Origin of the sequence: Anabaena azotica FACHB-119, assembly GCF_014697625.1 — a bacterium.
Lineage (GTDB): Bacteria > Cyanobacteriota > Cyanobacteriia > Cyanobacteriales > Nostocaceae > Trichormus > Trichormus azoticus_A.
Genome location: NZ_JACJSG010000048.1, coordinates 1 through 57,671 on the forward strand (window position 1 = coordinate 1; position 57,671 = coordinate 57,671).

Consider the following 57,671-nt stretch of genomic DNA (forward strand, 5'->3'; position numbering starts at 1 on the left):
TTCAAAGCTTTCACAAAAGAAAACTCATGTCTGAGAACCTTGCTAAGACGATATAAGTCTTTCTGCCCTACACCTCGGTTATCCATCCAAAAACGAATAGCTTTGTTGCGAACGAATTGACAGGTTCTCATCGCCTCATCAATGGCTGCATATTGAGTTGTTTTCCCTTTAGCTTTAAACTCTAAAACAATCATTTTACGTGGAAAACTTCTACACAAATATTCTACCATAATCAAAGCCGTCCAAGAAGGACGGGGCTTTAGACCCAGTTTCTTGGTAAATTTCATATTGTCAAAGTATAAGTATGAGGTATTGTGCTTTTATGGTTTATTGACTGTTAACCGTCAACAACTAATTTAACTTTGACAGCAGTTGATTTGTCACAAGAGAAGATTGGCTATGTTACTTATGGCTCATAGTAGAAATAAAAGTATAGAAATTCTATTTTAATTTTGAAAAAATGTCGCCACTTTGTAGGCCGATGCACTGCCCACCCTACGTACTATGTTATTAATGTCTCATAGTTAAAAACAAAAGTATTAGTTATAGGCAAATACTGAGTGGTTTCGACAAAACTTTACACAAATTGCCTATTCTTGCTATTAAAATTTTAAAGCTATAGAAGAATGTTACTGCTATGCAGGATACTAACTCAGCATCTATCACTCCCAGCCAAAACAAAAAGATAATGACTGACGTGCTGCAAATCGGCAATCGTACTATTAAAGCCAGTGAAATCCTTCCCTTACTGGCTAATTATCAACTACTACCCCAATTATTACGAGAATTAATTATTGATGAGGCGATCGCAGCAATAGATTGTCAACCGGAAGAGTTAGCTCAAGCTAAACAGAGATTTTACGCAGAAAAACAGTTAACCCAAGTAAGTGACATTCAAGCATGGTTAACACAACAAGGTTTGACCATCGAAAAATTAGACAATATTATTACTCGCAAGATCAAGTTAGAAAAATATAAACAAGCCACTTGGGGGCCGAAACTGGATGCTTATTTTTTCCAGTTGAAGGGCAAACTAGATAGAGTAATTTATCACCTCCTGCGGACTCAAGATGCAGGGTTGGTGCAAGAACTTTACTTCCGCCTACAAGCCAAAGAACAGTCTTTTGCAGAGGTAGCACAAAAATATTCTCAAGGCCCAGAAGCCCAAACTGGTGGTTTAGTCGGCCCTGTTGAACAGAGTACACTGCATCCAGCAATGGTACAGCTACTATCTAATTGTCAACCTGGACAAATTTCACCCCCAACTCGCATTGCTGAGTGGTTTGTAATTGTGCGGGTGGAGAAGTTTATTCCCGCTCAATTAGATGAACCAATGAAGGCGCGGCTTTTGAATGAGTTGTTTGAGGGTTGGATGCAGGAACAGCAAAAGCAAGTTGTCATTAGTCATTAGTCATTGGTCATTAGTGATTTTGTTTGTGCTAAGGCACAAAGTCATTTAAGGGACGTTTGCCTACGGCACGCTACGCGAACACAATTAACCCTCCATTCCTCCCACCATCAAACTAACTACAGTTTTGATGGGGGTCTCCTGGAGGTTTAAGATGAATAGTTACTACAGTTAGTAGATTTATGGACAAATATCCTAAATAGCTACTTTACCCGGAGTAATCCGAGAAGGGCAAACTGCTTTTGCCCGCTATCCCTAAGCTAAAAGCCGCAGGGACTACCTTTTTTGTTATGTTCATATTAGATTAATTGGGTATATATAAGTAGATTTTCAATAAATATTTACAACACCCCTATTTTCAACTCAGAATAAACTGCTAAGGTTTCTTGATTAACACGCCCAACTGTCAGCCTATCTATATTTTGTTGTGCTTGGTCTTGCCAATGATGTAGTAGACTAGGCTGGCTGAGTAATTTTGTCAGTGCGTTTGCTAAAGCAGAGCTATCTTTTACTGGCACTAAAACACCTGCCCGCCCATTATCCAATGCTTCAGGTATACCGTCTACATTGGTGGCAATAATAGCACAGCCTGCTTCACGGGCTTCTGGAATCACTAGGGGAGAAGGGTCACGATGAGACGCGAGTACAAATATGTCTGCGGCTAATAGGTAACGTTGCGGTTCTGGTTGGAAACCTGCAAAATGAATGCGTTGGCTAAAACCTGTAGCTTGTGCTTTTTCCTCAAAAATATGCTTTTCGGGGCCATTTCCTACTATATATAGGTGCGCTTGGGGAAAATCTGAGGCGATTTGCGCGAAAGCTGCAATTAGCTCACTAATACCTTTACGTTGATACATTCCGGCGACTGTAGCGATCGCCGGATGTTGTAATTCTACAGGTAAATACTCTTTCATACTACGAGTGCGGACACTACCTAATGTACCATTAGATACCACCTGCAGTTTCCGCTCAGGTATGCCACGCCTAGCCATTGATTTAGCAACAGCATGACTGACAGCAATGACCCGATCTGCTAATCCCATCAATATGGCACTGCGTTGAAATTCGTTGTGTACGGTGGCGACTAAGGCGTAGTCAGCAGAGGCTTTAAGAACTCTCCCTAGCACTACCCCCGTCATCATGTGGGCGTGGACGATATCTGGTTGAAATTCTTTGATAATTCCTCGATAACGTCGAGTAGCATGAATTAAATTTACAGGTGTTCTAGTTTGGTCTAACTCAAAGTGTTTAACACCATACTTTGTTAATAATGTTTCATATTCTCCGCCAGCCGATGCTACAGCTACATCATGATGATTTTTGGCTTGTAGACAAGCTAAATCTACAGCTACGTTCACGATACCATTACCAATTTCGCGGACGTGATTCAAAATATGTAGTATACGCATCAGACTCAGCTAATATAAGTTCTCATTACAGAAAATAAATCTCTATCTAGTGGCAATTATCCGGAAGTTTTTGTTAATTGTTAGTTGTCAGTTGTTTTTGCAACAAATACAGCAGGGAACAGGGGACAGGGAACTGGGAACAGGCTTGAAAGTTTTTTGTTACATGGCTTTTGGGTGAAATTTGTAACTCAATTACCCGCAATCTGCTGTAGCTTATTTCTGGGCTATTTTTATATATTTTGACAACTGACAACTGACAACTGACTAACTAGGTAATCGATACATTATTACTTTTCCTCTGGCGTTCTCTTCCAAAAATACTAAATATTCGCCATTGGAGCGACGAAAAGCGCGGATACCGTAGGGTATATCTATCCAGCCTCTTTCAGCGCCTATTTCTGAGCCGGGTGTTAATAGTTGAATTGCTTCTCCTGTGCTGGCTTTGTAGACATACACTCCCCCTCTTTTACTATCAGCAGCAAAAACTCTGTCGCCAACAATATCCATTGCTTTAATGTGCAGTTTGGGATCAGCTTTAGTATCATAAGGTAGGGCTATGCGCCATCTAATTTTTTTGTTTTTACTCCAATTGTCGTAACGGATAATTTCTGTACCAACTAATCCCCAATCACCATCAAGATTTGGGCGATCGCTAGTATAACCTCCCAAATACATCACATCTTGTTTGGGAAAATACTTGATTCTGGTCAAAGTTGTAAAAGGTGCGGGCATAGGTATTTTTCCTCCCGCCGCTTTGCCATAAATTGGACAGCCATTACTATCTAATTTTTGCCAGGGATAACGTTTGATATAGCCTGCTTCGGCGGCTTGCCAAATATCTCCTTTGCTGTCTATTTCCCAACCCCAAACCGAACTATCTTCTTCGCCTAAGACTTTGTATTCATCATTTTGAATTGCACCATCACCATTGGTATCATGCCATAACCAACTACCTTTCTTGGGCTGGTCAGCAGGCCAGTCAAGATGATCTTTGCCAAAGATACCACAAGGAACGGCTATCTCTCCATCAAAACGATAAATTAATAGGCGTTGTGACATCATATCTGAAGAGAGATATAGTAACCGCTTCCCACTTAAGCGACGGACAAAGGCGGCTGTGGGTGAGGTGTGTAGCCGTCCATCATCTGGATAGCGGAATTTGTCTAAAGTATATGCTTTATACGTCCATTCTTTGCCGTTATTTTTGCTGTAGTCCATGACAAAGTGTTCGTTTTTGGTGAACACATCTCTACCATCAGTATCAGGATCAGCATCGGCGTTATCTACGAATTGCAAACCGAGTAAGCGCCATTGGAGTTTTCCTGATGGTGAAAACTTTCTTAAGTCAGTACCTGTGTTATTAAATCCGTTGTTACTGATGTAAATATTGCCTGCGGTATCTGTACCTACTCCGGTAATACCATAGAGTTTCAAATCTTGGACTTCTCCATAAATACCTGTATAGAGTCCGCCTTTTTCGCCAAAAGTGCCGACTAGTATAGGTTTGTTGGTGATGTTATAGATGATGACTTGCTGACGCTTACCGTTGTCAGCTACTAATAGTCTACCTTGGTCGTCGAGGGCGATCGCCGTTGGGTTAGCAACATCGGTAATTTGTTGGGGTAGTCGTTGACCTTGGGGCGAATAACTGACAACTTTTTTGTTTTGAATTATCCATAGGTTATTCTGATTATCAATAGCGATCGCACCTGGATCAGTCACTTTAAAGCTGCGTAGTTGCTGCATCGTGTCGATATTGTAAACAAGAATGCGATCGCTAGCAGGATCACTTACATATAACTCATCGCCTCTGGTTGCTAACCCTGTTACCTCAGTTTTATTATTGATGATGAGCATACTTTTATCCCAACCACGCCCCCCAGGGAAAGGTGCAGGTTTCCCAGACAAGTCATAGCGCCTGACATTGTACCAAACAGTTCCCTCTGGCGGATAATCTTCACCTGGCTTACCTGAGTTTGACTGCTGCATAGCCAAATATATGTACCGTTGATTCCCGGTAATAGCTATTCCGCCTAAGCGTCCCCAGCCATGTAAGTCGTCAAGTTTACCAATTACATCACCATCTTTATAAATACCTGCTTCTCTACCGCCTTCATCCCAATGACTAGCGACGTAAGCTGTACCATTTGGCGCAACATACATCCCCGCCATGTAAATTTGCACCCATTTTTCACCACCAAAACTATTACCTATCCAAGAAGTTTTGTAGGCTGGTTTATTTGCTGTTTTATTTGATTCTTTATTAGTTAGCTGCACCAAGGTATTGTGAGTTATTTTCTCAGTAATTGTTGGTACTGTATTGACAACCCAAGGTATATAACTGCCTATAGGATTAATGATTATCACCATCAATATGGTGAGGATGAACAGATATATTTTTAAACTGCGGAAGTTGCGATTACGGGTGATTTTTTTAATATACCTAATACAGTTTTGGTAAAAATTGTTAAAGCGTGAGGTTAATCTTTTTTCCATAAAAATATTTTAATGGTTAATTAGTGGTGGCATTTAGATGATTATTTAACCACAGAGGCACAGAGACATAATAATACCGCAGGCTAACGCACCAACTGATATTTTGCTATTTCATGACTATTTCTGACAACGCACCCGACTAGACTCTGATGCAAATCTATATATAGCAATAGCCAAGACAGTTAGGACATGAGGAAATGAAAAAACTTAGACAGCAAAAGACTTTTAACTCTGTCACCTGTCACCTGTCACCTGTCACCTGCTATAAATGATTTATTCTTGAAGTTTAATGTTATATCAGTAAAATATAAAAATTTTTTTGGTACAGGACTTATGCAACTGGCACTTGGGGTAGGGTGCGTCAGATGTGGAAAATTCCTTAATTTGTCGGAAATTATTGGGGCTGACGCACTCTACATTTACTGGTAATTAGGCAGGTGCTGTTAATTTTAAGTATTTTAAAATGCACTGCTTATACCATGCGCGAACACAATTTTAAAACTACCTCATGCACAGGCGATCGCTAAGGTATTATTGATGTTCATTGGCTTTATTTTCTTGGTTTAGTTTGCGGTTACGCATTTTGAGCAAAACTTGCTTAAATCTTTCAAAATCTTCTACACTCAGTTCTGTCTGTTGCCACACTTCCCGTTCCATTAAACGTTCAAACCAACTTTGCAAATTAGGATAATTACTAAAACTAATTCCTATTTTTGGCAACAAAGACAAATCTGTTCCCGCCACAATATCCGCCAAAGTAAACTGTTTACCAGCATAATAATAGCCATTACCTAAACATTCTGATAAAAATTTTAAACCTTTATCGATATGTTCATTTGCCTGCAAAAACTTGGGAGAATCTTTCGTTTCAAAAAGCAAAGGAATCATCTTTGGCAATAGTTCATGTGTAGTTACCATCTGTACCATTCTTACTTTCGCTAAAGATTCAGCATCTGTAGGTAACAGTGCAGGTATAGGATATTTAGCTTCTAAATAATCCAGAATTGCTAAAGATTCCACTACCCGAAAGCCATCATCTAGAATTACTGGAATGTGATGAAATGGGTTAATCTCTAGAAATTCAGGTTGCAATTGATCGCCATTGAGTTTCATGAGAACTGGTTCAAATTGAATTCCTTTTTCTAGTAATGTCCGCCATACACGACGAGCCATAGGTGAGCGAGGATTGTAATAAAACTTGAGCATAAGTTTTTCTCTCCCGAAAAAGACCGATAGGTTTGTTAAACAACAAAAAAAATTCTACAAAATACTGTTCAGACAACCAAACACAAGTAATAAAGCGCCAACTAAAGAACCAATCGCACCTATCATATTACCTGTATAGACAATTTTATTTTGTACAGGCCCATCATTAGCTAGACCACGATGACCTACCCATGCACCATAAGGTAAAGCTATACAAAATCCATATCCTGAAATCACAGATGACCACACCAAAATTGAACTAAACAAAGGGTTTAATTCTAAACTGGGTAAGACAGCAGAAAAAGCAATCATTGTAGTTCCACCCATTGATAAGCCTGAGTGTGCAACACGCCATCCACGAACAATATCTTCATGAGTTTTTTGGTTGATAGCTACGCCATAAGGTATTCCTGAAAGTAATCCAATTAGTAGAACTATACCGCCGTGTAGTGTTAAATGAATAGCTAATTGATTCATAATTTAATTGTTATGATCTGCTTAATTAGATTTTTTGGTAGTTAAATATTTATGTTGTAGTTCCTCTGGAATAGTGATTGGACGACCAGTTTGCAAATTTACAAATGCACCTTTCTGTGTAGCTACTGCTGCTAACTGATTATTAGATAAAATTTCTGCTTGTACAGTCCATTTTAAGCGTCCTAAATCGCTAGCCCATAAGCGTCCTATTACTTGATCAATTAACTTAATTGGACGTTTATATTCAATTTCCGTCCCAGCAAGTACAGGTACATATCCTTGTTCCATTTGCTGATGAATTGGCAAATGTTCTTCTAAAAATTTGAGGCGCAAATCCTCTAGCCACTTAATATACACAATATTGCTGACAATTCCAGCAAAGTCGATGTCATAGGTTCTCACAGGTATTGTTAACACTACTTCTAATGGTCTATGTGAGTTGTTCGTTGTTAGCATAATCACTCCTATTTATTTCAGACTTATCGGTCGGTTATTACCCAAAAAATTATCAGCGTTTTGAGGATGGGTTACGCATATAGCCTCAAACTTCTACTTTATAGTTAAGGTTTAATTCATCTCCTGGTACACCTCTAATACCCCAATTGTGTTTTGGGGTTTCCAAAATTGTAATTTCGATATCATCAACTGCAATTTGCAACTATTTGTTAATTTTCTTAAATATTTCTTGCAATAGATTTTTTTGGTATCGACAGCACGTCCCTCAAACATAACAATTTCAATAATTAAATAATTTTCAGTTCTATCAGGTGGATAGTAGAAATCGGTTTTATCCAGTGGGAAAAACCGATGAAATCTTTTCTCAGGGCTAATCTGTAAAACTTCCACCAGAGAAGCATGAATTATATCTGATAGTTCTGCTTTAATTGGGTTCAGTGTTTTTGCTAAACCATAAACTTTAACTTGTACCATTGATTTTCAGGTTATTTTCTATGTAATGATTAAGGTGATTAACTGCTCTTTGCATATAAACAGTATCGTTATAAAGCTGACTCATCATCATTGCACCTTCTAAAGTGGCAACTATGATAGTGGCAACTTCATCAGGATTTATATTATTTTGAACCTCTGCTTTCTCAATTCCCGTTTGAATAACTCGCCGAATCAGATTCAGCCAAGAGTTCATCGCCTGTTGACTACGTTCTCGTAATGCAGGGTGTGCATCATCACTTTCGACAGCCGTGTTGAGTAGTGGACATCCTCCAGCAATGGGTGGGTTTTCTGCAAAACTACCAAAGACTGCAATTAGTGCTTGGAGACGTTCTATTGCATGGCGCTTGCTACGTATGGCTATTCTATAGTGCTTGCTGATAGAGGCGATCGCATAATCAAAAGCCTGTATTGCTAGTTCATCCTTGCTTTGGAAGTGATTGTAAATTCCTCCTTTTTGCAAACCAGTCACACGCATGATGTCAGAAATCGACGCACCAGCATATCCCTGTTGATTAAACAGTTCCGCCGCTTGTTGCAAGATTCGAGTTTTTGTTTCTTCGCCTTTAGACATATTGTTTACAGACCAATTGGTCTGATTAAGTATGGCATAACATATAGCAGTTTGCAAGAGCGATCGCTTAATTTACCGTTTCTTCTTGCGAACCATCAACGATGTTCCAGACTCGCTGTGGGTATTGTAGGAGTTTTTGCCAGTGGCGATCGCTTAAAATTCTCCCTTCAACGGCGCGGAAGTCCCGGAACTTTGTCAAAGAACCTATTACTAACCAAAGCAGCCATATTATAAGTAATTAGCCAAACTCAATATTAGACAATGAATCAAAAGTCAATGCAGATATTTAAAGTCATCGAAGAAGCCATTACAAAACCGCCCATTCCCCATGAACCATATAAGCAATCATTGAAAGCCTGGGCTATGTATTGTTTACGAGATAGAGGCTTTAAAGTTATATACGCTCAAAATGCCGATTTTGCTATTGAAACCAAAGCCGGAGAAAAACTATACTTTAAAGTCTCCAATACCCCTGTTGATCAAGATAGCTCCATTAGCTGGATAGTTTGGGATAGCGCCAGCAAAAGCGCCAGCCTGATTCCAGAGGCTAGAGGTTAGAGGTTACGGCTAGAGGTTGGGGGTTAGAGATTGGAAGTTATATCAAGTTAGGCTAATTACTTATAATATGATTGTTTTGGTCGGTAATGGGTAATAGCTAATAGGTAATTGTTTTCTACCATTAGCAATTACCAATTACCAATTACCAACCCCGAAGATATGATAAGTGATTAAGCGGACATGATATTACCCATGAAAACCTTGTTATCTAACCCCTAGCCTCTTAATAAGAATATGCTTTTTCTCATCAAAACCAATCAAGCCTTGCTGCTGTAATTTACCCATCAATCGCGTAATTGTCACTCTAGTAGTACAACAAGCACTAGCAATATCTTCATGAGTGAAACGTACAATAAAGCGAGTTCCATCAGCTACAGATTCGCCAATTTCTTGTTGCAAAAGCTCCAATAAATGATACAAACGATCCTCTACCCTCCGCCTGCCGGCTATAGCTAAAAAAGATTCAGTTTGCTGTAAACGCTGCTGAATTTTTGGTAGCAAGATATGGCTAAGTATTGGGGTAGCAGCTATTTCTGTGAAATTGATTGATGCTAATTCCACATCTGAAAGAGCTGTAGCTTGATAAATAGATAAAGAAGTCATATTAGCCCCAAATACCATCTGCGTTTTTGCCAAACCTATCAATACTTCTTCGCCTGTTTCACAAAATGTACTCAGCTTGACTAAACCTTGACGGACATACCAAATAACAAAGGGATGCAGAGGAATATTTTCCCCTTTAGCATATATATTAACTGGACGATTTTGAAGCAAATAATTTTCATTATTTACTAAATTTATATCTTGTTGTTGGCGTTGATCAATTTGACGTAACAACCAGCGTAGAGCGTTTATTTCACCATTTTGATTATACAGGGCAACTACTGTTAAGGCTGCGTCAAAATACTCACCATGCAACTGCTGTAAGCATACTACTAATTCTCTGGTTTGATCAGTCTGTGATAATTGATTAAGCTCACTACGAAAGCTTTCTCTTTCTTCGAGGCGAATAAAATTAATGATTGATTTATCTACCAAAAGATGTTTTGGTGCATTGAGTAACTTTGCCGCCTTTAGGTTAGCTTTTTGAATAATTCCTTCTGCATTAGTTACTAAATACCCATCAGGCGCAAACTCAAATAAATCATAGTAGTGTTGGCGTTCTGCTTCTAATAAACTCCGCGTTTTTAGAAGTTCTTCATTTTGGTGATAAAGTTCCTCTGCTGCTAGCTGTACTAGCTTTGAGCTGCTATAAAGCTCCTTAAAAGCTTGTGGTAGTAAATCGGGGGGAATCCAAGGTAAAACGCTAGCAGTTTGATATAAATCTGCTAGTTGTTGATGTAATGCTTCTGCTCTTTGGATAAATAGTTCTATATTCACTGTATATGACCACGATTGCCGACAGATGTTAACCAATCACGCTCAATCTATTAATTCCAATAGTAGTAAAAATACCCCTGGAACTGCCAATAGTGAAACTTATAGTAAATAAAATTAAGGTGAGAATATAGCTCAGAATGTAAATTTATATAATTTTTAGAATATTTATTTACAAATAAGAAAAATTGTTAATGGTTTCATTACTGAGATAAAAACACTATTGAAACATAACTATTGATTATAAATATATTTCCAGGGCTGCACATACTAATTCATGGTTTATAACAGCAGCTTTATAGATAAACCTATAGATTACTACCTAAGACTGATATTTAAATCTACTTAGGGTAAGAAAACTCTCAAAAATCCGCTTAATATTAAGTTATGAGTCGTTTTGATGAGATAATCATGCTCAGTTAGTATACTAATAACTCCCTTTGGTGATTGTTGATGTTCGATAAGTGGTGAGCCTATTCATCAGGATAACTATTAGTGCATGGACTTACGTCCGTCTCTAGCATCAGAATATTTAAGACTTAGCATTGACAAACTTTTTGGAACTGGTGGATGGAGATTTTATAATTTTCACAACTCAGGTAGGATGTCCAGAGATATTTTTCAGCGAATTTGTATAAGCGATCGCTCCCAGGCAAAAATAGCTAAAATGATACTGAGCTATTAACGATAATACTGACGTGGGAATTTTCTCGTCAGAAACAAAGCAACTAACAATAACCCTTCAAAGGGAATAAAGGAAAATTTCAGGCTACAGCATAGCCAAAAAAAACCAACCAAAATAGAAACAACTCGCCATATTTGATCAGTCATTATTAGACTAATAGCTACAAAAAATATAGCTAATCCCAGAGTTATAAATGAAGTTAAGAGCATAACTATTAAACCTAGATTGATTTTGTGTTTTGTCTATGCTACAAGAGAACAAAATTTAATTCTCTGGACATAGTGTTATTTTCGTACTTAATTCATCAAGAAGACAGCGTAGATGGAAGGTGAAGCGAAAAATTCCATCTACGTCTTGCAATGGCTGACGGCAAAGCTAGCACCTGCGTAATAGATACAGGACTTACGCATAAAAACGAAAAATTAAGTGTTTGGGCAAGGGTATAGGGGTATAGAAGTGTAAATCTTTAAAAACCTTACACCCTGCCTCAACAGAAAACTTGGATGTGTAAGTCCTGAGATAATTGGTATTACACAGATTCTACCAAAATACTTTCTTGATTTTGGTGTAAAACCTTACGTAACCAAGGTGGAGGATTACCTTTAAGAGTTTGCACTAGCCTATTCAAAATATAGGTAATATCTTCCTTCTGTGAACGTGGTTTAATTGGCATTACACCTTTTCTAATTAACTTCGCAGCAGCAGTACCACCAATAGAAGCCACATACACAATTGTACAGTCAGATAAAGCTGCTATTTTTTGAGCTACTTTATCATTACTGTCGCCATCTTTGACTTGCGGTTTTACAGCTTCTTCCTTCTTCGCTTTTTTGCAATCACTCTTACCATGTTTGCAGCTACCTTCTTGCTTTTCTGTATTTTCAGCAGGCTGAGAAACTTCCTGATTAAAGCAGAGAGTTTCCAGAAATTCATAACCCCCATCTGAAATTTCGTAAACATCAATTTCCTGCGCCCAACCAAAGTGAGCATTGACATTTATTCTGTCACTTGTAGCAAATGCTATTTTCATGTTTATTTCCTTTGTTCATCAGTCACAACTAATTTCTGAAGCGTTCCTGCTCTGAATTGGCAATAATCGTTTTGCCTATACATAACAATTGCCGATAACTTGATAGGTAGCTATACTGCATTATCAAGATTAAGCAGATTCAAATCGGCTCTTATTATTTATCTTAAGGTCAATTAATTAGTTCTGGTAGCAACTAAAAGAACTTTGCCCTCCATTCCTCCTCAAAATTGGCATATCTTAGTCCCTCAATTATTTCCCCACAAGTAATCCAATTTACCTATAGAAACCTCTGTTGGAACTACATCATGGCTGTTTCTATGGTATTCACCCTGCCAGCCTTAAGTATTTATGCCTTCTTCAACCGCTACTTCATCCAAAGCGCCACGTTCACAGGCGGTAAAGTGTAGTCAGTTATGAGTTGTTTGTTTCCTCCCCCATCCCCCTCATCTCCCTCATCTCCCCCCACTCCCTCATCTCCCCCATCCCCCTCATCTCCCTCATCTCCCCCCACTCCCTCATCTCCCCCATCTCCCCCCACTCCCTCATCTCCCTCGTTCCCCACTCCCCGATCCCCAATCCCCAATTTTAGGCAACAAATTGCACTCCTAACGTGATATTGGTATTACAGCGACTTTATCTCTATATGCCAGTTAACAAACATTATGGGTTGTGTAATCCTGGCCAATGCCTCTGGCGGCTGGGTATGTCATCGCAGAGATAGCAGATAAGCTACAGAAACACTGTAGTAATAATGTTGTCTCGATTGAGATTGAGTCTCGTTTTATTAGCTGTGTTGAGCGTCAAAAACTTTAAGGGGAATCATGTTTAGAAGACTTATTGGCGTTGTTGTGGCTACTGTTTTACTGACTTTTGGGTTGATTATTGGTAGTGCAACAGCTGTGGAACTGGACGAAGCTACCCGGACAGTACCATTAAATGCTGACGGTGATACCATCACTCTCAGCCTTAAACAAGTAAAAGAAGGCAAACGTTTATTTCAATACGCTTGCGCCCAATGTCACGTCGGCGGTGTGACCAAAACTAACCAGAACGTGGGACTTGAGCCAGAAGCACTGGCATTAGCTACACCCAACCGTAATAATATTGAAGGTTTGGTGGACTATATGAAGAACCCCACCACCTACGACGGTGAAGAGGAAATTTCCGAATTACACCCCAGCACCAAGAGTGCAGATATTTTCACAGAAATGCGAAATCTGACGGATGATGACCTCAAAGCGATCGCAGGTCATATTCTCCTACAGCCAAAAATTCTTGGTGACAAATGGGGCGGTGGCAAAATCTACTACTAAAGCCAGTAATTTAGCATAAGTGCTGAGTACTGAGTACTGGGTGCTGAGAAAATGGAATTTATTGATTATCTTAATTTCCAGACTACACAGGACTCAGAACACAGTACTCAGGATTTTTCGCTCGTTATACCGTTATATATCACTGAACCAATCGCTCTGGATGTTGACGAAAAAGGCACAAAGCGTCTATTTTCACCACAAGAATTATCTCAGGGTAAAAAACTTTTCGAGCGCAACTGTATCAATTGTCATGTTGGTGGCGCGACTTTGCCAGACCCAGAAGTATCCTTATCTCTGGAAAAGCTTCAGGCTGCTAGCCCAAGAAGAGATTTGATTGATCATCTTGTCGCCTTCATGCGCCAACCCATGACCTACGACGGAACCCAAGAAACCTATTGGTGTCGTCAACTATCTCCCAGTTCAACATCACAACAGCAGGCTGAAAGTTTAGCTGCTTTTGTCCTCACAGCCGCACAAAAAGCGCCAGGGTGGGGTACAGACAGTTTTTGATCTATCACCCATGCACAAAATCAAGCAAAATTACATTAAGAAAAAATAATATTTACATAATAGTTCTGTACCTTAATTTTTTCTGCCGGAAACTTTTTATTGTCTGGAACCTAGTGTTTATTAGCGATCGCACCATATTTTTATTCGATTTATAGCTGGCAAAAAAAATTTTTTTCTGATCTACGACATATTGTCATATTTGGTGTTGATTTTATTTAAAATGAAATAAGAAAAATAAAAACTACTGGTTAGGAGAACGCCATGAATTTTTTTGCTACAAGCTGGCGACGCTTTAGTTTAGCTGTATTAACTGTTCTTTTAGTTGTTAGCAGCTTTGCTGTGTTTACACCCTCTGCGGCGGCAGAAACACACACAATAAAACTAGGTAGCGATAAAGGCCTGCTAGTATTTGAACCTGCAAAATTGACAATCAAGCCAGGCGACACAGTTGAATTCAAAAACAACAAAGTTCCTCCCCACAATGTTGTGTTTGATAACGCTCTCAACCCAGCTAAGAGTGCTGATTTAGCTAAATCTTTATCTCACAAACAGTTGTTAATGAGTCCTGGTCAAAATGTCAGCACCACCTTCCCAGCAGATGCACCCGCAGGTGACTACACCTTCTACTGCGAACCTCACCGTGGCGCAGGTATGATCGGTAAAATCACCGTTGCAGGCTAGAAATATCTGTCTGCAAACCGCTAGAGCTTCCTTGACTGTGTAGCCATAGTCAAAAGCGAAACCCCATAATTAATAATGGTGACGAGTCCTGTCCAGCCAAGAGTGACAAATGCCATGTAGCGAAGTCAGGAAGGGACTTGTCACCGTAAATTTTGGGTAAATTGCCCCCAAATCATCAATCGTAGAAATTAAAGTATATACTCTCCATAGAGTCTTAATTTCCAGAATCGTTTACCTATCTGGGTAGAGATAATTCTGGTGCTTCTGGCATCAGTTCCTAGAGACTGATTGAGAGGAAAATGCTTTGAGAATAATTTTATTAGTATTACTGCTAGCGATCGCTATATTTAAACTCATATTCACTAGTCCCGCCCTAGCCGCAGAAACGCCAACAGGCGCAAAAATCTTTGAGAATAACTGTGCTTCCTGCCATATAGGTGGCGGAAACATCCTCATTGCCGAAAAAACCCTCAAAAAAGAAGCATTATCAAAGTACCTGGAAAATTATGACACAGACTCAATCCAAGCCATTATCCACCAGGTACAATACGGTAAAAATGCCATGCCCGCCTTCAAAGACAAGTTAAGCAACGAAGAAATTCTCGCAGTCGCTGCTTACGTCTTCCAAAAAGCAGAGCAAGATTGGTCGAACCCTGAGAAGGACGGGTAGGGGGAGATGGGGCAGATGTGGTTCGACTTCGCGGTAATCGAGCGGAGTCGAGATTCACCAACCGGAAGATGAGGGAGATACTCATTCTCGGAACTTCCTAGTCCCCAGTCCCCCTCCGGGTTCGCAGTCGCCTACGGAGGGAAACCCTCCTGCAGCGCTGTCTCACCAGTCCCCAGTCCCTACTCTTTAGTTCCTTGCCTTTCCTGCTGCTGTTCTCTAGCTTCACGCAACTTTTCTAGGAGTGTTTTACTAGCATCTGTCGTTGAAGATGATTGATTTGTGTTAGCTGTCGGCTCAGATGAAGGTGAAGCTTCAACAGTTGGTGTTGATGCAGGCTGATCTTTTCTCAGTGGTAGCTGTGTTGTCGGCTTAGGACTAGTTTCTCTTAGTGGTAGCTGTGTTGCCGGCTTAGGACTAGCTTCTCTGAGTGGTAGTTGTGTTGCCGGCTTAGGACTAGCTTCTCTGAGTGGTAGTTGTGTTGCCGGCTTAGGAGTAGTTTCTCTTATTTGTAATTGTGGTAAAGGTTTTGGAGTACTTACTGGTTGATTACGATTAACTAACGGAGTAGAAGCTGGTTTAGGAAGCACCACATTAGGAGTTGTTTCTTCCGTCGCCGCATTGTTATTGCTGTTGCTTTGGATACGCAAGCTAAACGGATAACGGCTGATTTGCTGATCTCCCTTGGGGGCATTTTTCGTAAAATACTCCCTCGCCTTTGATTGCAACTCAGGAGCAAGAGTCTTGTCTTGGAATTTGATATCCAAAACTTTGCCTTCTGTATCAACTATCAAGAAACCCAGAACCGTACCTTCAATGCCTGGTTTATCTGTAGCAACCGTGCTGCGAATAACCGCCTTTTCTTGGGAATTTGGGTACTCTTGCTGAAGCGCTTTGCGTAGGTCTTCGTATGAGCTGACCTTAGCAATTAGTCCTTGTTCCCCTCTTTGCTCAGGATTTTCTGAGGGTAATGCGGGTGTCCGCACTGTAGACCCTAGCTGCCCTTTGGGAACACTTTGGCCAGCAAAAGCTAAATCATCCCCTGCTTTGGGAGTTTCAGCAATGGGGGCTATTAGCGGCTGAGTTGGAGCCACTGTAGCTGCATTATTAGCATCTGTAACTGGTGGAGTTGTATTGCTGGGCAGATTCGGCGGTAAATCATTAGGGATATTCGCCGCATTTAATTTTGGCAATTCATCTATAGGCAGGGGTCTGGGCGCTTCTGGTATTGCTTGCTGCTGATTAAAACTAGGAGGGGCTGCTGGTATCAATTTGTTCCCAGCCACGTTAAAACCATTACCGTATCGGAAATCTCTTCTGGCTATTTGCCGCAGAGGCTGACCTTTAGGTAAAGCCGCAATGCTATAACTACTAGGTGTTGTATAAACGGGTGGCAGTGAAATTCCAGGGGTTACTGGTGGCGGTAAAGGAGGTAAAGCAGTTGACTGAGCGTTCAGGTTAGGTAAGTTACTCAGTTGCGGTTGTTGAGGAAATTGTGATTGTAGAGGCAGTTGTCCAGGGAAACCAACTGCATTAGGATTGGGATTGGGATTTTGGCTTTGTGGCAGACGGCTTTGGTCTGCTTGACTTAGTTCTAAAACGCCAACTGTTTTTTGTGGTGTTTCATTGGATTTCTTAGAATCCATTGGCATCAATGGCACAATCAACGCAATAGCACCGTGGATGCCAAGAGAGGCTATTGCTGCTATCCCAGTTGGCTGGGCTAATATTTCTGGTATATTTTTTAGCAGGGAGACATAAGACATAGCTGTTATCGTTCACTCGGCTCGGTTGCAATTGAATAGCAGAAAAAATTTTATCTTGAATGCAATAAATGCGCCCTTTTAAAAATGATAGCTGTCTATGTAGGCACTCAACGGATGATCATTGCCTATTTGTTAATTTTTTATGTTTGACCTTAGCCATATTGCCTTGCCAAGGAATTGGGACTATCCAAGCTTACACATAAAGTAGTAACCCACTAGGGCGATCGCATCCCTCTAATTGCATAAATGTGGCAGAAGTTATCCTAGCCGATAGTTCTTTGCTTCTATTAAATTTTTGACAAGCCGCGATATATTACCACATATAATTTCCCAAAAATGTAGTCAGCTTTGCTATTTTCCCAAATATTATTTGCCAATTATTTTTAAAACAGTGAACAGTAAACAGTCCTGGCGGCATATGGTAGGGGATTTCAAATAGCCACTAACGCCTACCACTAGCTAGTGGGAGACCTAAACCCTTTTATTTAACTGATAACTGATAACTGATAACTGATAACTGAAAATGCCATTACCTACCATCATTGTCCCCGGATATCTAGAAAGCGCGATCGCCTACCAACAACTAGCAGCATTATTAGAACAATCAGGTTTCCCCACAATTACAGTCCCTCTAAGAAGAAGGGATTGGTTGCCTTTAATTGGAGGTAGATCCGTCGCGCCTATTATACAGCAACTCGAACACACCGTTAAACAAGCTTTACAAAAACATAACGCTACTCAAATTAACTTAATTGGTCACTCTGCTGGCGGTTGGATTTCTCGCATCTATTTGGGTGAAAAGCCTTATCCAGCAACGGGTAAGCTGCCATCTCTCTGGAACGCCCATCCCTTAGTAGCTACTCTCGTCACCCTGGGTACACCCCACACCAGCCAAGAACGCTGGACACGCTGGAATCTCAATTTTGTCAACAACAACTACCCCGGAGCTTTTTACAAAAATGTGCGTTACATTTGCGTCGCAGGGAAAACTATCTATGGCGAAAGGCAACGCGGTAGCTGGCTAGCTTACAGCAGTTATCAGTTAACTTGCGGCATAGGTAATACCTGGGGCGATGGCATCACACCCATTGCCTCGGCTCATCTAGTAGGCGCAGAAAATCTCATTATTGAGGGTGTCCGACATTCCCCTAGAAGCCCTGGAATTTGGTACGGTTCGCCAGAAGCCTTAGAAAGTTGGGTGCAGTATTTAATTTGAGGGAGTGGGGAGATGAGGGAGATGAGGGAGATGAGGGAGATGAGGAGAAAAACTGGTAACTGGTAACTGATAACTGACAACTGTCAACTGCCTTCTGCTTTAAAAAACCAAATTATTTTTATTTAAAAATTAAATATATTAATATTTCTTAAGTTAAAATTTAATAAAAGTACATACTATGCAAACAATAGGAGGGGTGAAATATGCAAAACACCCAGTTTGATAGGATTTTGCGACGAATTGCCACAGTATTATCGGTCGTGATTCTTTCCCTGTGTCTGATTTATGTATCTACAGGAATTTTGTTGTCCTTTTATTACGAACCGACAGCAGGCGGGGCATATAGATCACTGAGAATGATCGATAACGAAGTAGCCTATGGTTGGTTGTTCCATCGGGCGCATGATATTTCTGGTAATTTCATGATTGCGATCGCCTTAGTGCAAATTGTCGTCATGTTCTTAGGACGGCAATTTCGTAACAGTTGGCTGGTTGCTTGGGTGAGTGGAATTTTCTTTACTTTGAGTGCAATCGGTCTAGATTGGACTGCGATGCTTTTAGACTGGACTCAAGAAGGATATTGGCGTTTTAACATCGAGTTGGGAAATATTCAAGCAATTCCCCTAGTTGGTACGCTTTTGAAAGATATCATTACAGGCGGTGGAGCGATTAGCAGCTTGACAGTTCTGCATCTCTACACACTACATAATTATCTAATTACCATTGCTGCTGTAATTTTCGCTCTTGTACATTTAGCAGCTTTACTGTGGCAAGAACGGCAAATGTATGCAGAAGTGACAGAAGAACCTATTCAACTTACAGAAGCATCACTAGTAGAAAGTTGAGGCACTTTTGCTAAAGGTACTTCCTCTACCTCTGGTAACTTTTCCAGAACTAGAGGTGTGGACTGACTAGCACCAGATAAACGCTTTAAGAGATTCGGTCTGGGATCATGTAACAGGTAGATAAGGCGATCGCCTACTTCCCACTCTTGGTTTGCTGGGATAATGTGTAAGCTTTCTTCCCTCTCTACCAACAACGGAACCAACACCCCATTCCGAATCTTGTCTTGAATATGCTCCTGTTGACTAGCAAAATCAGATTCATTCAGAGTAGTCGTCCCTAACTTCACCCGTCCATCATTGACATATTCATTCCAAGTCTTAATTGCCAAGTCGGAAACAAAAGCCTGGCTAACCTTATGATTAGCTGAACCATTCGCTTGGGGATCGCGGGGAAACACAGCCAGCACACGCGGCGGGTTAAACTCCTCAGCCGCCCTTTGGGCTAAAACATAGTTCACCTCACCATTATTAGTCATCGCCACAAAAGTTCCCATTGAAGCCAGCCCCGCCTCTTCCAGAACCTCACCATCTAATGCACTGCTAGCTATTACCCGGAGATTTTGCGCTTCAGCTTGGGCTATACATTCGGGATCAGTGTCAATCAAGACGACATTTTCACCCCGTTCTTGAAAGAATCGAGCAATCAACAAACTCAAAGGATTACAACCCACAATCACCGCGCCTGTAGCTTGCTTGGAAGTGATCCCCAAGCAGTTCGCCACCCAACCAGCTGTTAACCCTTGGCAAACCACCGTCATGATGATGGTGAGAAAAACCAAAGCCTTAATTGAATCACCACCATTAATCCCGCGCTGAGTTAGCAAAATTGCAAACAAAGACGCAACCGACGCGGATACAATCCCTCTAGGTGCAACCCAGCTTAAAAATAACTTTTGTCGCCAGTTTAAATTACTTTTCCAAGTACAAAACAAGATATTGACTGGACGGACAACAAACATCAACACCAAAACAGTCAATAAGCTTCCCCAACCCAAAGCAAACACACTGGCGATGGATAAATCAGCAGCTAGCAGGATGAAGAGAACAGAAACACTGAGCATCGTCAGTTGTCCTTTAAAGCTGCGTAACGAACGTTCCTCTGGGACTGAAGAGTTAGCAAATACCGCGCCTGCAACTACCGTTGTCATCACACCCGATTCACTACGAATCATCTGCGCCAGAGTAAACAAACTCCATAGCACCGCCAACACTACCAAGTTTTTCAACTCCGTTGAGAGAACATTGGCGCGTTTGAAAATCAAACTCATGAAATAGCCACCAGCCGCACCAATCGCCCCACCAATCCCCAGACGCATCACTAAACCCACAATAGCATTTACTGGGTCTGCATCACCGTTAACGATGGTATCTAGCACCACGAAGGCTAAAATAGCCCCCACTGGATCGATGAGAACGCCCTCTCCTTCTAACAGCGTCGCTACTTGACGGTCTACTTTAATCTGCTTAAGCAGAGGCCCGACTACAGTAGGCCCTGTGACCACGACTATAGAAGCATAGAGAAAAGCTATATTCCAGGGGAACTCACCCAGCCAGTGAGCCGCCATACTCCCCCCAATGAGGGTGATTAGCGTCCCCAAGGTGACGAGTAATTGCAGGCTGAGAGAAACTTTACCCAATTCCCGCAAATCTAAATTTAATCCACCTTCAAACAAAATAATTGCCGTTGCCAGGGCGACAATTACTTCCAACCCAGGGCCGAGAATTTGGGGATGTAGCAATCCGACCCCATCCCCACCCAGCAGAAGGCCCAACAACAGCAATATGACGATGCTGGGTACTCGCAAGTAAGCAGCCAATACCTGAGCGCCGATACCTGCAAAAACAGCGATCGCCATTTGTATGGTGACTTCAAATGATGCTTCCATGTTTAAGATTTTGAGCGATTTCTTTCAAAATCATTTGTAAAGAAAAGTAAATACCACTCTTACAGGTTACAACATCAGACAGTTCTTACCTTGTTAAATTTAGACGTTTTTTCATACTTAGTTGTTCACTTGACTTCAGTTGTAACATTGGTAATTGGTAATTGGTAATTGATAATTGGTCAACAGTCCATAGTTATTCTCCCTCATCTCCCCCCCCAGTCACCAATCCCCAGTTCCCAATCTCCAATCCCAAAAATTTATTTGCTAAACCTATTGACATACCCTAAAAAATCAGTTAACTTATATAAAGTCTGAGATTGATGCCCCCATCGTCTAGAGGCCTAGGACACCTCCCTTTCACGGAGGTAACGGGGATTCGAATTCCCCTGGGGGTATTAAAAACAAAATATAGGCTAGTTAAGTTTCAAGACTTACTAAACTCAAAAATCCTTTAGGCTAGAGCCTGAAGGATTTGAAGTTAAAGCCTAGAGATTTTGATTAGCTAAAGATTCTACTCGTTGGTAAATTGCCAGCAGATTAGACCTAAGATCCTTACTCAGACGACGCTCAATAATTGTGATGGGCATAGTCAACTTAGGCCAAACTTGGATGGTGTAACAGAGTTCAGTGCCAATTGAATTATCAAGGTTACAAGGCTGTAAACACCAACTACCAGAAAAGCCCTTGAAATCTCCCTCTACCATTTGGAAATTTATTTCTTTAGGGAAATACTCTTCCAAATCCAAAACCACGCGGGCGCAAAAGTTGAAATTGAGTAGACGTTGAGAACCAACTTGTTCAAGCCGAATACCGCCTTGGGGATGGTCTAGAAGACGACTTTTAGCAAGGTTGGGGATGAAGTCAGCTAAGGCTTCGTAATTTGTTAGCACCTTCCAGACTTGCTCTACTGGTTGGGGAATTTGCACTCTAGCTGTAATTTGCCGTTGGCGATCGGCGATTTTCTCAACTTGGACTTCTACAGATGGTAAATTCTCGGTATCTGCAACTAATTCGCCATCTAAATCGGGGTTCAATTCCCAGTCTTGTTGTGTGTTGTATTGTTTAGTCACTGTTAGAATATGGTTTGCTTTCGTCAGAAAACTGGGGCAGAGTCAGGGTAAAGCAAATTTTGCTGAGTTGAGAACCAGGAATTGGGGTACTCTCAACTGCGATCGCCCCATTTAGGTGCTGCACTAAGGACTTGACTAAAGCCAGTCCTAAGCCAGTCCCTGGAGTCCAGCGACCTCCTCTACCGCGACGGAACCTATCAAATATATAGGTCGCCTCTTCTTCGGAGATGCTACGCCCTATATTTGTCACTTTAATCATAACTTGATCAACAAGCTGATCAACTCGGTGACTAGTGTGTAAGTCAATGATGGTATCACGGTCTGAGTATGTATAGGCGTTATTTAATAACTCTTGGAGGATGCGGTCAAAACTTTCTAATTCTGTTTGCAGTTTTAAAGGTTCTTTGGGGATGTCTAACTTTATACTTAGTCCCTTGTCTGCCAGTTTTTTAGTTAAAGCACCACTTAAATCTTTGATTTTGGCGTTCAAATCAATATTTTCTACTTTTGGTGGTTCTTGCTCAGATTCCAGTTTTTGCAGAGTTAGCAAGTCATTAATTAAGTTGATTTCCTTAGTACATTCGTTTTCCAGAATGTCTAAGTATGTTGACTGACGTTCTGGAGAGATTCCCGGTAGACGCAAGTTTTTGATGGACATCCTCATATTCGTCAAGGGGTAACGCAAGCGATCGCTGATGTTGCTCATAAATTCGTCTTTGAGCTGATTCAGTTCACGTAGTTGGTCTACGTGTTGCCGCATTTTTTCGTGCAGTCTCGCTTGCAACTCCAGGCTACTTTGAAGTTTTGCTGTTCGGTCATCAACTAAGGTCTGGACTTGGCGCAGGGTTTTTGATTGAATAATCGCATTGCTCACTTGAGCGCAGACCATTTCCACTAAATTTAATTCGGCTTGCTGCCAGTTACGCGCTACATTCTGCTGTAATACTAAAAAGCCCAATATTTTACCTTGGTTCTCCAATGGCATTAACAGCACAGCAGGCATTTGAGTGATGGCAAATAATGGAGCAACAGGCGTGGCATCCTGAAGGTCTGTGTAGTCATTAATAATGACTGGTTTACCTGCATCGAGGAACACCTTTTGACATAACCCACAATCAGCCAAGGAAAAAGACCTAGAGGTTGAATCTGTGGGATTTTTATTTTCTCTACGCCATTCACTGACCACATCAGCCTTAGCTTGAGGAATTTGTTTTTTAATAGGAGTTCTAAATAGTGGATCTGTATATTTCAGTAGAATCAGCAAACCCCGATCTGCTTGTAAACATTCAGCAGTGGATGCTATGGCTAGTTGGAGCATTTGATTGGACTCCAAGTTGCTACGACTTAGTATAGTTAATTGTTTAATTAAGCTCTGATGTTGATTACTCTTTTGCAGGTATTGCTGCTGAGAGGAAATTAACTGCGCTTGTTTGACTTGGGCAAAGGCGATCGCACAAGCTGTTTCTATCGTCTTCAGGATGTCTTTTTCTGATTGTTCCCAATCGTGAGCCTCAAATTTAATCAGACTAACCACACCATTATTTTTACCACCAAAGCGGGTAGGAATTGCCAGGACTGCCTTGATTGGTAATGGTAACTGCTGACATCCTGTCACCAAACTACTACGAATTGTGGAAATTTCATCGATATTACGTGGTTCTACCGCACATTGCAAAACTGGTAATTCCATCATGAATCTTTCTGTCGATAACATCTCATTGGGGAGAGGTATTCCCAGAAATTCGTCACAACACCAATTAGCCGTTACCGTTTCCGTTGAGTCTTCGTCAGCAACTGCAACTAAACAGCAACAATCTGCACCTGTAGCAGTTCCCACCAACTGGGCAATTTCTTGCAGCATCGCTGCCGTTGCTGGACAGGTGGCAACGATGTGATTAATCCTTTGTGCTAACTTGTGAGCTGTTTCTTCCTGATGTTGCATCAGTTTGACTAGGTAGGGTTGTCGCTCTTGTCCATCGGGGTACTGTGGCGGCAGTAATAAACGTTTTTTCATGGCTAATATGCTTAGAGATTGATACCCCATTTTTTTTACGTCCAACTTCTTGGCTTATTGACCTTGAGTTGTATTGCTGCACCTGATGGATGGGAGAGTTGAGAGGAAAATTTTCTCTCATCTGTTATAGCCCTTTTCTATTGCAGATGACCAAGTTAACTTTAAATTAAACTAATTTACTCACGACCATAACAGCCAGCAAAAACTGGTACTTGCTTGATCCAGTCAATATTATGTTTTTTGCTGCCAGCCTGAGTAGATGGCATTGATTCAGAATATCTTGTTTGTCATTCTATATAAACCGTAATTTCTCTAGATTCAAAACTATGACTTCATTTTGATTAACCGCATTAGTACTGTGGTGTGGCTGGGGACTGGGATTGGGGACTGGGGATTGGGGGGGTAATTATTTTCTCCTCTGCCCCTCTCTCTGCCCCTCTGCTCCTCTGCTCCTCTGCCCCTCCCCAGCCTCTAGCCTCTAAAAGATTGCAGCCTAGTTGCCCTTGTGAGCAACTAGGCTGCACTGAGCGGAAATATAAATTTAACTTGGTGAAGTACCTACACTGATACTTTCCGGCGGAACGCTCCGCGAACGTATACAGTGTGGGCTTCCTGTCTCATTTGCTATTGCTCTGTTAGGAACATTGTAAAAACAATGTGCGTTACCAAAAACGCTCTGAGCCTTACACAGCATCTCTGGACTTTCGTCCTTTATCTCTTCAAACAGAGAACCCAGGCCGCCGCCCGCCTCCCGCAGGCAGTTAAATTGTCATCAGCGCAACATCACATGGAATTACAGCAATGGCTTACCAGTCGGCGATGTTCCTTCCCCCTTGCTCACGCTCGTTACCTCCGCTAGTAGAGACGCGATTAATCGCGTCTCTACAGGTGTTGTTTGCAGCCGTGTGGGTGGGTCAACGACCATTTATATATTACCATAAATATGTACATAACATGAACATATTCATGGAGAAAAAAGACTTACATATTCGTATATCTTCTAGGCGACACGACAAGCTCAAGTCTTACGCAAAGGACAAGGAAAAAACAGTGACGCAGCTTGTCGAAGACTGGATTGATAGGCTGCCCAATACCAAAATTGGCGACGAATTGACCCCACTCCCTGATCAACCTATCGATTGATAATGGTCGGAGGTCAATTCGTCGCCGAGAAAGCCATTCACCCCACGCTCCCCTGATGGGTGAGACGTGGGGCTTCTGTCGGATCAAGCTAAACTCTCGACACTCAGGGGAACCATATCGCCATTTCTCGTTAATCCTAATAACATAGGTTGTTGGGGTTGGATGAGTTGACCTGTAAGTACACACCGTTCCTCTTGTTGAGCTGTGGCGGCTATACTGGCTCTAATATCGGCTCGTGAAAATCGCGGTTTCCACTCACCGGATTTTTGCTGCACATAATTCCAGAGGATATCGCGGATAAGTGCTTGATACCCCTGATTGCCAGCGATTTCTTTGAGTTTCTCTTTCAGTTCTCGCTCTAAACGGATGCTGGTAACTTCCATATCGGTTGTTGGGGTGCGAGCGATTGTATGCATGACTTTTTCTCCTAAAAGTATAGACAGGATAGTAATACAAGTGTAGTATGTTTAAAGAAATGTTCAATAGGTGAAATTTTCTGTGATATCCATTTACCCCATCTCCATCTCTACTTCCTTGCTTGCAACCAACTGCCGATTTAGTTGGGAATCAGGCTCTGTGGGAGTGGAGTATTTATTTATGGGCAATGGTAGCCGCGATGGTCTCCGACCAGGCTTTGGCGATCGCAGGCAAATCGCAGAGGGAAATCATGAATTTATTTATGTCAGCATTGATCAACTGAATGCTAAACCACAACTAGATACCAGAAGCGGGAGGTACAGACAGAGATATGCTGTACCAAAATAAGACCAAAAATCACGGTCTGTTTCTTACCCCCGCTTCACCCAAACCAGAAGCGGGGGTTTTTTATTAAGGAGTGAGATGTGGCTATCACAATGCCAGTGTTAGAGCAATCTGTGGTGGTATTTTCGCAAAATTACTTGCCACTGTGTCGAGTCAATATTAAACGGGCGATTGTGCTGTTACTAACAAACAAAGCGGAACCATTAGTCGGTTATACAGAAAATGGGTGGCGAGTTCATTCACCCAGCTTGGTAGTTGATGTACCAAAACATATTCGCTTGAAGATAGCTTCTATTGAGAGGACATGGAAAGTTCCGCCTGTGAATCGGCGGGAAATCTTGCGACGAGATCATCACAGTTGCCAATATTGCGGTAGCAAGAAGCGACTGACTTTAGATCACGTAATTCCCCGTTCTAGGGGTGGTTCCCACAGTTGGGATAACGTGGTTGCGGCTTGTGAGCGATGTAATTCTCGTAAGGGAGACAGAACTCCGGTGGAAGCTGGTATGCAGTTGCGTACTAAACCTAAAGCCCCAATTCACCCAGCCGTTGCTTTTGGATTGAATCAAGGCGCTCAGTTTTGGATAGATGTGCAAGCAAACCTGGAATAACAGGAGAGCATAAGGAATGCTGAAATTAACTTACACGGAAAACAGCTTTTATTTGGAATGTCTCACCCTGTCTTTAGAGGAATGGGTGACGCAACGAGTAATTTTCTCGCTCAGAGTAGGTCAAAACTTGTGTGTTCAACCTAGTACCGCTTCCTTTTTGCTCCCCGTAAATTTACCAGGAGTAGAAGCACTGAAGACTGAAGCTAGACGCGCTGACGGTGGCATCATTGACTTAGCTATTTGTGATGCTGAGTATATGGAAGTCACTTTGCGCGGTTCTTGGCTGTCAGATGGTTCTGAGGAGGCTGATGGTGTGTTTGTGACTACGATGAGCGATCGCACCGAGTTTTTCCTGCATAAACTCTGGCAAGAAGCCCAATCTTGCGCTTCGGTGATGAGTGAGTGAGGGTTTGGGTAAGGCTGTAGGGGTATAAGGGTGTAAATTTTCAAACCCTTACACCCCTGTGTTTCTGGAGAAAAAAGTGTTGCTCCTAGTCCCTACCCAAAATGCTTGCATTAAATATTTTGCCAAGCGATCGCTACTACATAGTAATTTACGTCTAATGTGAATTAAAATCTTGTAATTGGCTAGACATTTGTAGGGGCGGGTTAATCAAATATCATCAACAATTAACGATGATCCCGGTGAACCCGCCCCTACCGAGTCTCATTAGCTCCCGGCATAGGCTATTGTTTGGATAATCAAGGTTTTTCTAATTCAACCTGAGTTCGACCAGCGTTGTTTTGACCTCACCCCCAACCCCTCTCCTACGAGGAGAGGGGAGTAAGAGGGTGATTTTTTCGTTTCTCCTCCCTCTCCTCGTAGGAGCGAAAAGTCTCTGGCGAGGCTTCCTCCGTTCAGAACTTTTCTAGAGAGAGGGAGGTTGGGAGGGAGAGGTTCATCGAACTCACGTTAATTCACATCAGGCGTAATTTTGAATATTCAGGCATTGCAAAATGAGGATTAAACATTTATCCAACAAAAATTAAGAATACGGTTTAGTTAACTCCTAACTAGCACATTTTCTAACCCTTATATAGCAAGTGTATTTTTCAAGATAATGTGATTTTTGCCATCAAAACTGATTAAACCTAGTTTCTCTAATCTGCCCATCAATCTTGTGATTGTAACTCTGGTAGTACAGCAGGCACTAGCAATATCTTCATGTGTCAAACGAACACTTAGGCGAGTTCCTTGTGGTACAGGCTCCCCGATTTCTTGTTGCAAAAGTTGCAATAAACTGTGCAAACGCTCTTGTACATGAAGCTTTCCACAATTCGCAAGTAAACATTCTGTCTGCTGTAACCTCTGATTAATTTTTTGTAGCAGGCTATGATTTAATGTTAATGAAGCGGCTATTTCTGCTTGATCAAAGGATACTACTTCAACATCACACAGAGCTGTTGCTTGGTAAACATCTAATCCAGTCATACTAGAGCCAAAAACCATACCAGTTTTAGCCAAGCCTATCAAAACTTCTTCGCCCGTTTCACCGAAGGTGCTGAGTTTGACCACTCCCTGATGAACACACCATATTACTTGTGAGTCCAGACAAATATCTTCTCCTTTAGAATATTTATGTACAGGACGACCTTGGGTAATGTCACTCTCACTCTGAATAGTGATTGGTTTGGTTTGCTCTTGTTCTATGATTTTACGCACTAGCCAGTATAGAGATTTTGGTTTACCCTGCTGATTACGGATAACTTTGACTGTCAAGGCTGCATTCCATGACTCACCATGACGTTGCTGCAAACAAACAACTAACTCTTGTGTTGTATCTGAGTACGATAATTGGTTAAGTTGAGTGCGAAAGTGTTGACGCTCTTGGAGTGGGACAAAGTTAATTATAGCTTTGCCCAACAGGAATTGTTTTGAAATATTGAGTAATTTAGCCGCCGCCTCGTTTGCTTGTTGAATTACACCTTCTGCATTAGTTACTAAATAACTATCTGGTGCTAAGTCGAATAGATTTTGGTATTTTTCACGTTCTGCTTCTAATAAATTTTGTGTTTGTATTAATTCTTCATTTTGCAGACGCAGTTCTTCCATTGCTAACTGTGCCATTCTAGCAGAGCTAACTAGTTCTTGAAGAGCTTGCGGCAACAACTCTGGGCTAATCCAAGGCAGTACACTAGCAGTCTGATATAAAGACGCTAAATCTTTGTGCAATGCTTCTGTACGTTCGGTCAATAATTCTAGATTCACTTTAGTTGTTCTTGATGATGAGGTGATAAAGCTTTGTTGTAGTTCGGGTGGGTCAATAACACTTTTTGATCTAGAAGATTGGTCAAGCATTTTCAACAATACTTATTTGATTAAGTGTAATGGAAAAACTTGATTCTACTACAATGGTTGTTGAGATTGTTATTTTTAACTTAACATTCTTGGTAAGCTCATAATGAGCAGAGCAATACTCGTCCAAAGATGAAATCGCTCTATGTCTAATTCATGTATTGCTAGGTCTATCCTAGTGGCTGCTAATAGCAATACTGTCAGTATTAAGCAGAAAGCATAGTAATCTAATTTTATATTTAGAATTTATTTTAATTGCAAAATATTTATTATTAATGAATAACATACCTACCAAACCTCAGAGTAATTAATGTAGGGAAGGAGTATAAAGGAGATGACTCAATTTGCTCTTTCCGCCTTTCAATTAGTAATTGATTAAAGATTATCTAATAGCGAATATACTTATGCTTCAGATAACCAAATCATGGTTTCATAGCCGATTCTATCTATTTTTGGCTCTAGTTTCATAGGCATTACTACCAGATAAAACCAGTTGTTTGACTCTAGTCGGCAACTTTTGACTATGCCTGTACCACCGATAAATTTTACTTCTTGACTTTCACTAAACTTAGGTGCTGCCAAAACGCTTGTAACCATTGTTTTTCACGTATTTGTGTAATACGGGTTATCTAACGTTTTACCTCCTTAACAATCAGCTATTGTCCGTCGCTAGGTTCAACATTTTCTCTGTCAGTAGTTTTATCTTCAATTTGTAGACACTATATCTAGGGTCAGTCTTTATACTCTCAACAATACAACCAAGAGGTATCTACCAATAGGTAAATAATTGCTACTTGCTGAGAAAATAAACGCTGATAATAAACTGAAAGTAGGCGTAGGTTTGATGTGAGCCTATTTTTATCCATACTGGACATTAAGCTGATCTAGATTTTTCTGCCAACATCAAAGTTAAAAGATAAATATTTTTGTATCGGTGATAACTAAAAAACTTTACTTTTAAATCCTCTATAGATAGAGGAAAAATCAAGATAACAAGATGTTATTAATATTTGAATAAGCTGATTTAAGGCTTCTCCTCTTGATATCAAACACAAACTCCCAAACCACGTTCAAAAAAGTTAGGGACTTCCAGAAAATAAACTATGCAATTTCTCTGCCTCAAGGCAACTGTCTTTCCCCCTGCCTTTCTTCGGTCATAATCAAACTAACTGTAGGGTGCGTCAGCCCCAATAATTTCGTACACATTCTGTGGATTTTCCACATCTGACGCACCCTACCCCATGTGCCAGTTGCGTAAGTCCTGTTTTTTTAATTGGAAGTCCCTTATTATGGATTCCTACCTGTTGCAGACCTAGAACTAAAGCAGAGATGTCAGCAATAATTGCTTCGGTAGGGGTGCGTGGTGCTACCAACTCTTCGTAATGAGTCAGATTATCCTTTGGTACAGGCAGATATCTGCGATCAACCTTGCCATTATATCGTGTCCGGTAAAAGACTTATCATTAAGACTGCAAGGGGGCAGGGGGAGAAAGAGTTTTCACCTTTTTGCACAGATGCACCGAATTACAACTAATTAGGCGGACATGATATTAGAGGTTAGAGGAAGAGCCTCCAGCAGCATAAAGACTGACGGAAAATCAATGACGCGCAAGCCCCTAGATTCATTTATGGGGATAAGCGTCTAGGCGATCTTAATCGCCATCCAGTATGGTATAGTTGGTAAAGATTGGCAGTAAGTTTTGTTACCCTCTACTCACCTAGTCTTAATTGCGAATTACGAATTTACCCAAGACACTTAACCCTAACAATAAAGGCGTAAACCAATCGCCCCAACGCACGTATAAAGTTTTTGTCTGGCGGCGGTAGATTGTTTCTGCATGGGTTTCGTAAGTGTTGTATCCTGATATCCACAAGGTTTTGCCGTGGGGATCAACAAAAGCTGAATATCCTGTATTTGTTGCCCTGACTGACCATTTATCATTCTCAATTGCCCGCATGATATCTTGGGCGTGATGCTGGAAGGGCATGGGCGAACTGTAATGAGCATCGTTGGAAGAACTGAGAATAAATTGCCCACCTGTAGCAGTTTGACGGCGAAATACTTCCGGGAAGGCTGACTCGTAACAAATCCCGACAATTGCTTTACCAAATGGGGTGTCAAAGATTTGATTGGGTAAGCCATGAACTTGATGTTCGTCTAGGGGTGACAAACGCTGAATCAAACCGCCAATAATTTCTTCAAAGGGAATATATTCGCCTAAAGGTACTAGCTTGGATTTATCGTAGCGACTGGTAATTTCACCTTGGCTGTTGACGGTAAATAAGCTGTTTGTATAACTACGTCCTCTTTCACCAAAAGCACCTACCCAAGCAACCACACCCTTTTCTCGCACTGCTGAGAGTAGGGGGGTTGTGGGTAAGTCACGCTGGAAAAATGGTAATGCGCCTTCTGGAGTGAGAACTGCATTTACACCTTGATTGACTAATGTTAAATATCCCTCTGTGTACCCTGTAATGGCAAGTCGCAAGCCTTGGGGAAGGAGTTTAATTTTGTTGGGAATATTGCCCTGAACAATGCCTACTTTTAAGGCTGTGTCTGGGGGTTGGGCGATGGGGGCATTGTATAAATAAAAGCCTATGAGATGTAGGGTAATTAATAATACGGTGGCTATTGCTAAATATTTACTGATTAACCCCTGTTTGCGACTTAACCAGCCTTCAGCAATTATACCGTTGATACTGACGATCGCTGCTGTGACCAGATTAGGCCCGGAGATTTGCCCCAGGTGTAAAATTACTAGGTTGTGTGGCGATTGGGTGTAAGCTAGGGAACTCCACCACAAAGGCCCGGCACTCCACAGGCTTTCTAAGGCACACCAGATAGCGGTAGCAATGAGGATACGCAACCAGGATTTTTGTTCGGTGAGACGGGTTAAGCAAGCTGCCCAGATGGCAACAAACAAGCCACCGTAGAGGCTAATGAATGACCAACAAAAGGTGGCGATCGCCAAACTCGGCCACCAAGGTACACCTAACCAGTCCATAGGATGGATACCAGTAATCCAAAATAGGGCTACGCCGTGGTAGCCGATACCCCAGGCTAGGCCGAGTAGGGGAGATGGGGGAGAGTGGGATTTGTTTTTGCGTTTGCGGGAGACTACTAATACCCAGAGGGGGATTAGGGCTATCCAAGCTAGAAACCAGGCGTTGAAAGGGGCTACGGTTAGCCCCATGAATACGCCGCTAATTAGGGAAATTAGGAGAGGGAGGAGGGAGATTAGCCTCTCTCCCTGCTGTTTATTCAACTTCTGCGGCATCACCTGTGTCGGGGGGAACTATGGCTACTCCGGTAATGGCATCGTCTTCATCCAAGCGTTGGACTCTGACACCTGTGGCCGATCGCGATTGGATGGAAATGGCATTTACGGCTTGACGAATAATGATGCCACGATTTGTTACCATCATGATTTCGTTATCGTTGTTGACGATACCCAAGGTGGCTAGTTGGTCTTTGGTTTTGCGGTTCTTAAATTTGGTCGCCATTAAACCTTGACCGGCACGATTTTGCAGGCGGAATTGTCCGACGGGAACTCGCTTACCATATCCTCCCATTGTGATGACTAATACCCAAGGGCCGATGCTGCCGTTTTCTGGTACTTCTGCGGTTTCTTCGGTGGTTTCGATATCTTCGGTTTCGATATCTTCGACTTCCTCTGTATTTAAAGTATCGAGAATTGCTGCTGGTAAAATATCCATGCCTACAAGTTCATCACCTGTTTTCAGTTTCATGGATTTCACCCCACGGGTTGCCCTACCTAGAGGACGGAGTTGTTCATGGTTACATCTAAAGTGAATTGCCATACCTAAGCGAGAACCAACTATGACGCTATCCTCGACTCTGGCGCGACGTACCCACCGGAGTTGATCGCCTTCTTCTAGGGAGATGGCGATTAAGCCGTTGGCGCGGATGTTACTGAAGGCTGCTAGTTCTGTTTTCTTGATGTTGCCGCCTTTGGTGAGCATGACGAGATATTCGTCGCTGCTAAACTCGTCTACGGGGACAATTGAGGTAATTTTTTCCTCTTTGGGAATTGGTAGCAGTTGGACGATGGGTGTTCCGCGACTGGTGCGGGAACCGACGGGGATTTGATAGGCTTTGAGACAGTAGACGACTCCGCGATCGCTAAAAAATAGTACGCTGTCATGGTCGCAACAAGTCAAGAAATGCTCTACGGTATCATCATCTTTAACTTTAGCTGCGGCTTTACCTCTGGTGGCCCGGCTTTGGGCTTCAAAGGTATTGACGGGCATCCGTTTGATGTAGCCTTGTTCTGTTAGGAGGATGATCGCTTTTTCGTTGGCGATGAGGTCGCGATCGTCAATTTCTCCTTCGGCGTGGGTAATGACTGTGCGGCGGGGTGTGGCGAAGCGGGTCTTGATGTCGGTGATTTCGGTTTCGATGATTTCGAGGATACGTTCCCGCCTTGCTAAGATATCTTGTAAGTCGGCTATTTGGGTTTGTAAGTCCTCGTGTTCTTGGCGGATTTTGTCTGCTTCTAAGGCTGTTAACCGTCGCAACTGCATCTGCAATATTGCATCAGCTTGGACTTCAGAAAGCATATAGGTGGTGATTAATTCACCTTTGGCTGTGGGTGTATCGGAAGCACCGCGAATTAAGTTGATAATTGCATCTAGATGTGATAGGGCAATTAACAAACCTTGCAGGAGATGATCCCGTTCTTCGGCTTTCCGCAGTTCGTAGCGGGTACGTCTGGTAATTGATTCGATGCGGAAGTCGAGGAAGACTTCGAGGAATTGTTTGAGGGTGAGAATTTGCGGTTCACCGTTCACCAACGCCAGCATATTTGCCCCAAAGTTGGCTTGTATGGGCGTTTGCTTGTAGAGGTTGTTGAGAACTACGCGGGGGTAAGCGTCGCGCTTGAGTTCGATCACGATTCTCATACCGTCGCGATCGCTTTCATCCCGGATGTCTGCAATCCCTTCTATCCGTTTCTCATTCACCAACTCGGCTATTTTCTCAATTAACGCCGCTTTGTTGGTTTGATATGGTAATTCGGTAACAATAATGGCTTCTCTATCTGGTCTTCCCCGATGTTCGATTGTTTCAATGTTGGCGACACCGCGCATGGTGATAGAACCGCGTCCGGTGGTGTAGGCTTCTTTAATTGCTGCCGTTCCCAGGATTTGTGCGCCTGTGGGGAAGTCCGGGCCTGGGATGTACTGCATTAACTGGAGGTCGGTGATTTCTGGATTGTGAATTACTGCGATCAACCCATCAATCAATTCTCCCAAGTTATGGGGCGGGATGTTGGTCGCCATCCCTACGGCGATCCCCGAAGAACCATTCAGCAGTAACTGGGGGATGCGGGATGGCAGAACTGTGGGTTCTTGTTGGGAACCATCGAAGTTATCAGCAAAGTCTACGGTTTCCGATTCGATATCTTGCAGTAAGGCGGCGCTGGTTAAGGCTTGCAAGCGACATTCTGTATAACGCATCGCCGCCGGGGGATCGTTGTCTACAGAACCAAAGTTACCATGTCCGTTAATCAGGGGCGATCGCATGGAAAAATCCTGCGCCATCCGCACCAAGGCATCATACACGGCTGTGTCGCCGTGGGGGTGGTATTTACCCAACACTTCCCCTACTACACGGGCGCATTTTCTAAATGGGCGATCGTGGGTTAACCCTAACTCGTGCATGGCGTAGAGGATGCGACGATGCACAGGTTTTAGACCATCCCTGGCATCTGGTAGCGCCCTACCTACTATCACACTCATGGCGTATTCCAGATAAGACCGGGACATTTCGTTCCGCAGATCCGTCGGGATAATCCTCTCCTGTGAGGTTGTCATAGCCTAAAAAACTCCAAAAAAATTAGATTTTAGCCTTTGCACTTAGCAGAGCGCAAAGTTACGCAAAATTTCTTCTGAATAATTGCCATATTTTGATACAATTCTAACACAATATTCCTTGTGTCTGCCGGGGTATGTAACCCTTATGTCTAGACAAAAATCTTCTTGTTATTTTAGTTAAACAGCATTGTTTTATTACAAATAAAAAATAATTTTAATTTTTATTTGTAAAATTTATTCCAGGATTTCTTCAAGAGATTGCTGTGTCTTGAGTTGGGAGGCAATTAAAGGAGCTTTTGGTGCTAAAAAGAAGCCGATTAAACTAGCAAAAAGAATTGGTGTAAAAGGAGTAAAATTAGTCAATTTTGATAACAATAAAGTTGTACTGATTGGTGTGCGCGTCACGGCTGCATTAATAGCTGCCATTGTACAAATCATAGCCAGTGCGGGATTCAGCCCTGGAATTAAAATTGCGACTGCTTTACCTATACAAGCGCCAGTGAAAAATAAGGGAATAATGAACCCACCTCGCCAGCCTCCGGTGACTGTTATACTGATAGATGCCATCTTACCCAAGGCTAAAACCAACAGGAAAACAGCAGGAAAGTTGCTGCTTAAAACTGACTCTAATTCTTCATGTCCAAAATAGCGGGTGAGGGGTAAGAAAACTGCTATTGTGCCTAAACCCAATCCTGCTATTGTGGTGCGAATATATATAGGGCCAGGAAGCATCGCTAAGAGTCGGTGACAGCCACGAAAAATCGCCATGAAAATCCATGCGGCGATCGCCCCGATAATACCAAACAGAATGGCTAAAGCAAAATCATCGATGTTATCTAGGGTGTACTGGGGAAAATGCCAAGTGGGCGCAATTCCTAAGCGGGTGATGAAGGCAAATACTAGATAACTAGCACAACTAGCGACAATAGCTGGCATTAAGGCTTCATAGTATTCTACGATATGCTGATGGTGGAGAATTTCTAGAGCAAACATCGCCCCACCCAAAGGCGCACCAAATAAAGCAGTAAAACCAGCCGCCATTGCTGCTAAACTCATGGATCTGAGGTCTTCGCCTTGGAGACGTAAGCGATCGCCTACCCAAGTACCAAAAGAACCTGTTACCTGTACTAATGGGGCTTCTGGGCCTGCACTACCCCCAGCCGCAATACTTACTAAAGAAGCCAGAATCATCGAGGGATTTTTGCCTGCATCCAACCGCCCGCCACGAAAATGGATATTATCAACAATTACAGCAATTTCCCCAGGATTCCCTAAAAAATGGATAACCAAGCCAATAATTAACCCAGCTATGGGCATCACTATTAGCAGACTGACACCCGTAAATTTTTCTAGTTGGTGAAGTAGAAGTTCCAGAATATTCCAGTACAAACCAGCAAACAAACCACATACAGTCCCTACCACTACCCAGCGTAAAACCCACCGGGAAATCACCAGAGGGTTACGCCTTGCTAGTCCAAAAAGTTGGAAAAACTTCCAGCGTTGAGATTGGTCTGTGCGATCGCGGTTATTTGGTAGCACTGCTGATTTCCTAATGAATGGCGCAAATGTTACGGAATCTTGATATTTATTTATGGTAATGCTCTTTGGTAATTCTGGGGAGTGGGGGGAGATGAGGAAGAATAACTAATGACTAGTGACTTATAAGCCCCGCGATAGTGTATGGCTCATAGCATCAAAGTTTAAGCTAGTGCCTATGTGTTGAGGGTAAGAGTCATGAATAAAGAAACTGTTCCTAGCCAAGCTGAGAAGATGAATCCTGAAGGTGCGCCTTTAAGTCCAGAAGTTTTGGATATGATAAAACATCCGCCAAAAATGGACGATGTAATTCGTGAACAGTCACCAGATGAAAAGCGGGGAAATCAAGCTTTAGTCCCAGAAATGCTGGATGAACCAACCGACGAAATGACAGGTTTCTCAAAAGATGAGTGCTGAGTGCTGAGTAGGTATGTCAGTGAACAGTGAAAAACAACTGATAACTGATAACTGATAACTGATTAACTCCCCAACAGAAGATACAATGACATTCAGTATCTTCGTGACAGCCTGTCGCCATGTTCCCAGTTATCTATTCCGATGAGTTTCTAGATCACAAAACTGGAAACTACCACCCAGAAAGACCAGAACGTTTAACAGCAATTGTTCATGCTTTAAAAGAGGCGGCTTTTGCTGAAAAAATCGCATGGCGTGAACCTACAGCAGCATTGGAAAACTCATCGGTAATGCAGCTTTTGGTCAAGGTTCATAGTCCAAACTATGTTAATAAAGTTAAAGAAATTGCGACTACTGGCGGTGGTTATTTGGATGGGGATACACCTGTTTCGCCTCGCAGCTATGATGTGGCTTTATTGGCGGTGAGTGCTTGGTTGGATGGGATTAATACTGTGTTAGAGACAGAAAATCCGGCTTTTGTGCTGGCGCGTCCACCTGGACACCATGCTGAAGGTGATACGGGAATGGGATTTTGTCTATTTTCTAATGCGGCGATCGCAGCTTATTATGCCTTAGAACAGCCGGGAATTAACCGCGTGGCTATCATTGATTGGGATGTACATCATGGTAACGGTACGCAGGCGATCGTGGAAACTAACCCGCAAATTGCTTACTGTTCTCTCCATCAATACCCCTGTTATCCTGGTACGGGTAGAAGCACAGAACGGGGTTTTCATAATAATGTCTTAAATGTACCCATCCCACCCGGTAGTGATATTTCTGTATATCAGCCTTTTTGGGAGAAAAAGGTAGTCCCGTTTTTAACTGAGTTTCAACCTGATTTGTTGATAGTTAGTGCAGGTTATGATGCTAATGCTGATGACCCTTTAGCCAGTGTTAATCTACAACCACAGGATTATGGTTTATTTACTAATTATTGTTTGGGAATAACTCGTAAAATCTTATTTGGTTTGGAGGGGGGTTACGATTTGGATACGCTTTCTCAGTCTGTTGTAGCGACTATTAATAGTTGTTTGGTGTGAATTTGTAGGGTGGGCATTGTCCACCATAAGTATTATATGGTGTTAATAGAATATACTTGTTTTATAATTACTTTGGTATAGGTAAATATATTATTTAAAGCTCACGCAAAGGCGCAGAGACGCAAAAAAGAACGCAAAAGAAGAAAGTTGAAGTTATATATTTTGATTTTTTAAATATTCTGGTAATATGAATTTTGAATTGATATTATTCTTCTTCTAGTAGTTGTTCTATATATTGCTGTACTAAGGGTACTTGAAAAGTGTTACCTTCTGGGGTGAGAATTTCTTTGCGTGCTAGTTTTTTGACTAGTTTGCTGTCTTGGGGGGTGGGGGTTTCGCCTGCAATGAGACGAGTTAGTAAATGGCGATCGCTTTCTTCTAAGCTTGTCCATAATTCCCGAAAATATTGATCACCTCGTTCTAGTGCGATGGGAATTATCTCTTGGACATCGGCTAATGTGGCTTTGGCTGTATTAGGTTGTCTTCTATTTGCTCTGATGTCACGATTTAGCAATTCTACCAATTCATAGCACAGCAATTGCACGAGGTAAGGTTGACAGCGAGTAGTTTGGATAATCTTATTTACTGCTTCTGGTTCGTAAATATTGGTGAAGTCTTCTATTGGTTGTAGAATCAATTCACGGGCTTCTGATTCTTGCAGATAAGTCATTCGCAAGGCGCGAGTGTTTATTAAATAATCACTCCAGTAAGCATCAAGTTCAGATAATTGGTGGGAACCACTGAACAGCAAAATCCATTGTTTTTGATGTTGGAGTAGGTGACGAATAAAGTTGAGTGGCGCACGGCTATCTGTGGCTTTGACTACTTCACTCAAGCGTTCAAATTCATCTAGACAGAGAAGAAATCGCTTACTAGAATGACTGCGTTCTATTTCTGCTAACCAAGTTTGCAGTGCGGGAAATGGATCTTCATTCAGCTTTTTGCTATCTGGATATGGTAAGTTTAGCCTGCGGGGTAAGCGTCTGGCAGAATCAATAATTTGTTGGGCTAGATTTTCGGCAAATCCTTTGATTGTGGTGGCTGATGCTGCACCTTGTACATCTATCAGCAAAGGAATGATATCTGAGGTGACTTTATAAGGTAAATATTTGAGTGCGGAAGTTTTGCCTGTTCTTCGTCCACCGTATAGTAACAAAACTGGGGGTTGGTCAGAAAGTGTCAAGGTTTCGATTTCTCGAAAGATATCAATTCGCCCTTTAAAACGAAACTTGGCTGTTTCTGGATCTAGTGAATTACCAGCGATATAAACTTGGCGAATTTCTTGTGACTGTTTTGCTGTTTCCTCTAAGGTACGTTGTGCTAACTGTAAAATGGTTAACCAGCGATCGCTTATGCTGCCAAACTTGGTAGCTAATGAAGCATTTTTCCCAAAAGCTAGAATGTTTTTCAGTTCGTTTAAGGCGTTGATAGGAGGATTGAGTAATTCATATCGGCGATAGGGTGTTGTTGCTTCTTGTGATGCCCTTACACTTTGGCTAATTTCTAAAAATTGGGGTAAAACTGTGCCGAGTTCCTGTGGTGGTGGGTAAGGAATCCAACTCAGTTGATAGGCGATATCCTCAATATCTCTCAATCTTCGACATTGATTCAAAATATCTATGGTAATTTTAATAATTGCCTGTCTAGCGACTTTTTGTTGATTTGTGGATGTAATCAGGTAATCAACAATTTCACGAGCAGCAGTTGGGTTTTCCTGATAAGTTTCTACAATCATCTTATCCATGAAAGGCAGAGGCAGAATAATCAATTCATCAAAGTGAGGAGGTAAATATTCTAAATAATGTCCTTTTTTTTGGAAGCGAGAAATGAAGAAAAGGATGAACACCCAGATCAATTCTGGCAACCAAAAGCAAAGCCGTAACATACTCAAAACCAATGATAGGCCTGGCGCAATGCCTACTCCACCAAACAACAAGCTGCCCATCACGCCTACAGCTACAGCTTGTGCTACGTCTTTCACCACAACCACGTCATTACTTCCCATCGTAGCGGAAAACAACAAGCCTAGAGCTACACCTACCGCCACACCTCCCGCAACACTTCCCGCAATACCTCCAGGCACACTAAATACTACACCAATTATTACACTGAAGATCACACCTATCATTATGGTATCCACACCATAGAACATCACATCTTCCAACACATATCCCGCTAGAGCAAATGACAAGCTTACCATTATGCCTGAGAAAAAACAGTTCTTCGGGTCTAATACTACAGGTGATGAAAATCTATCTGCCACCAGTATAAGGAGGGCAAAAAGTAGTATGATTTTGAATTTATTTCTATTAACAATACGATTTAGGATCTGTCCGATTACACAACCCAACAACACACCCAAGCCTGAAAACAACCAGTTAAACGACTCACCACTAGCGATTGTATAAAATGATGCAATAAATAACAGTGAGAATATTGGTGCTAATGCAACTAACCACCAAACCTGTCCGGCATAGCGACGCAATCGAGGGTTAGATTGAAACTCAGATTTTTTATCAAAGGGGTTATCTCTGGGCTTTAATTCTGGATGTATATCGCGCAGCCAGCGTTCAAAGGTGTAAGGCTTAAAGTAAATCCAATAGAGGAGGCGGACACATTCAGCTACATAATTCCAAAGTTCTGATGTTCGAGATTTACTCATCGCTACTTAATCCCCAGCTGGTCACGTACAAAATCCCAAACTTGGTTCCAGTTCAGCACACCCACAAAACCCAGAACAACCATTACTATAAGTGTCATTCCAATTATCCAGCTACCCAAATCACCTACAGTTTCGCCAGTGAACTTGGTGAAACTACCCAAGCGCTTGGGCAAATCCACAAATATAAACAGCAGCCATTTTTGCCAATAGCTTTGTTGTTTTCCCGATGCAGGAAGATTAATCTGTTGTTCAAACTGCTGTCTCGCCCATTTGATTGGCTTACCTGTTTGACGTGCTTCCCACAAATAAGTACCTGCTAGTTGTAGCTTATAAGGATGACGCTGACCCCACTGTTGAGCATAATTCTGTTCATCTTGATTCAACACTGCACCCTGACTAGAACGAGTTGGTAAGCGCGTCAGTTCAATTGCTTCATCTGTAGTTAATTCTCGCAAAACAATACAGTGAGCAATATTGAAAAAACTGGAGACAAATCGATGTTCTTCACCATAAACCCTGAGTGATTTGCGGGAAGCTACTACCAACATCAAGGCGTTGTCTTCCATGAGCGATCGCAAATTATCATAAAATCCATCGTTAAATTCCTGGGGATAGTCGAACAGGCTTTCAAAATCATCAAGACACAGCACAGGTAAAACTTGCTGCTGTTCCATCGCCTTGATAGCCTCGGAAAATGTCTGTCTATTCCACGATTTCGGCTTCCAGGGATTATTTAGAAATCGCCTATTGTTACCAAGATTACCCCAACCATTAGCTACTTCTTGATAAAATCCCGCCTCAGTTTGACAATTGGCGTTTCTGAGTGAGCGATAAATTACTAGATAACGATTCGGGTTTTGTACTCGCTGCTGCCAAGTCAGATAAAAATAATACAGCAGTGAAGATTTGCCAATACGCTTATCGCCGACAATATTGATACTCGTCGGCTGTACGCCAGTCATGCGAGAGGCGATCGCGTGTAATTCATCTTTCCGACCAACAAACAATCTGGGGTCTTCAATCATCCCAGCAGCCACAAAAGGATTAGCAGGCAGCGAACTGGATGTCATGTATTGTTTTTAATATTAATTTAATTATTTAAGTGCAATTACTTAAAATAATAACATTAATAATATTCTCAGCCCCGTGAACTCTTATTTTCTCTCTGTGTCTCTGTGTCTGTGTGGTTGAATAAATGATTTTTTACCACAGAGGCACAGAGGCACAGAGTTAAGAGGTTATATTCACCTTGATAGAGGCATTGCCTACCAAAGTCATGATATGGCGCTGCACTGCTACAGCTAGTTAGGCTCAGATTCAATAGGCACAGTAGGCACAACTTGAGGTTTTTCTAGTGGTGATAACTGTTGTTGTATATTTGGTTTATCAGGAACCACCTTTAATACAGTCTCTTGATTAGTTCGACTGCTTTTGATTAGTAGTTGCAGTTCTCGCTCAAACTGCTCTCTTCCTTGTTGAAAAAAGTTTGGCTCTCTAGGAATTAAACTATTATTAATCTGTGAATTATCGTTAGCTGCTACGGGTGAAGTTAATAGTAGAGTTCCTAAAGAAATGCCTACAGTTGTAGCTAACGTTAAGAAGATTTTTTTTTCACTATTTTTCATTTTATCCCCGTGTTAACAGGTCAACACCTGTTGAGATTTAAGAGTAATTTCTACTCAAAAAGCGTTATTGACTTCTCACATTAGCTTTTTGGGATTATTGCAGTTTCGTCTTCATTATAACAATTTCATCCCCACTCCTTAGAAGATATCTCTTAAGTATTAAATATCTCTTCTGATTCCCTCTAGCCTTAAAAAGGGGGGAAAACTTCTCAAATTACCCCTTTTTAAGGGAAATAATGGGGTATGTACTTGTCTTGAATCTGACTTTTCACGTGATGTGGAAAAGCTAACGCCAGACCTAACCCCCCAGCCCCCTTCCCTAGTAGGGAAGGGGGAGAAATTAAAGCCTCTCTCCTTGCAGGGGAGAGGTTTGGAGAGGGGTTTTCTAGATCCCGTGAAAAGTCAGGTCTTGAATACAACAATAAAAAGTTTTCAGACATCCTCTAAGTGCGCGGTCGAGCCTATGTTAGTGGAATGGCAGATTGAAAAATCACCTCAGCAGTCAGAGCCAATTCGGGAAAAGTTAATGATTCGATGCGATCGCCATTTCGGAATTGCTTAACTTGATATTCCCCTTCAACTAACGAATAAATCGAGATAGTTGGTTGTTTAGGATTACCAATAAATCTTTTCCCACCCAAAGCCGCATAATCTACAATCCAGTATTCAGGAATGCCAATTGCTTCATACTGTCCAAGCTTGGTGAAGTAGTCATCACGCCAGTTTGTGCTGACAACTTCTATAACTAATGGAATTGATGATGGCTGACTAACTGTTGATTTACTCCTCCATTTTGGCTCATTGGCTAAGTTGAGACGATTCAACAAAAGTACATCAGGCAAGAAAGCAGATTCACCTTCATTGGATTGAACAAACCCCATTTTAGGAATGTCATAGGGTTTTGAAAGACGGGCGCACTCCAACAAAATTTGCTTGATTAAGAATGCAATAAGTAATTCATGATCTCCTGTTGGTGGTGGCATTTGTTTGATAAATCCATTATGCAGTTCGTAACGTAACTGTGTTGAATTAGCAGGATACCAGTCTAGAAACTGATCAACACTAATCGTCATCGGTAGCGATTGAACCATTTATCTACCTCCATTTATCAATGAAAGTGAGCAGGTGAACTTATTCATTTATCTTTACTTACATCTTGCACCACTCTCTTATTGCGAACATCAGAGCTTAAAACTCTTGTAATTTCGTAGGGTGGGGAGTGCAGGGAGCCACCCGTTTATTGACAAGGTGCAAGATATGAATTTAACTACTTCACCCATTTTCAAACAATTTTTTACTCGCCTACTCCTACTTGCAAGCCAAAGTAAGTTAGTACGAGTTCGGCTGTGCTATTGTTAATTACTTCGTGAACTTCCCCAGGTTCTACGGCGATGCAGTTCCCTGGAAGCAAGGGGTATTCTTGTCCATTGATGCGTATTACTCCTGCGCCAGACTGGACGAAGAATACTTCGCACATATCTTGGTGGGCGTGGGCTGATGCAGTTTGACTGGGGGCGAAACGGGCTTGAGAAAAGTTGGTGAGGTGTGGTAAGTCACCAAACCTCAACATGACTTGCTTTTTGATTTCTGGGTTGTGCGAAACACATTCTTCGGGTAGGTCGTTGAGAGATACGGTAATCATTCTGGTCTTAAGTCGTTGGATAATTCCACAATACCCCTAGAGCCGTCGATTCTCACCCGTTGACCATCTTGAAGAATCCATGTTGCACCTTTAACATCCATAACGGCGGGAATTCCGTATTCTCGCGCAACGATCGCACCATGAGAAAGTCTTCCCCCGGCTTCTGCAATTAGCCCTCCTGCTCTGACTAGCAGAGGGGCCCAACCAGAATCTGTATAAGGGACTACTAAAATTGTATCTTTGTCGATGTATGGCAAGTTTTGTAAGTTGCGTACTACCTTGATTCTGCCTTCGGCTTGTCCATGACTGGCGGGAATGCCTTGTAATATTTGGTCTGAGTATACTTCTGCTGCCTCTGCGGGATGTGGGGGTATATTGCCGTAAACTACAAAGGGGACTTGCTCGATGAGACTATCTTGGTGAAATTGCGATCGCCTAAATTTGATTAGTTGGGTTAAGTTAGCCTGCAATTGGTTATCTGCATCTGCTACTAAACGCCGCACTTCATCCAACTGCAAAAAGAAGATATCGTCTACTTCCCTCAGTAACCCAGATTTTACCAAAATCTTCTCTAAAGCTACAAATCTCCAACGTAACTCGGCTAACAGGCGGGAATAAACTTCGGTGACTCGTCCTTTAATATCTACCCGTCTCTGCACTGTCCCACGTTTGCGCTTGGGTGGAATAGCTTTCCTTGCTTCTAATTCGGCTTTTTCTGGTTCACTGAGTTGAATTAACTGGACAAATAACTGCTTGATGGGTTGGGGGTCTTCTTTCCAAGTGGGAACGGCAATATTCGTACCCACATCGCTTAAATAACCGTAATCTTCCAGCAATTCGTTAAATTCGTAAACAATTTTCTCTCCCTCTGGGGTTTGCGCCAATTTATCAAAGACTTGTTCAGGTTCACATTCTGGTAATACTTCTTTTGCATCTACAGCTAAAGTTCTCAGGGAACGTAAAGCGGCTACTTCTGGGGTGACGCTGTTATCAATTTGCTCGTCTTTTACCCGAAAAATCCCCTGTCTGATGGCGGCACTCAAGGGGGCTAAAATGCTGTAGTATGTGGCTTGACGGATTAATTCCAGGTTGATATCAATCCCGGCTAACAGTTCTTCTATTCCCTGTTCTTCCAAGGACGCATTAGCTAATTGCGACAACCCTGGAATAAATACGTTTTGGTAATCTTTTTTAAAGTCTTTTTCTAAATTGAGTTCCTGCTTGAGTAACTTCAGCAGTCCAGGCAGATTTTTTAAGGTTGACTGCAAGGGTGGCTGACTGATTTTCGCGCCTCTGGTCAAAAACTCTAGACTTTCTGGTGGTAATCCCATTCTCAGGAAAATATCTCCCAGGAGGGAGGCATTAAAGTAAGCCCTGGAGTAATGCAGAGTTGCTGTTTGGGCAAAGTCTAAACCTGTAGCGCGATCGCCTAATACTAGCGTGAAAATATCACCCCAAACTCCACAAGTTAAAGGACGATTAATCGACCAAGTTAAGGGATGCACTGCACCAGGAATTACTTCCGCCGCAATTTTCCGCGTCCAAATCGGTAGTAAGGTGGTAATTGGTCTAGCTTGCAATAACCACAGGGTTTGTCCGTCATAACTCCACTCGATATCTTGTGGTACTCCCAGGTAACGCTTTTCTAGACGACGGGCTAGATATGCTACTTGTTTAATTAACGCCTGTGGTACTCGTCCCGTCCCCTCTAATTTGACAGAGGAGAGATTATCTGATTCAACTACAAAAGCCCGATATTGTTCTGGTGTCACTTTCCCAGACACAACTTGAGTCGGGCTACCGGGTAAGGCTTCGATAATTACCGCATCGCCTTGCTGGGTGATGGGGTCGCGGCTAAATGCTACCCCAGAATAGGCGCTTTGGATTTGTTGCTGAATTAAAACTGACATGGCTGTGTCTGGTAGACCGCGATCGCGGCGATACTGCACAGCCGATGGATTATTATATGATTCTCTAACTTCTGTAATCGCTTGTTGTAATTGTTGATAATTCGTAACGTTCAGCACCGTTACATATTGCCCAGCCGCCGAAGCTTGTTCTGAGTCTTCCCCAATGGCAGAAGAACGCACTACCAAGGGTGATAATTCGGAAGGTTGGAGAAATTGTAATAATCTTTCTGGGTCATTACCAGGAACCAGCACCCAACCCTTGGGTACTTGATAACCCCAGCGTTTAATTTGCGATAAGGTAGCAGCCTTCTGTCCCACCTGCGCTTGATCCAATTCATCATCTAAAGTGAGAATTGTGTTACTACCGCGTAAATATTCAAATATCGGTTGTGATTGTGAATCTAGTTCTTGAGACGATAAATCCAGGTCATCAGGAATCCTTTGGTAAATCCACCATAGCAACCCAGCCAAGGCTACAGCCGTGATAATTTTGGGAAAATCTTCCGCATGGAGCAGCACTATAAATATAGGGAACACAAATAAAACTCCATACTTGACCAGATTTCTCGACTGTAAAAGCGTGAAGCTGATCATAGCCAACAGCATCACAAATACTGCTACTAGGGGATCATGTGTTATTATCCCCCAGACGACGTTGGTTGTCCCCGCCCCTCTACCCATGAAGTACCTACCTAGTACCAAGGCGATGAGGGACAGCAGTTCCCAAAACGACCCTTCAGGGAAAAAAGCACGCGCAATGTAAACTGCGGCAATTCCTTTTAGGGCTTCTGATAGAACCGCCAAAAGACCAGCTAATCTACCACCGTGGTAAAACGCGGCGGAAACACTGACATTTCTTGTACCAATTTGTGCCAAACGTCTCTTCTTGAGCGCGTAAGTAATCCAAGAAATTAACGGTAACGCGCCCAAGAGGGGACAGACAGTTAATATAACTAAGGCACCCCAAAGTTCTCTCATGCTGCATTTATAATTTGAGATTAATCTTGCACTTAAAATCTCAAATCTTCAATATCTAAATTTTCCTGCAATGTGTAAATCATTATTTAGGGCGCTGTTAGTTGCTGTATGGACAACAATCACCAGGATTGACGGGAGGGTGTAGGGGTGTAAGGGTGTATGAGAGCCGAACTGGTGTGTAATTTATGAAATTTTTCCCCTATACCCATATACCCCTGCACCCTAATTCTAGTTGCCTGTGTCCTGTTAGCCGACCATACACTTAGTTGAGTGCGTAGGCTGCTTGTAACGCCCAAATAATTAAACCAGCGATCGATCCCAACAGTAGCACTGTAGAGATGGTAACAACTTTAGGCGAATCTGCCCCATCAAATTTCATAATTCCGCGATTTAAGTCGGACATAGCTTTGTATTCCTCCTTTTTTACTGGGTCAATTTGCCCGTTTCGATTTTAGTCTGTCTACTCGCTAATATGGCGATGCTACACATAATATTTTGTTTAAGCTTTGCAACATTTTCATCAGCTATTTTGCTTATGTCTGTAGGCTTGTTGTTCAGTTTTATACGATGGGGATTGGGGAGTGGGGGGAGATGGGGGAGTGGGGGGAGATGGGGGAGTGGGGGGAGATGGGGGAGTGGGGGGAGATGGGGGAGATGAGGGAGTAACCCACCCCTAGCCCCTCCCTGGAGGGGAATAGGGAGATGGGGGAGATGAGGGAGTAACCCACCCCTAGCCCCTCCCTGGAGGGGAACGGGGAGATGGGGGAGAATAACTGTGGACTAATGACTATTGACTAATGACTATTGACTATTGACTAAGGACTATTGACTAATGACTAATGACTATAGACTATTGATAATTTTACTGATAACTGTAGGCTTGATTGCGGTGGAAATAGGGTTGCGGGCTTTTTTTGGTTTTGGTCATCCTCTGATTTATCTCGGTGATGAAGAAATTGGTTACTTGCTAGCACCTAACCAGCGTACCCGCCGCTTTGGAAATCGGATTGAAATCAATGAATATTCTATGCGGAGTGGGAGTATCGCTAAGACTCCTGCACCTGCTACTTTGCGAGTGCTATTTTTGGGTGACTCGATTGTTAATGGTGGGTGGTGGACTGATCAAAATAATACAATCTCTAGTTTGATGATGGCTTCGCTTAGTTCATCAACTCATGACAATTATCAACAAGTAGAGGTGCTGAATGCTTCGGCTAATTCTTGGGGGCCGAGAAATGAGTTAGCTTACTTACAACGCTTTGGTAATTTCCATGCCCAAGTGGTTGTGTTAGTGATCAATACTGATGATTTATTTGCTACTGCGCCGACATCTTTACCTGTGGGACGCGATCGCAACTATCCAGACAAAAAACCACCCCTGGCATTAATAGAAGTATGGCAGCGTTACGTTAAAAAACCACAACCTAACCCAGAATTAGCTGCATTACAAAAAGAAGCAGGCGATCGCGTCGGTATTAATCTCAATGCTATCAGTAAAATTGCGGAATTAACTCGGCAAAATCATAGTCAATTTTTGCTGGTGATGACTCCCTTATTACGAGAACTAGGTGAACCAGGCCCCCGTGATTATGAAATCACAGCACGCCAGCGCCTGAAGGACTTTACCCAGTCGCAGCAAATTACCTATATAGATTTCCTCCCGATATTTAACGCCACTGATGACTTTAAAGCTTTATACCAAGACCATATTCACCTAAACTTGCAAGGTAATCAGGTAGTTAGGCGAGAAATTGAGCGATCGCTTTTACCACTTTTAGAAAAGAGCTAAACTCTTAATTACCAATTACCAATTACCAATTACCAATTACCCATTACCCATTACTCCCTTATCCATAATGCCAAACCTCCCCCACGTCCACGAGCAGCAATAAAATCTTGTGTAACGATAAAGAAGGCAAAAAATGCTTGTTTAGCTATGGGTTGGTTGTAGAAATCCTCAGCTTGAACCTTACCGGAACGAATTTTTTGTTGGTAAATAGTCCGCCCAAATAAACTAAAATACATTTGGGTAAAGTCAAAAGCTAAGAGGTTTTTCTTACCTAAATATTTAGCTGGGCCTGTCAGTTGTAATAACAAAAACCCTAATTGTACTTGATTAGCAATTTCGCCTTTGCTGATATCTTCGGCTGAAGAAGGACTAAAGGAGATATAAATTTTCGTCAATTGGGGTACATACCAACCCTTACCTAAAATAATCCCTCCCCGTTTTTGGGCTTTTTTCGTTCCTGTGGCGAAGCACAACCGCCATTTTCCTATTAAAGCATCAAAATCATAATCTAGCCGTTGCTGTTTGGCTGCTTTTTCGGCTTCTAACAAAGCATTGACTATTACCTCTGGCTGAGGACGGTTGTTATTCTCTCCCCGGTAAGCCGCCGCAGCTTGGGATAGGGTATTAACATTGTTTGTATTAGTAGATGTCAAATCGGTATTCATTATTTGATATGAAAATTTAAGCTTTTATTTATTTTTAAATATGAGAATTTGTGTATTCAGATACATATATTTTATCTGATTTGTGGACAGTTAGATAAAAAGCGATCGCTCTATATGTCATTTAGGCGATCGCTTTCAGCTTTAGAGGAAATTATAAAGTTGACATACCAACTATCAAATCATTGAACGCTCATCATATATGTAAAAGTTCATTGGCTAAGTATGGGATAAGTGTAAAGTTTTTGTAATTAGATTTACTGGCCCAGAGCAGTAAACACACAATTCGTTAGCAATTTCTACAGCTTCTTTCGGGCTTTTTTCTAAATACATTGCTGTCAAAGCAAAGTGTTGTCCAGCACCAATAGCACTAAACTCATTAATTTTTTCCACTAAATAGCTACTACTGACGCGAAATATTTCACCTTCCATACCAATGAGATAACTATTCTTACGCCCAAAAGTATCATCTTTCTTTTTAGCCCAAGCGTAAAACTCGACAATAAAATCTAGAACTGCTTCTACTGTAGCAGCCGCAGGCTTATGATTTCTGGCAAATATCTGCATGAAGCTCAACTCCATCACATAGCCCACAGTACCAATAATCATGTCATTAACTTCAAACAATTTACCTTGTTCATCTCCTGTTACACGAGTAGTTTCTGTTAAGTATCCATCCACGCGAATGCTATCAGCAGCGAACTCTAATTTATCTGGAAATCTTTTAGCTGCAACAACGCTCATAATTTTTGAAGTTAATACTTATTATATATATTTTAACTCCATTTAAAAATAATTTAGGAAATGAACTGGCATTTTAGCTTATATCAATTTGAAAAAAGAATGCGACAGATATATAGGTAGGGACGCACATCTGTGCGCCCCTACATATAATCGATGTGTTGTCCTATTTTAGCGAATTGGTATTAGTCAACTTTATTAAAACAAAACACATCAGTAATATATGATATGAATTACTGCAAAGCAATTTTTAGGCGATCGCTAATTTCTCAAGCTGTTGCTTTTGTGTCTAGTTGATTCATTGACTATTATCCTTTAACCAAGAAACAGCAAAATCAACCGCGTTTCTTACCTTAAATAACTTAACTTGGGCAGAACCAACTGTTGAGATTTGTACCTGACCAGTTTGTGCAAAAGCTGCACCCATCTCCACAAAACAGCTTGTGTCAAAATCAATATCTGTAAACCATTGCCAAACTCTTCGCCCAGCTTCTAAAATAGGCGCACCTTTTTTAACTTGCTCTCTTCCACCAAAGCGATACTCAGCAAGATGAAAACTAGTACAATTTTCATAACCAACTCCTAATAACAATACCCAACCATCAAGGTCATAAAGACGTGCTAATGGTGAATCTTCCCCTAAAGAATAATCCAGGGAATGATTTAACACTATCTTTTCCGCATCTTTTCCCCAAGCAGCAAAAGATACTTGTGGGTGAGAACTTCGCAGCACATTTTCCCAAGTACGAAATGTTTCCACAATTTGTCCCATCTCTCGCGTTGGCGTTACCTGCGGGTCAAAAGCTGGCATAGTTTCACGAATAATAGTCCACCATTCTCTAGGAACAGAGGGTTCTTGCCAGTTCGCAGGGTCAGATAAATCACCAGTATGCGTAGGCATAACGATATTTCCCGTGGGTGTAATTACATCCATTAATGCTTGAACCACTGCAACCGAACCGCCACAAACCCAACCCAGAGAACTCAGAGATGAATGGACTATCACCGTCATACCTGAGTTAACCCCAGCATTAACAAAATCTGTGGCTAGACTTTGACGAGTGCGAGGTGATGGTGTGTTGATAATTACTTTTTCTTCACTCATAAAACTGATACATATTGTTACCATTACCAATTACCAATTACCCATTACCAACCCTCAAGATATGATGCACATGATATAATATCTAAATAGTCTTATTAAATAACTGAACCGGCTTAGTTTGCAATTGAGAAGTAATTGGTTGCACTCGCTCAACCACACTAATCATATATTTATAATTTGGGATAGCTGCATTAGGTATATAGCCAACTTCTTGAGCAGAACTAGAAGGAAAGTCACTCATAACTTTCCGAATATACTCTTGGCGTTTACTTTCTATAGTTGGTTGAATCAAGACTACACCAGGTGGTACATAATGGGGATCTGTGTAGAAAATGCGAAATTTAGTTCCCTGGAATTGTGAACTATAAAGATTAAACTCTGCCATCGAAACAGCCCCAGCTATCGCCTTGCCTTCAGCTACCCATTGCATTACAGTTTTTGGTGTAGGCGCAGATAAAATTTCCGCTACTGTCAGACCATAAAGATTATATAAAGGCAAATAATATCCAGTGGCTGAACCTAATTGCCCTAAAGCTACTGTTTTCCCCTGTAAATCTTGCAAGGTACGGATGGGGCTGTCCTCACGGGTAACAAGCACACAGCGCAAATTAGTCACGCCGATTAACGGAAATATGGGAATATACTGATAGCGAGAAATTGCGATCGCAGCTATGCCTGGGGGAGCAAACATCAATGACCAAGCACGAGATTCTAAACGCTCAATAGCTTTATTTTCATTAAAAGTAGGCTCTAGAATAATCTTGGCTTTTGTTCTTTCTGCTAAATAACGCTGAAATCTAGCATACTGATTAATTATTGCTCCTCCGCCATCATAATTGATTACACCAATAGTTAATAACCCCCCAGATTGCGGTTCTGATGTACAGGCATTAACTATTAAAAAAATTGATTGTCCAAAAAAAAACGACGTGAGAATTTCCAGGGCATTATTATTGTTAATTAATAAACTATATTGCTTTTATTAGCTATCTTCGCTACAGTATTTTACTACAATAGTAGATCAGGCTTTATCTAAAAAATTTAGACTAATGTTAAAAAAAATAAAGATTGGTACAAAATTTAACCTACTACTAACCATAGTTTTTATCATTAGCATTGTCTTAAGTGGCACAGTCCTATCTAGCATACTCCAGCAGCGAGCGCAAACAGAAGTAACTTCCAATGCCTTAGCGCTCTTAAATACTATGATTGCAGTACGAAATTACACACAAAATAAAGTCAGAGATTTACTCTTACCTCAGCTAGAAACAGCATCATCTTTCATTCCAGAAACAGTCCCAGCTTACTCAGCAACAGAAGTATTTGAGAACTTACGTAAAAACGAACGGTATCAAAACTTCTTTTATAAAGAAGCTACATTGAACCCTACGAATTTACGAGACAAGGCAGATGCTTATGAAGCAGCCATTGTGGAACGCTTTCGCCAAAATCCATCACTACCAGAAATTACTAACTTCCGTGATTTACCTGAAGGTACAGTATTTTACATTGCCAGACCATTAGCAATTAAAGAGCAAAGCTGTTTGCAATGTCATTCTACACCAGAAAAAGCGCCGAAAAGTCAACTGTTAACTTATGGTTCAGAAAACGGTTTTGGGTGGAAACTAAATGAAATTGTCGCAGCGCAAATCATCTCAGTTCCTTCTGAAGAAATATTTAGTAATGCCCGAAGTACTTGGTTGGGAATTATGGCATCTTTAACTATTCTGTTCGCCATAATTGTCATTGTCATTAACTTCCTAATTAAGAAAACTGTAATTCAACGCATCAGAAAAATTGAAAACATCGCTCAAAGAGTTAGCACTGGAGATATGACTGTAGAATTTGACGATAATAGTAATGATGAAATTGGTGGTTTAGCCGCAGCATTTAATCGCATGAAGTACAGTTTAACTATAGCAATGGATATGTTAAGCAAGCAGAATGAATAATTTTTTCAACTGGCTTGTAGCTAGCTTGGCTTTTAGGGTTGCTGTTAACAGACTTCATTCTCTTACATCTAAGGCAGTAACCGCTTCTGGAATTGCAAAGCTTTTTGAGCATCGGGAATTTCAGCCGCTAAAATTTGAATAAACTCAGCGTGAGAAGTTGTTGCGCTGCTAGATTTTATCGCTTTCTGAACTAAAAACTTAGCAATTGGCCCAATTAAATTTAGTAATTCTTTCTCACATTCCCGCACAAAGTAATCATTTACATCATTAATAGTTGGCTGTGGTTTTTGTGGCAAGTTAGGGGCAGTATTTTCATACCTAACAGTTGGATCTTCCAGAAATGATATTACTTTTTTCTTAAATTCAATTTGTTGATTTGCTGTTAAATTCAAAGATAAATTATCAATTAATTCTTGATAACTGGATGCTGATGTCGCCCGCCGTAACAACGTCCGCCCTATGGGGCCGACAAACGTCATGAGTGTATTTTCTAGATAGTTATATTGTTCTGAAGAAAGAATTAAGGTATTTTTGCCCTGGAAAGTATCTACTTGTTGTTGGGATGTAGTTACTTGGGGTTGTTGCATCCATGTTGATGGTGCTACAGTTACTTGCGTTTCTGCTGGAGGAGAAAATTTTTGTTGTAGCGCCTCTAAAACCTCAGTTGCAGATTGATAGCGCATCCTATAGTTAATCAGTACCATTCTGGATAACACAGATGCTAACTCATTGCTGACTTTTGCCCTATATTGCCAAAGAAATTCTCCAGTGGCGGGATCTTCTCCTAGTTGTTTGGGATGCACCCCTGTGAGTGCTTGAATACAAACCATACCCAGAGAATAAATATCGCTGTTAAGGTGTGGTTTACCCTGGAACTGTTCTAAAGGCATATATCCTGGCGTACCAATAGCAATAGTCATTTCCGTTTGACCACTAATTCCAGTTATCTGCGTTTGGACTTGTTTAACTGCGCCAAAATCAATTAGCACCAACTTACCATCTTCTAGCCTTCTGAGCATATTTTCTGGCTTAATATCTCTGTGAATCACTTTGTGAGAGTGAATAAATTTCAAAATATCTAAGCCTTGCTGCAAAAGTATAATGACTTTTTCTTCTGTCCAAGGTTGATTAGGTGGCATTTCTACTCTCAGCGAATGCCCTTCAATAAATTCTTGTACCAAGAAAAACTCTTGATTTTCCTCAAAATATGCTAAAAGGCGGGGGATTTGGTCATGATACCCTAACTTTTCTAGTGTTTCGGCTTCGCTGGTGAATAGCCTTCTTGCCGTTTCCAAAAACTCCGGGTTATGGGTAACAGGCTGAAAGTGTTTGACAACACATTTCGGCTGACCAGGGCGTTGAGTGTCAAGTGCGATATAGGTTTTACCAAATCCACCTCCACCCAACATTTGATAGATTTGATAACGACCGACTAGTACAGTACCTAACATTGCATGACTTTTTTAAGTCTTACATTCATCTTGACATAATTACTAAATGGCTAAATAAAAGTTCTGTAAAAAATTTAGGTAATTATCTTAACATATATAGGATTCATACTTGATTTTTCAAATATACGTAGACCGATGCACTGCCCACCAAAACCATGATACGGCGCTGCACTGCCCACCCTACAGATACTTTTTCAAGTTGGTAATATTAATTTGAAAAAAGAATGCGATAAATACGTGGTTTGGGGCGCACAGTTGTGCGCCCTTACAGATAATCGATTTGTTGCCAAGATTTTTTGAATCGGTATAAGCTGAAAAACATTTAGTTTGCATATTGAAATGACATCATACTCTTGTGAGGTAGGACGAACAGCCCGCCCTAGTTATGCAAGTTAAATGTGGAACAGCTGATAATTTACCCCAAACCCAAAAACTTAGAAATCAAAGGTAATAGTTTACTCACAGCCTCAACTAATGTTGCTGTGGCGGGTAAACCAGTAATTGTCCCTTTCAAAATTTTAACAGCAGTTTTGGCTGCTTTCTGTGTTGGTTCCGCTTGAGGATTCTTCCCTGCTTCGGCTAAGGTTTGTACTTGTTCTAAAGCTTCGGCTTTATCTTCCTCAGATAAATCTGTTTCGGCTTCTATGGCTGCTTGTAACTGTGTCAATAATTCCTTGATACCGGGTTTTTCTGGTGCTGGTGCTGGCGATAACTCGTTAATGGTATTTGTCACCGTACCACTAATTTCACCTAAATTAATTGGGCTATTATTGATAGTTCCACTGTTTTCAAATTTACGGCTGGAATCACTACTGTTATTCATGGCTTTATTTTCTACTTTATTATCAACTTGAACATTAATTGACTTATTGGCTAACAAGCCAATAATTTCTTTCATATCTGCACTTTGTTGGCGATAGATTGTGATTTCATGATCTTTAGCTTGCAATTGTACTTTATATTTTTCCTCCACAAATTGCAATGCTAACTGATAATTCTGCATAGAATTATTGTGTATCTTTTCCTTGTCAGTACCATCAGGTACTTTAATTTTAATGACAACTACGCCATCACCTTTATTTTCAATACTTTGGATAACTAATTCTGTATCTTCGTTTTGAACTTGCACTTTTTTAAAAGCAGTGAAAAAGGCTTTCCAGTCAATACCATCTCGAAAGATTAAATCAACAGTATTTAAAACTTCTTCAAATAATTTTGTAAATTCACCTTTTTGAAAATCACCACTACTAGGACGGCGTTCACGATCATCTGTTCCCGGTTTGGGTTTTTCTAGAAGATAAATAAAGCGACAATCGACATTATTTAGTTTAGTTGTGCTTTCAATGTTCCACGCTTCTATACAACCACCAGTCATTTGAGCGCGAGTGAAATCAGTACCTACAGCTTGAGATAGAGTTAAATTTGCCCATTCTAAACAAGCTCCTTCTAGGGTTGCGCTAGTAATATCAGCATTTTTAAAATTAGCTTCTTTTAAATCTGCGCCTATAAGGTTTGCACCTTTAAGATTTGCGCCAATATATAATTTATTCCTACCATTTAAGGTAATTAGCAAATTGAGAATATCTTGTTTAGCTAATATTGAATCGCCTACTCTGGCAAAGTCAAGTTTTTTGGCTTCATAAAAACGAGTGCGTGTGAGATTTGCTTTTCGGAAATCTGTGTTTTTGAGCGTTGCACCAGTAAAGTCAGCATCAGTTAAATTAGAACCAAAGAAACTTGTACCGTCTGTTGCTGCGATAGTAACGGCAAATGAGCGAATCCAAGCATCTTTTCCATTTCCTGTTAAACTACGCCAGCCGATATAAGCACTAAATAATGTAAAGACTAAGGCTAAGGCTAAGGCTCCGACTCCGGCTCCAGCTAAGGCTCCTGCTGCTGCTCCTACTGCGGCTAAGGCTCCACCTACAGTTCCCGCTACGGTTGTTGCTCCGTCTCTAGCTAAGGCTCCGGCTACGGCTACAGCTACGGCTACAGCTACGGCTAAAGCTCCGGCTACGGCTAAAGCTAAGACTACGGCTAAGGCTCCGGCTCCAGTTCTGTCCCCATATCCAGCTAAGGCTAAGGCTAAAGCTTTGGCTCCAGTTCCGGCTCCGGCTACGGCTACGGCTACAAATAGGACTACTAAACCTGCTGTTAAACCCTTATTAACAGTAACAATACAAAAGACTGTAAGAATAATTAAGCTGACTATTCCTGCAATAAAGTATTCTCTATTATCAGGGTTAACAATAGATGCTATCAATATACCTATAAAAAGTGAAAAATAACGTGATATTGCTAAGATTATTATTCCTGCTGTCAGCAACTCATTAGTCCAAGGCTGTTGTAGTCCAGCTTTAGCGCCTGCAAAATTAGCCCCTTTGAGAATAGAATTGGTAAAATTAGCCCCTCGAATATCGGCTTTACTAAAATTAGCGCCAGTCAAGTCTTGGCCTTTAAATGAACGACCTCGCAAGTTTTGACCGGAATAGTCTGGCGGCATAATTGCGTTACTAAGGGTTAATACGCAGGTTTTATACAAGTCTACAATGCAATTTTCCTGATTTTGCCAAAATGAAGGTATTTTGAGCGCAAGACTTGATAATTGGTAGTAATGAACTGTGTTCAGTCAGAACTAGTCAAGTGCTGAGAAAGATATTTTACACAAGTAATACTTCTACAATTCAGCCGGATACTTAAAAAGTAAGGATTGATGCCTAAGAAAATTCGAGAGTTAAAAGCTATATTGCAGAAAGCAGGTTTTAATTACCGCCCCGCTAGAGGTAGTCATACATTCTGGACTCATCCACTTATGCTTGATGAACCGATTACTATTGCAGGTAAAGATGGAGACGATGCACCAAAATACTTAGAGAAACAAATTCAGGACTTACGCAAGTGTCACAATTGGTGGTTGGTGCGTGACGCTACAAGTCTCATGACTACGTTCAAATATTATCGCAGCGTCACACACCCTACAGAAAAAATATGCCAGTTGCGTAAGTCCTAATTACCTCACAGACAATTCCAATATTCATATCTTGCACCTACTTATTGAGAAGGTGGTGGGCAATGCCCACCCTACGAAATAATAAGCTTTTGGGACTGTTATTTTGTCAATAAGAGAGTGGTGCAAGTTGAGAGAATATGAACAGAGAATTTGATGTGATTATAGAACGGGACTCGGATGGCTATTTTGTTGCGTCAGTACCTATTCTGGCAGGATGTCACACCCAAGCTAAATCGTTAGATGAACTAATGGAGCGTATAAAAGAAGCTATTGAACTTTGCTTGGAAATAGAACAGGCGTAAAACCCTTGGCTTTATCCGGGGGACATAAGCAAATTTGCCAAATTTATTTGGCTGTGATGCTAACTG

Annotated in this window: 51 protein-coding genes, 1 tRNA gene and 2 pseudogenes; 19 read left to right on the plus strand and 35 right to left on the minus strand. The window is 41.5% G+C overall.

Annotated elements, in window-relative coordinates; genetic code table 11:
* Positions 1–194, minus strand: a pseudogene (locus tag H6G83_RS27335) (hypothetical protein); the annotation flags it as partial.
* A 494-nt stretch (positions 195–688) separates the two neighbouring features.
* Here H6G83_RS27335 and H6G83_RS27340 point away from each other — a divergent pair.
* Complete coding sequence (locus H6G83_RS27340) at positions 689–1,411, plus strand: peptidylprolyl isomerase (protein WP_190478004.1); 723 nt, start codon at positions 689–691, stop codon at positions 1,409–1,411.
* A 338-nt stretch (positions 1,412–1,749) separates the two neighbouring features.
* Here H6G83_RS27340 and H6G83_RS27345 read toward each other — a convergent pair whose 3' ends face one another.
* The 8 genes from H6G83_RS27345 to H6G83_RS36070 form a co-directional block, all read right to left on the minus strand.
* Complete coding sequence (locus H6G83_RS27345; protein ID WP_190477910.1) at positions 1,750–2,817, minus strand: glycosyltransferase family 4 protein; 1,068 nt, start codon at positions 2,815–2,817, stop codon at positions 1,750–1,752.
* 264 nt (positions 2,818–3,081) lie between these two features.
* The gene (locus H6G83_RS27350; protein ID WP_190477912.1) at positions 3,082–5,313 is read right to left on the minus strand and encodes an NHL repeat-containing protein; all 2,232 of its coding nucleotides are present in this window, start codon (positions 5,311–5,313) and stop codon (positions 3,082–3,084) included.
* A 531-nt stretch (positions 5,314–5,844) separates the two neighbouring features.
* Positions 5,845–6,519, minus strand: coding sequence for a glutathione S-transferase family protein (locus H6G83_RS27355; protein WP_190477914.1), 675 nt, complete (start codon positions 6,517–6,519; stop codon positions 5,845–5,847).
* Positions 6,520–6,573: 54 nt separating this feature from the next.
* Positions 6,574–6,996: a hypothetical protein gene (locus tag H6G83_RS27360; RefSeq protein ID WP_190477916.1), complete on the minus strand. Its 423-nt coding sequence runs from the start codon at positions 6,994–6,996 to the stop codon at positions 6,574–6,576.
* Positions 6,997–7,017: 21 nt separating this feature from the next.
* Positions 7,018–7,452 carry an acyl-CoA thioesterase gene (locus H6G83_RS27365; protein ID WP_190477918.1) on the minus strand — a complete coding sequence of 145 codons (435 nt, stop codon included), beginning with the start codon at positions 7,450–7,452 and terminating at the stop codon, positions 7,018–7,020.
* A gap of 111 nt (positions 7,453–7,563) precedes the next feature.
* Positions 7,564–7,926, minus strand: coding sequence for a tautomerase family protein (locus H6G83_RS27370; protein ID WP_313937165.1), 363 nt, complete (start codon positions 7,924–7,926; stop codon positions 7,564–7,566).
* A complete protein-coding gene (locus H6G83_RS27375) occupies positions 7,913–8,518 on the minus strand; it encodes a TetR/AcrR family transcriptional regulator (RefSeq protein WP_190477919.1) in 606 nt (201 codons plus the stop codon). The genes H6G83_RS27370 and H6G83_RS27375 overlap by 14 nt, the downstream gene beginning before the upstream one ends.
* Before the next feature lie 67 nt (positions 8,519–8,585).
* A complete protein-coding gene (locus H6G83_RS36070) occupies positions 8,586–8,717 on the minus strand; it encodes a hypothetical protein (protein WP_277876440.1) in 132 nt (43 codons plus the stop codon).
* A 77-nt stretch (positions 8,718–8,794) separates the two neighbouring features.
* On the opposite strand from H6G83_RS36070, the gene H6G83_RS27385 reads away from it, so the two are divergent.
* Complete coding sequence (locus H6G83_RS27385) at positions 8,795–9,076, plus strand: hypothetical protein (protein ID WP_190478006.1); 282 nt, start codon at positions 8,795–8,797, stop codon at positions 9,074–9,076.
* 204 nt (positions 9,077–9,280) lie between these two features.
* On the opposite strand, the gene H6G83_RS27390 is transcribed toward H6G83_RS27385, so the two are convergent.
* A complete protein-coding gene (locus tag H6G83_RS27390; RefSeq protein WP_190477921.1) occupies positions 9,281–10,456 on the minus strand; it encodes a helix-turn-helix domain-containing protein in 1,176 nt (391 codons plus the stop codon).
* A 1,211-nt stretch (positions 10,457–11,667) separates the two neighbouring features.
* Positions 11,668–12,168: a NifB/NifX family molybdenum-iron cluster-binding protein gene (locus H6G83_RS27395; protein ID WP_190477923.1), complete on the minus strand. Its 501-nt coding sequence runs from the start codon at positions 12,166–12,168 to the stop codon at positions 11,668–11,670.
* 293 nt (positions 12,169–12,461) lie between these two features.
* Between H6G83_RS27395 and H6G83_RS35585 the strand changes: the two are divergent.
* A pseudogene (locus H6G83_RS35585) lies at positions 12,462–12,575 on the plus strand (carbohydrate ABC transporter permease); the annotation flags it as partial.
* On the opposite strand, the gene H6G83_RS27400 reads toward H6G83_RS35585, so the two are convergent.
* On the minus strand, positions 12,533–12,730 hold the full coding sequence (locus tag H6G83_RS27400) for a hypothetical protein (protein WP_190477926.1): 198 nt from the start codon (positions 12,728–12,730) through the stop codon (positions 12,533–12,535). The pseudogene H6G83_RS35585 and the gene H6G83_RS27400 overlap by 43 nt on opposite strands.
* Before the next feature lie 259 nt (positions 12,731–12,989).
* On the opposite strand from H6G83_RS27400, the gene psbV reads away from it, so the two are divergent.
* The 4 genes from psbV to petJ all read left to right on the plus strand — a co-directional run bounded on the left by psbV (position 12,990) and on the right by petJ (position 15,342).
* On the plus strand, positions 12,990–13,481 hold the full coding sequence (psbV, locus tag H6G83_RS27405; protein WP_190477928.1) for a photosystem II cytochrome c-550: 492 nt from the start codon (positions 12,990–12,992) through the stop codon (positions 13,479–13,481).
* Between the two features lie 51 nt (positions 13,482–13,532).
* A complete protein-coding gene (gene psbV2 / locus H6G83_RS27410) occupies positions 13,533–13,991 on the plus strand; it encodes a photosystem II cytochrome PsbV2 (protein ID WP_190477930.1) in 459 nt (152 codons plus the stop codon).
* Positions 13,992–14,252: 261 nt separating this feature from the next.
* Complete coding sequence (petE, locus tag H6G83_RS27415; RefSeq protein ID WP_190477932.1) at positions 14,253–14,672, plus strand: plastocyanin; 420 nt, start codon at positions 14,253–14,255, stop codon at positions 14,670–14,672.
* A gap of 304 nt (positions 14,673–14,976) precedes the next feature.
* On the plus strand, positions 14,977–15,342 hold the full coding sequence (petJ, locus tag H6G83_RS27420; RefSeq protein ID WP_190477934.1) for a cytochrome c6 PetJ: 366 nt from the start codon (positions 14,977–14,979) through the stop codon (positions 15,340–15,342).
* Between the two features lie 179 nt (positions 15,343–15,521).
* Here the strand turns inward: petJ and H6G83_RS27425 are convergent, their stop codons facing one another.
* Positions 15,522–17,105: a hypothetical protein gene (locus H6G83_RS27425; protein WP_190477936.1), complete on the minus strand. Its 1,584-nt coding sequence runs from the start codon at positions 17,103–17,105 to the stop codon at positions 15,522–15,524.
* Positions 17,106–17,628: 523 nt separating this feature from the next.
* On the opposite strand from H6G83_RS27425, the gene H6G83_RS27430 reads away from it, so the two are divergent.
* Complete coding sequence (locus H6G83_RS27430) at positions 17,629–18,321, plus strand: esterase/lipase family protein (protein ID WP_190477938.1); 693 nt, start codon at positions 17,629–17,631, stop codon at positions 18,319–18,321.
* 203 nt (positions 18,322–18,524) lie between these two features.
* Complete coding sequence (locus tag H6G83_RS27435; protein WP_190477940.1) at positions 18,525–19,166, plus strand: cytochrome b N-terminal domain-containing protein; 642 nt, start codon at positions 18,525–18,527, stop codon at positions 19,164–19,166.
* Here the strand turns inward: H6G83_RS27435 and H6G83_RS27440 are convergent.
* Positions 19,133–21,052 carry a cation:proton antiporter gene (locus tag H6G83_RS27440; RefSeq protein WP_190477942.1) on the minus strand — a complete coding sequence of 640 codons (1,920 nt, stop codon included), beginning with the start codon at positions 21,050–21,052 and terminating at the stop codon, positions 19,133–19,135. The two genes, H6G83_RS27435 and H6G83_RS27440, sit on opposite strands and share 34 nt — an antisense overlap.
* A gap of 322 nt (positions 21,053–21,374) precedes the next feature.
* Between H6G83_RS27440 and H6G83_RS27445 the strand changes: the two genes are divergently transcribed.
* A tRNA-Glu gene (locus tag H6G83_RS27445) sits at positions 21,375–21,447 on the plus strand.
* Between the two features lie 90 nt (positions 21,448–21,537).
* Here H6G83_RS27445 and H6G83_RS27450 read toward each other — a convergent pair.
* The 3 genes from H6G83_RS27450 to H6G83_RS27460 form a co-directional block, all read right to left on the minus strand.
* Complete coding sequence (locus H6G83_RS27450; protein ID WP_242044855.1) at positions 21,538–22,086, minus strand: SRPBCC family protein; 549 nt, start codon at positions 22,084–22,086, stop codon at positions 21,538–21,540.
* Positions 22,087–22,114: 28 nt separating this feature from the next.
* Positions 22,115–24,136, minus strand: coding sequence for a sensor histidine kinase (locus H6G83_RS27455; protein ID WP_190477946.1), 2,022 nt, complete (start codon positions 24,134–24,136; stop codon positions 22,115–22,117).
* Between the two features lie 1,226 nt (positions 24,137–25,362).
* Positions 25,363–25,695, minus strand: a complete 333-nt coding sequence (locus tag H6G83_RS27460) for a ribbon-helix-helix domain-containing protein (protein ID WP_190477948.1) — start codon at positions 25,693–25,695, stop codon at positions 25,363–25,365.
* Between the two features lie 70 nt (positions 25,696–25,765).
* On the opposite strand from H6G83_RS27460, the gene H6G83_RS27465 reads away from it, so the two are divergent.
* The 3 genes from H6G83_RS27465 to H6G83_RS27475 all read left to right on the plus strand — a co-directional run bounded on the left by H6G83_RS27465 (position 25,766) and on the right by H6G83_RS27475 (position 27,058).
* Positions 25,766–26,044 (plus strand): hypothetical protein, encoded by a 279-nt coding sequence (locus tag H6G83_RS27465; RefSeq protein WP_190477950.1) that lies wholly within the window; start codon positions 25,766–25,768, stop codon positions 26,042–26,044.
* Between the two features lie 89 nt (positions 26,045–26,133).
* Positions 26,134–26,652, plus strand: a complete 519-nt coding sequence (locus H6G83_RS27470) for an HNH endonuclease (RefSeq protein WP_190478009.1) — start codon at positions 26,134–26,136, stop codon at positions 26,650–26,652.
* Between the two features lie 16 nt (positions 26,653–26,668).
* The gene (locus tag H6G83_RS27475; protein WP_190477952.1) at positions 26,669–27,058 is read left to right on the plus strand and encodes an alr0857 family protein; all 390 of its coding nucleotides are present in this window, start codon (positions 26,669–26,671) and stop codon (positions 27,056–27,058) included.
* A 627-nt stretch (positions 27,059–27,685) separates the two neighbouring features.
* Here H6G83_RS27475 and H6G83_RS27480 read toward each other — a convergent pair.
* The 5 genes from H6G83_RS27480 to H6G83_RS27500 all read right to left on the minus strand — a co-directional run bounded on the left by H6G83_RS27480 (position 27,686) and on the right by H6G83_RS27500 (position 36,322).
* Positions 27,686–28,861: a helix-turn-helix domain-containing protein gene (locus H6G83_RS27480; RefSeq protein ID WP_190478010.1), complete on the minus strand. Its 1,176-nt coding sequence runs from the start codon at positions 28,859–28,861 to the stop codon at positions 27,686–27,688.
* Between the two features lie 489 nt (positions 28,862–29,350).
* Positions 29,351–29,545 carry a hypothetical protein gene (locus H6G83_RS27485; RefSeq protein WP_190477954.1) on the minus strand — a complete coding sequence of 65 codons (195 nt, stop codon included), beginning with the start codon at positions 29,543–29,545 and terminating at the stop codon, positions 29,351–29,353.
* Positions 29,546–30,672: 1,127 nt separating this feature from the next.
* Positions 30,673–32,226 carry an apolipoprotein N-acyltransferase gene (gene lnt / locus H6G83_RS27490; RefSeq protein ID WP_190477957.1) on the minus strand — a complete coding sequence of 518 codons (1,554 nt, stop codon included), beginning with the start codon at positions 32,224–32,226 and terminating at the stop codon, positions 30,673–30,675.
* Positions 32,207–34,783: a DNA topoisomerase (ATP-hydrolyzing) subunit A gene (gene gyrA, locus H6G83_RS27495; protein ID WP_190477959.1), complete on the minus strand. Its 2,577-nt coding sequence runs from the start codon at positions 34,781–34,783 to the stop codon at positions 32,207–32,209. Before gyrA ends, lnt begins: the two co-directional genes overlap by 20 nt.
* A 234-nt stretch (positions 34,784–35,017) precedes the next feature.
* Entirely contained in the window at positions 35,018–36,322 is a 1,305-nt protein-coding gene (locus H6G83_RS27500; protein ID WP_190477962.1) for a chloride channel protein, read from the minus strand.
* 195 nt (positions 36,323–36,517) lie between these two features.
* On the opposite strand from H6G83_RS27500, the gene H6G83_RS27505 reads away from it, so the two are divergent.
* Complete coding sequence (locus H6G83_RS27505; RefSeq protein WP_190477964.1) at positions 36,518–36,736, plus strand: hypothetical protein; 219 nt, start codon at positions 36,518–36,520, stop codon at positions 36,734–36,736.
* Positions 36,737–36,855: 119 nt separating this feature from the next.
* Positions 36,856–37,776, plus strand: a complete 921-nt coding sequence (locus H6G83_RS27510) for a histone deacetylase family protein (RefSeq protein ID WP_190477967.1) — start codon at positions 36,856–36,858, stop codon at positions 37,774–37,776.
* A 205-nt stretch (positions 37,777–37,981) separates the two neighbouring features.
* On the opposite strand, the gene H6G83_RS27515 is transcribed toward H6G83_RS27510, so the two are convergent.
* From H6G83_RS27515 to H6G83_RS27545, 7 genes are all read right to left on the minus strand, one after another.
* Positions 37,982–40,438 carry an nSTAND1 domain-containing NTPase gene (locus tag H6G83_RS27515; protein WP_190477969.1) on the minus strand — a complete coding sequence of 819 codons (2,457 nt, stop codon included), beginning with the start codon at positions 40,436–40,438 and terminating at the stop codon, positions 37,982–37,984.
* A 2-nt stretch (positions 40,439–40,440) separates the two neighbouring features.
* Positions 40,441–41,508 (minus strand): nSTAND1 domain-containing NTPase, encoded by a 1,068-nt coding sequence (locus H6G83_RS27520; protein ID WP_190477971.1) that lies wholly within the window; start codon positions 41,506–41,508, stop codon positions 40,441–40,443.
* Between the two features lie 231 nt (positions 41,509–41,739).
* Positions 41,740–42,063, minus strand: coding sequence for a hypothetical protein (locus tag H6G83_RS27525; protein WP_190477973.1), 324 nt, complete (start codon positions 42,061–42,063; stop codon positions 41,740–41,742).
* Positions 42,064–42,524: 461 nt separating this feature from the next.
* Positions 42,525–43,154: a Uma2 family endonuclease gene (locus tag H6G83_RS27530; protein WP_190477975.1), complete on the minus strand. Its 630-nt coding sequence runs from the start codon at positions 43,152–43,154 to the stop codon at positions 42,525–42,527.
* A gap of 203 nt (positions 43,155–43,357) precedes the next feature.
* Positions 43,358–43,705 (minus strand): cupin domain-containing protein, encoded by a 348-nt coding sequence (locus H6G83_RS27535; protein ID WP_190477977.1) that lies wholly within the window; start codon positions 43,703–43,705, stop codon positions 43,358–43,360.
* The gene (locus tag H6G83_RS27540; protein WP_190477980.1) at positions 43,702–46,593 is read right to left on the minus strand and encodes a glycerol-3-phosphate acyltransferase; all 2,892 of its coding nucleotides are present in this window, start codon (positions 46,591–46,593) and stop codon (positions 43,702–43,704) included. The genes H6G83_RS27535 and H6G83_RS27540 overlap by 4 nt, the downstream gene beginning before the upstream one ends.
* Positions 46,594–46,855: 262 nt before the next feature.
* Positions 46,856–46,996, minus strand: a complete 141-nt coding sequence (locus H6G83_RS27545; protein WP_190477982.1) for a hypothetical protein — start codon at positions 46,994–46,996, stop codon at positions 46,856–46,858.
* A 429-nt stretch (positions 46,997–47,425) separates the two neighbouring features.
* Between H6G83_RS27545 and H6G83_RS27550 the strand changes: the two genes are divergently transcribed.
* Positions 47,426–48,382, plus strand: a complete 957-nt coding sequence (locus tag H6G83_RS27550; RefSeq protein ID WP_190477984.1) for an SGNH/GDSL hydrolase family protein — start codon at positions 47,426–47,428, stop codon at positions 48,380–48,382.
* 50 nt (positions 48,383–48,432) lie between these two features.
* On the opposite strand, the gene H6G83_RS27555 is transcribed toward H6G83_RS27550, so the two are convergent.
* The 4 genes from H6G83_RS27555 to H6G83_RS27570 form a co-directional block, all read right to left on the minus strand.
* Positions 48,433–49,047 carry a hypothetical protein gene (locus tag H6G83_RS27555; RefSeq protein ID WP_190477986.1) on the minus strand — a complete coding sequence of 205 codons (615 nt, stop codon included), beginning with the start codon at positions 49,045–49,047 and terminating at the stop codon, positions 48,433–48,435.
* A 216-nt stretch (positions 49,048–49,263) separates the two neighbouring features.
* Positions 49,264–49,788: a hypothetical protein gene (locus H6G83_RS27560; RefSeq protein WP_190477988.1), complete on the minus strand. Its 525-nt coding sequence runs from the start codon at positions 49,786–49,788 to the stop codon at positions 49,264–49,266.
* A 295-nt stretch (positions 49,789–50,083) separates the two neighbouring features.
* Positions 50,084–50,914: an aminoglycoside N(3)-acetyltransferase gene (locus tag H6G83_RS27565; protein WP_242044852.1), complete on the minus strand. Its 831-nt coding sequence runs from the start codon at positions 50,912–50,914 to the stop codon at positions 50,084–50,086.
* A 58-nt stretch (positions 50,915–50,972) separates the two neighbouring features.
* On the minus strand, positions 50,973–51,851 hold the full coding sequence (locus tag H6G83_RS27570) for a phosphate/phosphite/phosphonate ABC transporter substrate-binding protein (protein WP_313937188.1): 879 nt from the start codon (positions 51,849–51,851) through the stop codon (positions 50,973–50,975).
* A gap of 88 nt (positions 51,852–51,939) precedes the next feature.
* Between H6G83_RS27570 and H6G83_RS27575 the strand changes: the two genes are divergently transcribed.
* Positions 51,940–52,842, plus strand: coding sequence for a Tll0287-like domain-containing protein (locus H6G83_RS27575; RefSeq protein WP_190477990.1), 903 nt, complete (start codon positions 51,940–51,942; stop codon positions 52,840–52,842).
* A gap of 68 nt (positions 52,843–52,910) precedes the next feature.
* On the opposite strand, the gene H6G83_RS27580 is transcribed toward H6G83_RS27575, so the two are convergent.
* Positions 52,911–54,293 carry a serine/threonine-protein kinase gene (locus H6G83_RS27580; RefSeq protein ID WP_190477992.1) on the minus strand — a complete coding sequence of 461 codons (1,383 nt, stop codon included), beginning with the start codon at positions 54,291–54,293 and terminating at the stop codon, positions 52,911–52,913.
* Between the two features lie 415 nt (positions 54,294–54,708).
* Positions 54,709–56,796: a pentapeptide repeat-containing protein gene (locus H6G83_RS27585; RefSeq protein ID WP_190477994.1), complete on the minus strand. Its 2,088-nt coding sequence runs from the start codon at positions 56,794–56,796 to the stop codon at positions 54,709–54,711.
* A 210-nt stretch (positions 56,797–57,006) separates the two neighbouring features.
* On the opposite strand from H6G83_RS27585, the gene H6G83_RS35590 reads away from it, so the two are divergent.
* On the plus strand, positions 57,007–57,303 hold the full coding sequence (locus tag H6G83_RS35590) for a type II toxin-antitoxin system HicA family toxin (RefSeq protein ID WP_242044853.1): 297 nt from the start codon (positions 57,007–57,009) through the stop codon (positions 57,301–57,303).
* A gap of 137 nt (positions 57,304–57,440) precedes the next feature.
* Positions 57,441–57,605: a type II toxin-antitoxin system HicB family antitoxin gene (locus H6G83_RS27595; protein WP_190477996.1), complete on the plus strand. Its 165-nt coding sequence runs from the start codon at positions 57,441–57,443 to the stop codon at positions 57,603–57,605.
* Positions 57,606–57,671: the final 66 nt, after the last annotated feature.

Bases quoted from the DNA above. Each gene is read 5' to 3' on its own strand.
- H6G83_RS27525 (WP_190477973.1), bottom strand. From the start codon at position 42,063: ATGAAAAATAGTGAAAAAAAAATCTTCTTAACGTTAGCTACAACTGTA.
- H6G83_RS27430 (WP_190477938.1), top strand. From the start codon at position 17,629: ATGCCATTACCTACCATCATTGTCCCCGGATATCTAGAAAGCGCGATC.
- H6G83_RS27515 (WP_190477969.1), bottom strand. From the start codon at position 40,438: ATGAGTAAATCTCGAACATCAGAACTTTGGAATTATGTAGCTGAATGT.
- H6G83_RS27565 (WP_242044852.1), bottom strand. From the start codon at position 50,914: ATGGTAACAATATGTATCAGTTTTATGAGTGAAGAAAAAGTAATTATC.
- H6G83_RS27395 (WP_190477923.1), bottom strand. From the start codon at position 12,168: ATGAAAATAGCATTTGCTACAAGTGACAGAATAAATGTCAATGCTCAC.
- H6G83_RS27350 (WP_190477912.1), bottom strand. From the start codon at position 5,313: ATGGAAAAAAGATTAACCTCACGCTTTAACAATTTTTACCAAAACTGT.
- psbV (WP_190477928.1), top strand. From the start codon at position 12,990: ATGTTTAGAAGACTTATTGGCGTTGTTGTGGCTACTGTTTTACTGACT.
- H6G83_RS27485 (WP_190477954.1), bottom strand. From the start codon at position 29,545: ATGGTTACAAGCGTTTTGGCAGCACCTAAGTTTAGTGAAAGTCAAGAA.
- H6G83_RS27535 (WP_190477977.1), bottom strand. From the start codon at position 43,705: ATGATTACCGTATCTCTCAACGACCTACCCGAAGAATGTGTTTCGCAC.
- H6G83_RS27505 (WP_190477964.1), top strand. From the start codon at position 36,518: ATGAATAAAGAAACTGTTCCTAGCCAAGCTGAGAAGATGAATCCTGAA.
- lnt (WP_190477957.1), bottom strand. From the start codon at position 32,226: ATGCCGCAGAAGTTGAATAAACAGCAGGGAGAGAGGCTAATCTCCCTC.
- H6G83_RS35590 (WP_242044853.1), top strand. From the start codon at position 57,007: ATGCCTAAGAAAATTCGAGAGTTAAAAGCTATATTGCAGAAAGCAGGT.
- H6G83_RS27460 (WP_190477948.1), bottom strand. From the start codon at position 25,695: ATGCATACAATCGCTCGCACCCCAACAACCGATATGGAAGTTACCAGC.
- petE (WP_190477932.1), top strand. From the start codon at position 14,253: ATGAATTTTTTTGCTACAAGCTGGCGACGCTTTAGTTTAGCTGTATTA.
- H6G83_RS27585 (WP_190477994.1), bottom strand. From the start codon at position 56,796: ATGCCGCCAGACTATTCCGGTCAAAACTTGCGAGGTCGTTCATTTAAA.
- H6G83_RS27530 (WP_190477975.1), bottom strand. From the start codon at position 43,154: ATGGTTCAATCGCTACCGATGACGATTAGTGTTGATCAGTTTCTAGAC.
- H6G83_RS27510 (WP_190477967.1), top strand. From the start codon at position 36,856: ATGTTCCCAGTTATCTATTCCGATGAGTTTCTAGATCACAAAACTGGA.
- H6G83_RS27435 (WP_190477940.1), top strand. From the start codon at position 18,525: ATGCAAAACACCCAGTTTGATAGGATTTTGCGACGAATTGCCACAGTA.
- H6G83_RS27440 (WP_190477942.1), bottom strand. From the start codon at position 21,052: ATGGAAGCATCATTTGAAGTCACCATACAAATGGCGATCGCTGTTTTT.
- H6G83_RS27575 (WP_190477990.1), top strand. From the start codon at position 51,940: ATGTTAAAAAAAATAAAGATTGGTACAAAATTTAACCTACTACTAACC.
- H6G83_RS27475 (WP_190477952.1), top strand. From the start codon at position 26,669: ATGCTGAAATTAACTTACACGGAAAACAGCTTTTATTTGGAATGTCTC.
- H6G83_RS27470 (WP_190478009.1), top strand. From the start codon at position 26,134: ATGCCAGTGTTAGAGCAATCTGTGGTGGTATTTTCGCAAAATTACTTG.
- H6G83_RS27555 (WP_190477986.1), bottom strand. From the start codon at position 49,047: ATGAATACCGATTTGACATCTACTAATACAAACAATGTTAATACCCTA.
- H6G83_RS27385 (WP_190478006.1), top strand. From the start codon at position 8,795: ATGCAGATATTTAAAGTCATCGAAGAAGCCATTACAAAACCGCCCATT.
- H6G83_RS27595 (WP_190477996.1), top strand. From the start codon at position 57,441: ATGAACAGAGAATTTGATGTGATTATAGAACGGGACTCGGATGGCTAT.
- H6G83_RS27365 (WP_190477918.1), bottom strand. From the start codon at position 7,452: ATGCTAACAACGAACAACTCACATAGACCATTAGAAGTAGTGTTAACA.
- H6G83_RS27360 (WP_190477916.1), bottom strand. From the start codon at position 6,996: ATGAATCAATTAGCTATTCATTTAACACTACACGGCGGTATAGTTCTA.
- H6G83_RS27340 (WP_190478004.1), top strand. From the start codon at position 689: ATGACTGACGTGCTGCAAATCGGCAATCGTACTATTAAAGCCAGTGAA.
- psbV2 (WP_190477930.1), top strand. From the start codon at position 13,533: ATGGAATTTATTGATTATCTTAATTTCCAGACTACACAGGACTCAGAA.
- H6G83_RS27345 (WP_190477910.1), bottom strand. From the start codon at position 2,817: ATGCGTATACTACATATTTTGAATCACGTCCGCGAAATTGGTAATGGT.
- H6G83_RS27375 (WP_190477919.1), bottom strand. From the start codon at position 8,518: ATGTCTAAAGGCGAAGAAACAAAAACTCGAATCTTGCAACAAGCGGCG.
- H6G83_RS27355 (WP_190477914.1), bottom strand. From the start codon at position 6,519: ATGCTCAAGTTTTATTACAATCCTCGCTCACCTATGGCTCGTCGTGTA.
- H6G83_RS27545 (WP_190477982.1), bottom strand. From the start codon at position 46,996: ATGTCCGACTTAAATCGCGGAATTATGAAATTTGATGGGGCAGATTCG.
- H6G83_RS27550 (WP_190477984.1), top strand. From the start codon at position 47,426: ATGACTAATGACTATAGACTATTGATAATTTTACTGATAACTGTAGGC.
- H6G83_RS27455 (WP_190477946.1), bottom strand. From the start codon at position 24,136: ATGAAAAAACGTTTATTACTGCCGCCACAGTACCCCGATGGACAAGAG.
- H6G83_RS27425 (WP_190477936.1), bottom strand. From the start codon at position 17,105: ATGTCTTATGTCTCCCTGCTAAAAAATATACCAGAAATATTAGCCCAG.
- gyrA (WP_190477959.1), bottom strand. From the start codon at position 34,783: ATGACAACCTCACAGGAGAGGATTATCCCGACGGATCTGCGGAACGAA.
- H6G83_RS27520 (WP_190477971.1), bottom strand. From the start codon at position 41,508: ATGACATCCAGTTCGCTGCCTGCTAATCCTTTTGTGGCTGCTGGGATG.
- H6G83_RS27560 (WP_190477988.1), bottom strand. From the start codon at position 49,788: ATGAGCGTTGTTGCAGCTAAAAGATTTCCAGATAAATTAGAGTTCGCT.
- H6G83_RS27540 (WP_190477980.1), bottom strand. From the start codon at position 46,593: ATGAGAGAACTTTGGGGTGCCTTAGTTATATTAACTGTCTGTCCCCTC.
- H6G83_RS27580 (WP_190477992.1), bottom strand. From the start codon at position 54,293: ATGTTAGGTACTGTACTAGTCGGTCGTTATCAAATCTATCAAATGTTG.
- H6G83_RS27370 (WP_313937165.1), bottom strand. From the start codon at position 7,926: ATGGTACAAGTTAAAGTTTATGGTTTAGCAAAAACACTGAACCCAATT.